The organism is Cupriavidus sp. 05T41, from assembly GCF_056396525.1.
Genome location: NZ_JBFTLQ010000003.1, coordinates 1 through 57,671 on the forward strand (window position 1 = coordinate 1; position 57,671 = coordinate 57,671).

General features: G+C 67.6%; 55 protein-coding genes and 1 pseudogene (1 of these 56 running past the window's edge). 25 read left to right on the forward strand and 31 right to left on the reverse strand.

Features of this window, described 5'->3' with window-relative positions; all coding sequences use genetic code 11:
- The 4 genes and pseudogenes from AC1DKV_RS02255 to AC1DKV_RS02270 form a co-directional block, all read left to right on the forward strand.
- On the forward strand, positions 1-283 hold a 283-nt coding region (locus tag AC1DKV_RS02255), incomplete at its 5' end, for a citrate/2-methylcitrate synthase (RefSeq protein ID WP_477137357.1).
- A gap of 118 nt (positions 284-401) precedes the next feature.
- Complete coding sequence (acnD, locus tag AC1DKV_RS02260) at positions 402-2,999, forward strand: Fe/S-dependent 2-methylisocitrate dehydratase AcnD (protein ID WP_477137358.1); 2,598 nt, start codon at positions 402-404, stop codon at positions 2,997-2,999.
- Positions 3,000-3,066: 67 nt separating this feature from the next.
- Entirely contained in the window at positions 3,067-4,257 is a 1,191-nt protein-coding gene (gene prpF / locus AC1DKV_RS02265) for a 2-methylaconitate cis-trans isomerase PrpF (protein WP_477137359.1), read from the forward strand.
- A gap of 68 nt (positions 4,258-4,325) precedes the next feature.
- Positions 4,326-4,610: pseudogene (locus AC1DKV_RS02270) on the forward strand (asparaginase domain-containing protein); the annotation flags it as partial.
- Between the two features lie 235 nt (positions 4,611-4,845).
- On the opposite strand, the gene AC1DKV_RS02275 reads toward AC1DKV_RS02270, so the two are convergent.
- Entirely contained in the window at positions 4,846-5,295 is a 450-nt protein-coding gene (locus AC1DKV_RS02275; RefSeq protein WP_477137360.1) for a PaaI family thioesterase, read from the reverse strand.
- A 132-nt stretch (positions 5,296-5,427) separates the two neighbouring features.
- On the opposite strand from AC1DKV_RS02275, the gene AC1DKV_RS02280 reads away from it, so the two are divergent.
- Complete coding sequence (locus tag AC1DKV_RS02280; RefSeq protein WP_477137361.1) at positions 5,428-6,036, forward strand: TetR/AcrR family transcriptional regulator; 609 nt, start codon at positions 5,428-5,430, stop codon at positions 6,034-6,036.
- On the opposite strand, the gene AC1DKV_RS02285 is transcribed toward AC1DKV_RS02280, so the two are convergent.
- Entirely contained in the window at positions 6,033-6,506 is a 474-nt protein-coding gene (locus AC1DKV_RS02285) for a PaaI family thioesterase (RefSeq protein WP_441613563.1), read from the reverse strand. The two genes, AC1DKV_RS02280 and AC1DKV_RS02285, sit on opposite strands and share 4 nt — an antisense overlap.
- A 286-nt stretch (positions 6,507-6,792) precedes the next feature.
- Between AC1DKV_RS02285 and AC1DKV_RS02290 the strand changes: the two genes are divergently transcribed.
- On the forward strand, positions 6,793-6,978 hold the full coding sequence (locus AC1DKV_RS02290; RefSeq protein WP_441613579.1) for a DUF1289 domain-containing protein: 186 nt from the start codon (positions 6,793-6,795) through the stop codon (positions 6,976-6,978).
- Positions 6,979-7,002: 24 nt separating this feature from the next.
- Here AC1DKV_RS02290 and AC1DKV_RS02295 read toward each other — a convergent pair whose 3' ends face one another.
- From AC1DKV_RS02295 to AC1DKV_RS02310, 4 genes are all read right to left on the reverse strand, one after another.
- On the reverse strand, positions 7,003-7,728 hold the full coding sequence (locus AC1DKV_RS02295) for an MOSC domain-containing protein (RefSeq protein ID WP_441613562.1): 726 nt from the start codon (positions 7,726-7,728) through the stop codon (positions 7,003-7,005).
- A complete protein-coding gene (locus AC1DKV_RS02300; protein ID WP_477137362.1) occupies positions 7,725-8,438 on the reverse strand; it encodes a glutamine amidotransferase in 714 nt (237 codons plus the stop codon). Before AC1DKV_RS02300 ends, AC1DKV_RS02295 begins: the two co-directional genes overlap by 4 nt.
- Before the next feature lie 106 nt (positions 8,439-8,544).
- A complete protein-coding gene (locus AC1DKV_RS02305; protein ID WP_477137363.1) occupies positions 8,545-11,010 on the reverse strand; it encodes a penicillin acylase family protein in 2,466 nt (821 codons plus the stop codon).
- Positions 11,011-11,298: 288 nt separating this feature from the next.
- On the reverse strand, positions 11,299-12,732 hold the full coding sequence (locus AC1DKV_RS02310; protein WP_477137364.1) for an aldehyde dehydrogenase family protein: 1,434 nt from the start codon (positions 12,730-12,732) through the stop codon (positions 11,299-11,301).
- Positions 12,733-12,940: 208 nt separating this feature from the next.
- Here AC1DKV_RS02310 and AC1DKV_RS02315 point away from each other — a divergent pair, with 208 nt between their 5' ends.
- Complete coding sequence (locus AC1DKV_RS02315) at positions 12,941-13,549, forward strand: hypothetical protein (protein WP_477137365.1); 609 nt, start codon at positions 12,941-12,943, stop codon at positions 13,547-13,549.
- Positions 13,550-13,672: 123 nt separating this feature from the next.
- Here the strand turns inward: AC1DKV_RS02315 and AC1DKV_RS02320 are convergent, their stop codons facing one another.
- From AC1DKV_RS02320 to AC1DKV_RS02345, 6 genes are all read right to left on the reverse strand, one after another.
- Complete coding sequence (locus AC1DKV_RS02320; RefSeq protein WP_477137366.1) at positions 13,673-15,295, reverse strand: ABC-F family ATPase; 1,623 nt, start codon at positions 15,293-15,295, stop codon at positions 13,673-13,675.
- A gap of 229 nt (positions 15,296-15,524) precedes the next feature.
- Complete coding sequence (gene ldcA, locus AC1DKV_RS02325; RefSeq protein ID WP_477137367.1) at positions 15,525-16,511, reverse strand: muramoyltetrapeptide carboxypeptidase; 987 nt, start codon at positions 16,509-16,511, stop codon at positions 15,525-15,527.
- Positions 16,508-17,224 (reverse strand): tRNA adenosine(34) deaminase TadA, encoded by a 717-nt coding sequence (gene tadA, locus AC1DKV_RS02330; RefSeq protein WP_477137454.1) that lies wholly within the window; start codon positions 17,222-17,224, stop codon positions 16,508-16,510. The genes ldcA and tadA overlap by 4 nt, the downstream gene beginning before the upstream one ends.
- 27 nt (positions 17,225-17,251) lie before the next feature.
- Complete coding sequence (locus AC1DKV_RS02335; RefSeq protein ID WP_477137368.1) at positions 17,252-17,728, reverse strand: 6-pyruvoyl trahydropterin synthase family protein; 477 nt, start codon at positions 17,726-17,728, stop codon at positions 17,252-17,254.
- Between the two features lie 77 nt (positions 17,729-17,805).
- Positions 17,806-18,453, reverse strand: coding sequence for a 7-carboxy-7-deazaguanine synthase (queE, locus tag AC1DKV_RS02340; protein ID WP_441613553.1), 648 nt, complete (start codon positions 18,451-18,453; stop codon positions 17,806-17,808).
- 334 nt (positions 18,454-18,787) lie between these two features.
- On the reverse strand, positions 18,788-19,693 hold the full coding sequence (locus AC1DKV_RS02345) for a LysR substrate-binding domain-containing protein (RefSeq protein ID WP_441613552.1): 906 nt from the start codon (positions 19,691-19,693) through the stop codon (positions 18,788-18,790).
- 106 nt (positions 19,694-19,799) lie between these two features.
- On the opposite strand from AC1DKV_RS02345, the gene AC1DKV_RS02350 reads away from it, so the two are divergent.
- Positions 19,800-21,002 (forward strand): MFS transporter, encoded by a 1,203-nt coding sequence (locus tag AC1DKV_RS02350; RefSeq protein ID WP_441613551.1) that lies wholly within the window; start codon positions 19,800-19,802, stop codon positions 21,000-21,002.
- Positions 21,003-21,075: 73 nt separating this feature from the next.
- Here AC1DKV_RS02350 and AC1DKV_RS02355 read toward each other — a convergent pair whose 3' ends face one another.
- On the reverse strand, positions 21,076-21,582 hold the full coding sequence (locus AC1DKV_RS02355; RefSeq protein ID WP_477137369.1) for a DUF1993 domain-containing protein: 507 nt from the start codon (positions 21,580-21,582) through the stop codon (positions 21,076-21,078).
- A gap of 208 nt (positions 21,583-21,790) precedes the next feature.
- Here AC1DKV_RS02355 and AC1DKV_RS02360 point away from each other — a divergent pair, with 208 nt between their 5' ends.
- Positions 21,791-22,192: a hypothetical protein gene (locus tag AC1DKV_RS02360; RefSeq protein WP_441613549.1), complete on the forward strand. Its 402-nt coding sequence runs from the start codon at positions 21,791-21,793 to the stop codon at positions 22,190-22,192.
- Between the two features lie 16 nt (positions 22,193-22,208).
- On the opposite strand, the gene AC1DKV_RS02365 is transcribed toward AC1DKV_RS02360, so the two are convergent.
- Entirely contained in the window at positions 22,209-23,189 is a 981-nt protein-coding gene (locus AC1DKV_RS02365; protein WP_441649835.1) for a LysR family transcriptional regulator, read from the reverse strand.
- Between the two features lie 114 nt (positions 23,190-23,303).
- Between AC1DKV_RS02365 and AC1DKV_RS02370 the strand changes: the two genes are divergently transcribed.
- The 15 genes from AC1DKV_RS02370 to AC1DKV_RS02440 all read left to right on the forward strand — a co-directional run bounded on the left by AC1DKV_RS02370 (position 23,304) and on the right by AC1DKV_RS02440 (position 38,580).
- Positions 23,304-23,852, forward strand: a complete 549-nt coding sequence (locus AC1DKV_RS02370) for a 4-hydroxylaminobenzoate lyase (protein ID WP_441613547.1) — start codon at positions 23,304-23,306, stop codon at positions 23,850-23,852.
- A gap of 3 nt (positions 23,853-23,855) precedes the next feature.
- A complete protein-coding gene (locus AC1DKV_RS02375; RefSeq protein WP_441613546.1) occupies positions 23,856-24,566 on the forward strand; it encodes a nitroreductase in 711 nt (236 codons plus the stop codon).
- 430 nt (positions 24,567-24,996) lie between these two features.
- Complete coding sequence (locus AC1DKV_RS02380; protein WP_477137370.1) at positions 24,997-25,737, forward strand: IclR family transcriptional regulator; 741 nt, start codon at positions 24,997-24,999, stop codon at positions 25,735-25,737.
- 25 nt (positions 25,738-25,762) lie between these two features.
- On the forward strand, positions 25,763-26,512 hold the full coding sequence (locus AC1DKV_RS02385; protein ID WP_477137371.1) for an SDR family NAD(P)-dependent oxidoreductase: 750 nt from the start codon (positions 25,763-25,765) through the stop codon (positions 26,510-26,512).
- Complete coding sequence (locus AC1DKV_RS02390) at positions 26,505-27,668, forward strand: acyl-CoA dehydrogenase family protein (protein WP_477137372.1); 1,164 nt, start codon at positions 26,505-26,507, stop codon at positions 27,666-27,668. Before AC1DKV_RS02385 ends, AC1DKV_RS02390 begins: the two co-directional genes overlap by 8 nt.
- 34 nt (positions 27,669-27,702) lie before the next feature.
- On the forward strand, positions 27,703-28,203 hold the full coding sequence (locus AC1DKV_RS02395) for a MaoC family dehydratase (RefSeq protein WP_477137373.1): 501 nt from the start codon (positions 27,703-27,705) through the stop codon (positions 28,201-28,203).
- Complete coding sequence (locus tag AC1DKV_RS02400; protein WP_477137374.1) at positions 28,200-30,350, forward strand: acetate--CoA ligase family protein; 2,151 nt, start codon at positions 28,200-28,202, stop codon at positions 30,348-30,350. Before AC1DKV_RS02395 ends, AC1DKV_RS02400 begins: the two co-directional genes overlap by 4 nt.
- Complete coding sequence (locus tag AC1DKV_RS02405; protein ID WP_441613540.1) at positions 30,337-31,107, forward strand: citryl-CoA lyase; 771 nt, start codon at positions 30,337-30,339, stop codon at positions 31,105-31,107. Before AC1DKV_RS02400 ends, AC1DKV_RS02405 begins: the two co-directional genes overlap by 14 nt.
- A 37-nt stretch (positions 31,108-31,144) precedes the next feature.
- On the forward strand, positions 31,145-32,311 hold the full coding sequence (locus tag AC1DKV_RS02410) for an acyl-CoA dehydrogenase family protein (protein WP_477137375.1): 1,167 nt from the start codon (positions 31,145-31,147) through the stop codon (positions 32,309-32,311).
- A 77-nt stretch (positions 32,312-32,388) separates the two neighbouring features.
- Positions 32,389-33,555 carry a CaiB/BaiF CoA transferase family protein gene (locus AC1DKV_RS02415; RefSeq protein WP_477137455.1) on the forward strand — a complete coding sequence of 389 codons (1,167 nt, stop codon included), beginning with the start codon at positions 32,389-32,391 and terminating at the stop codon, positions 33,553-33,555.
- Between the two features lie 77 nt (positions 33,556-33,632).
- Positions 33,633-34,373: an IclR family transcriptional regulator gene (locus AC1DKV_RS02420; protein WP_477137376.1), complete on the forward strand. Its 741-nt coding sequence runs from the start codon at positions 33,633-33,635 to the stop codon at positions 34,371-34,373.
- Between the two features lie 167 nt (positions 34,374-34,540).
- Positions 34,541-35,323 carry a crotonase/enoyl-CoA hydratase family protein gene (locus AC1DKV_RS02425; RefSeq protein WP_441613537.1) on the forward strand — a complete coding sequence of 261 codons (783 nt, stop codon included), beginning with the start codon at positions 34,541-34,543 and terminating at the stop codon, positions 35,321-35,323.
- Between the two features lie 77 nt (positions 35,324-35,400).
- A complete protein-coding gene (locus AC1DKV_RS02430; RefSeq protein WP_441613536.1) occupies positions 35,401-36,372 on the forward strand; it encodes a Bug family tripartite tricarboxylate transporter substrate binding protein in 972 nt (323 codons plus the stop codon).
- A 47-nt stretch (positions 36,373-36,419) separates the two neighbouring features.
- Positions 36,420-37,562: a CaiB/BaiF CoA transferase family protein gene (locus AC1DKV_RS02435; RefSeq protein ID WP_477137377.1), complete on the forward strand. Its 1,143-nt coding sequence runs from the start codon at positions 36,420-36,422 to the stop codon at positions 37,560-37,562.
- Between the two features lie 94 nt (positions 37,563-37,656).
- Positions 37,657-38,580, forward strand: coding sequence for a LysR family transcriptional regulator (locus tag AC1DKV_RS02440; protein ID WP_477137378.1), 924 nt, complete (start codon positions 37,657-37,659; stop codon positions 38,578-38,580).
- Between the two features lie 9 nt (positions 38,581-38,589).
- Here AC1DKV_RS02440 and AC1DKV_RS02445 read toward each other — a convergent pair whose 3' ends face one another.
- The 11 genes from AC1DKV_RS02445 to AC1DKV_RS02495 form a co-directional block, all read right to left on the reverse strand.
- On the reverse strand, positions 38,590-38,781 hold the full coding sequence (locus tag AC1DKV_RS02445) for a hypothetical protein (protein ID WP_441613533.1): 192 nt from the start codon (positions 38,779-38,781) through the stop codon (positions 38,590-38,592).
- A 16-nt stretch (positions 38,782-38,797) separates the two neighbouring features.
- Positions 38,798-39,568, reverse strand: coding sequence for an SDR family NAD(P)-dependent oxidoreductase (locus AC1DKV_RS02450; RefSeq protein ID WP_477137379.1), 771 nt, complete (start codon positions 39,566-39,568; stop codon positions 38,798-38,800).
- Positions 39,569-39,594: 26 nt separating this feature from the next.
- Entirely contained in the window at positions 39,595-40,698 is a 1,104-nt protein-coding gene (locus tag AC1DKV_RS02455; protein ID WP_477137380.1) for an acyl-CoA dehydrogenase family protein, read from the reverse strand.
- Positions 40,695-41,834 carry an acyl-CoA dehydrogenase family protein gene (locus AC1DKV_RS02460; RefSeq protein ID WP_441613530.1) on the reverse strand — a complete coding sequence of 380 codons (1,140 nt, stop codon included), beginning with the start codon at positions 41,832-41,834 and terminating at the stop codon, positions 40,695-40,697. Before AC1DKV_RS02460 ends, AC1DKV_RS02455 begins: the two co-directional genes overlap by 4 nt.
- Positions 41,835-41,857: 23 nt before the next feature.
- Positions 41,858-42,628, reverse strand: a complete 771-nt coding sequence (locus tag AC1DKV_RS02465) for an enoyl-CoA hydratase/isomerase family protein (RefSeq protein ID WP_441613529.1) — start codon at positions 42,626-42,628, stop codon at positions 41,858-41,860.
- A gap of 13 nt (positions 42,629-42,641) precedes the next feature.
- Entirely contained in the window at positions 42,642-43,826 is a 1,185-nt protein-coding gene (locus AC1DKV_RS02470; RefSeq protein ID WP_477137381.1) for an acetyl-CoA C-acyltransferase, read from the reverse strand.
- A 26-nt stretch (positions 43,827-43,852) separates the two neighbouring features.
- Positions 43,853-44,872, reverse strand: a complete 1,020-nt coding sequence (locus AC1DKV_RS02475; RefSeq protein ID WP_477137382.1) for an acyl-CoA dehydrogenase family protein — start codon at positions 44,870-44,872, stop codon at positions 43,853-43,855.
- A gap of 13 nt (positions 44,873-44,885) precedes the next feature.
- Complete coding sequence (locus AC1DKV_RS02480; protein WP_477137383.1) at positions 44,886-46,049, reverse strand: acyl-CoA dehydrogenase family protein; 1,164 nt, start codon at positions 46,047-46,049, stop codon at positions 44,886-44,888.
- Between the two features lie 19 nt (positions 46,050-46,068).
- Positions 46,069-47,316: a CaiB/BaiF CoA transferase family protein gene (locus tag AC1DKV_RS02485; protein WP_441613525.1), complete on the reverse strand. Its 1,248-nt coding sequence runs from the start codon at positions 47,314-47,316 to the stop codon at positions 46,069-46,071.
- 308 nt (positions 47,317-47,624) lie between these two features.
- The gene (locus AC1DKV_RS02490; protein ID WP_477137384.1) at positions 47,625-48,800 is read right to left on the reverse strand and encodes a porin; all 1,176 of its coding nucleotides are present in this window, start codon (positions 48,798-48,800) and stop codon (positions 47,625-47,627) included.
- Positions 48,801-49,256: 456 nt separating this feature from the next.
- Entirely contained in the window at positions 49,257-50,093 is an 837-nt protein-coding gene (locus tag AC1DKV_RS02495) for an enoyl-CoA hydratase/isomerase family protein (protein WP_477137385.1), read from the reverse strand.
- A gap of 270 nt (positions 50,094-50,363) precedes the next feature.
- Here AC1DKV_RS02495 and AC1DKV_RS02500 point away from each other — a divergent pair, with 270 nt between their 5' ends.
- Complete coding sequence (locus AC1DKV_RS02500; protein ID WP_477137386.1) at positions 50,364-51,566, forward strand: acyl-CoA dehydrogenase; 1,203 nt, start codon at positions 50,364-50,366, stop codon at positions 51,564-51,566.
- A 104-nt stretch (positions 51,567-51,670) separates the two neighbouring features.
- Here AC1DKV_RS02500 and AC1DKV_RS02505 read toward each other — a convergent pair whose 3' ends face one another.
- From AC1DKV_RS02505 to AC1DKV_RS02530, 6 genes are all read right to left on the reverse strand, one after another.
- Entirely contained in the window at positions 51,671-52,681 is a 1,011-nt protein-coding gene (locus AC1DKV_RS02505; RefSeq protein ID WP_477137387.1) for a Bug family tripartite tricarboxylate transporter substrate binding protein, read from the reverse strand.
- Positions 52,682-52,802: 121 nt separating this feature from the next.
- Positions 52,803-53,258, reverse strand: a complete 456-nt coding sequence (locus AC1DKV_RS02510; protein WP_441613520.1) for a MaoC family dehydratase — start codon at positions 53,256-53,258, stop codon at positions 52,803-52,805.
- Positions 53,255-54,421 carry an acyl-CoA dehydrogenase family protein gene (locus tag AC1DKV_RS02515; protein ID WP_477137388.1) on the reverse strand — a complete coding sequence of 389 codons (1,167 nt, stop codon included), beginning with the start codon at positions 54,419-54,421 and terminating at the stop codon, positions 53,255-53,257. Before AC1DKV_RS02515 ends, AC1DKV_RS02510 begins: the two co-directional genes overlap by 4 nt.
- 15 nt (positions 54,422-54,436) lie before the next feature.
- Positions 54,437-55,636: an acyl-CoA dehydrogenase gene (locus AC1DKV_RS02520; protein ID WP_441613518.1), complete on the reverse strand. Its 1,200-nt coding sequence runs from the start codon at positions 55,634-55,636 to the stop codon at positions 54,437-54,439.
- A gap of 72 nt (positions 55,637-55,708) precedes the next feature.
- A complete protein-coding gene (locus AC1DKV_RS02525) occupies positions 55,709-56,620 on the reverse strand; it encodes an SDR family NAD(P)-dependent oxidoreductase (RefSeq protein ID WP_477137389.1) in 912 nt (303 codons plus the stop codon).
- Positions 56,621-56,787: 167 nt separating this feature from the next.
- Positions 56,788-57,671, reverse strand: the 3' end of a protein-coding gene (locus AC1DKV_RS02530; RefSeq protein WP_477137390.1) for a LuxR C-terminal-related transcriptional regulator. It continues 3,010 nt past the right edge of the window; only the last 884 of its 3,894 coding nucleotides appear in the window; its start codon lies off the right edge, out of view; its stop codon occupies positions 56,788-56,790.

A 57,671-nucleotide genomic window follows, 5' to 3' on the forward strand; every position in this document is an offset into this window, starting at 1 on the left:
CGACGCCGGCTCGATGAAGATGTTCGACATTGCCGATCGCATTGAAGCCACCATGCAGGATGGCAAGAAGATGTTCGCCAACCTGGACTGGTTCAGCGCGGTGAGCTACCACATGATGGGCGTGCCGACCGCCATGTTCACCCCGCTGTTCGTGATCTCGCGTACCTCGGGCTGGGCCGCGCACATCATCGAGCAGCGCATCGACAACAAGATCATCCGCCCGAGCGCGAACTACACTGGACCGGAGAACCTGGAGTTCGTGGCACTCAAGGACCGCAAGTAACAGTCCGCGTCCGGTTTGCTCCCTGGGCCGCCGCCATGCGGCGCCCGCGGGAGCGGGGGCAGCCTGCCGCAACGCACGGCCACTGCCCCGGATCATGATTTTCTCTCTTCCCTACGAAATGAACACTGCAAACCGCAAGCCGCTGCCGGGCACCAAGCTGGACTACTTCGACACGCGCGCCGCGGTCGAGGCGATCCAGCCGGGTGCCTATGACAAATTGCCGTACACGTCGCGCGTGCTGGCCGAGAACCTGGTGCGCCGCTGCGACCCGGCCACGCTGACCGCATCGCTCAAGCAACTGATCGAGCGCAAGCGTGACCTGGATTTCCCCTGGTTCCCGGCGCGCGTGGTTTGCCATGACATCCTCGGCCAGACCGCGCTGGTCGACCTGGCCGGCCTGCGCGACGCCATCACCGCCCAGGGCGGCGACCCGGCGAAGGTCAACCCGGTCGTGCCCGTGCAACTGATCGTCGACCATTCGCTGGCCGTGGAATGTGGCGGCTTCGACCCCGACGCGTTCGCCAAGAACCGTGCCATCGAAGACCGGCGCAACGAAGACCGCTTCGACTTCATCAACTGGACCAAGAAGGCGTTCAAGAACGTCGAGGTGATCCCGCCGGGCAACGGGATCATGCACCAGATCAACCTGGAGCGGATGTCTCCGGTGATCCATTCGGTGGGCGGCGTGGCCTACCCCGACACGCTGGTGGGTACCGACAGCCACACGCCGCACGTCGACGCGCTGGGCGTGATCGCTATCGGCGTGGGCGGCCTGGAGGCCGAGAACGTGATGCTCGGCCGCGCCTCGTGGATGCGGCTGCCGGATATCGTCGGCGTGGAACTGAGCGGCAAGCGCCAGCCCGGCATCACCGCCACCGACATCGTGCTGGCGATGACCGAGTTCCTGCGCAAGGAAAAAGTGGTCGGCGCCTACCTGGAGTTCCGCGGCGAAGGCGCTTCGAGCCTGACGCTCGGCGACCGCGCGACGATCTCCAACATGGCCCCGGAATACGGCGCCACCGCCGCGATGTTCTTCATCKACGAGCAGACCATCGAGTACCTGCGCCTTACCGGCCGCGAGGACGAACAGATCAAGCTCGTCGAAACCTATGCCAGGACTGCCGGCCTGTKGGCGGACACGCTGAAGAACGCCGAATACGAGCGCGTGCTCAAGTTCGACCTCTCCACCGTGGTGCGCAACATGGCCGGCCCGTCCAACCCGCACAAGCGGCTGCCGACCTCCGACCTGGCCGAGCGCGGCATCGCCGGCAAGTGGGAGGAAACGCCCGGCCAGATGCCGGACGGCGCCGTGATCATCGCCGCCATCACCAGTTGCACCAACACCAGCAACCCGCGCAACGTGATCGCCGCCGCCCTGCTGGCGCGCAACGCCAACGCGCGCGGCCTGACCCGCAAGCCRTGGGTGAAGAGTTCGCTGGCGCCGGGTTCGAAGGCCGTGCAGCTATACCTGGAAGAAGCCGGCCTGCTGCCGGATCTGGAACAGCTTGGCTTCGGCATCGTGGCCTTCGCTTGCACGACCTGCAACGGCATGTCCGGCGCGCTCGACCCGGCCATCCAGAAAGAGATCATCGACCGCGACCTGTACGCCACCGCCGTGCTCTCGGGCAACCGCAATTTCGACGGCCGCATCCACCCCTACGCCAAGCAGGCCTTCCTGGCCTCGCCGCCGCTGGTGGTCGCGTACGCCATCGCCGGCACCATCCGCTTCGACATCGAGCAAGACGTGCTGGGCACCGACAAGGACGGCAAGCCGGTCCGGCTCAAGGACATCTKGCCGAGCGACGAGGAAATCGACGCGATCGTGGCCAAGAGCGTGAAGCCCGAGCACTTCCGCAAGGTCTACGAGCCGATGTTCAACTTCGCGGTCGACAGCGGCGAGCAGATCAGCCCGCTGTACGACTGGCGCCCGCAGAGCACCTATATCCGCCGCCCGCCCTACTGGGAAGGCGCGCTGGCAGGCGAGCGCACGCTCCAGGGCCTGCGTCCGCTGGCGGTGCTGGGCGACAACATCACGACCGATCACCTGTCGCCGTCGAACGCCATCATGCTCGACAGCGCCGCCGGCGAGTACCTGGCGAAGATGGGCCTGCCGGAGGAGGACTTCAATTCCTACGCGACCCACCGCGGCGATCACCTCACGGCGCAGCGCGCGACCTTCGCCAACCCCACGCTGATCAACGAGATGGCGGTGGTGGACGGCAAGGTCAAGAAGGGTTCGCTGGCGCGCATCGAGCCGGAAGGCAAGGTGGTGCGCATGTGGGAAGCCATCGAGACCTATATGGACCGCAAGCAGCCGCTGATCATCGTCGCAGGGGCGGACTATGGCCAGGGCTCCTCGCGCGACTGGGCGGCCAAGGGCGTGCGCCTCGCCGGCGTGGAAGTCATCGTGGCCGAAGGCTTCGAGCGCATCCACCGCACCAACCTGATCGGCATGGGCGTGCTGCCGCTGGAGTTCAAGCCGGGCGTGAACCGCCTGACGCTTGGCATCGATGGCACCGAGGCCTACGACGTGATCGGCGAGCGCGAGCCGCGCGCGGACCTCACCCTCGTCATCCACCGCAAGAACGGCGAGCGCGTGGAAGTCCCCGTGACGTGCCGCCTCGACACCGCGGAAGAAGTGTCGATCTACGAGGCGGGCGGCGTGCTGCAGCGCTTCGCGCAGGACTTCCTCGAATCGACGAAAGCCGCGGCCTGACATAAGGCGGCTTGCGTTCCGGGCGGCACGGCGGCGTGCCGCCCGGTTTCACCAGGACACTATTTCCATGGCCCACGTACCCCAGATCAAGATTCCCGCCACCTACATCCGTGKCGGCACCAGCAAGGGCGTGTTCTTCCGCCTGCAGGACCTGCCCGCGGCCGCGCAGGTGCCCGGCGAAGCGCGCGACAAGCTGCTGATGCGCGTGATCGGCAGCCCCGACCCCTACGGCAAGCAGATCGACGGCATGGGCGCGGCAACGTCCAGCACCAGCAAGACCGTCATCATCTCGAAGAGCAGCCGGCCCGGCCACGACGTCGACTATCTGTTCGGCCAGGTCTCGATCGACCAGCCCTTTATCGACTGGAGCGGCAACTGCGGCAACCTGTCCGCCGCCGTCGGGCCGTTCGCCATCAGCGCCGGCMTGGTCGACCCGAGCCGCATCCCGCACAACGGCGTGGCCACCGTGCGCATCTGGCAGGCCAAYATCGGCAAGACCATCRTCGSSCAYGTRCCSRTSACCGAKGGCGCSGTGCAGGAAACYGGCGAYTTCGAACTCGACGGCGTGACSTTCSCCGCCGCCGAAGTCCAGCTCGAGTTCATGGATCCGGCCGCCGAGGAAGAAGGCGCGGGCGGTGCCATGTTCCCCACCGGCAACCTGGTAGACGACCTCGAGGTGCCGGGCGTCGGCACGCTCAAGGCGACCATGATCAATGCCGGCATCCCGACCATCTTCGTCAACGCCGAAGCCATCGGCTACACCGGCACCGAGCTGCAGGAAGCCATCAACGGCGACGCCAAGGCCCTGACCATGTTCGAAACCATCCGCGCCTACGGCGCGATGCGCATGGGCCTGATCAAGAATATCGACGAGGCCGCCAAGCGGCAGCACACGCCGAAGGTGGCCTTTGTCGCCAAGCCGGCCGACTACGTTGCCTCCAGCGGCAAGCGCGTTGCCGCCGGCGACGTCGACCTGCTGGTGCGTGCCTTGTCCATGGGCAAGCTCCATCACGCCATGATGGGCACGGCCGCCGTGGCCATCGGCACCGCCGCGGCGATCCCGGGCACGCTGGTGAACCTGGCTGCCGGCGGCGRCGAACGCAATGCGGTGCGCTTCGGCCATCCTTCGGGCACCTTGCGGGTGGGCGCGCAAGCCAGCCAGGTCGACGGCGAATGGGCCGTGACCAAGGCCATCATGAGCCGCAGCGCGCGCGTGCTGATGGAAGGCTGGGTACGGGTGCCGGGCGACGCGTTCTGAGTAGTGCCACGGCCGGAGCCCTGACTCCGGCCCGATCGTGCTGCAGTCCGCGGCCCGGCCCATGACCCGCGCGGGCCAGCGCGCCGAGCGAAGCCCGCAAGGCCAATATCGTCATCATCGGCACCGGCGGCACCATTGCCGGCGCGGGCGCCGCCGCCACCAATACCGCCGCCTACCAGTCGGCGGTGGTGCCGGTGGACAAGATCATCGCCTCGGYGCCCGAGATCTCGAAGATCGCCAACGTCAAGGGCGAGCAGGTCTTCCAGATCGGCTCGGAGAGCTTCAATAACGAACGGCTGCTCAAGCTTGGCAAGCGCGTCTCGGAGCTGCGCAAGCAGCCGGACGTGGATGGCGCGCGCCCGGTTAGCCGCGCCCCTATGGCTGGAAGCTCGCAACGCGGCTTTCCAGCCGTTTTCCAGCCGTTTTCCCTCCATTCGAGGGGCTGCCCTGCAAGCACGCACGTTGCCGGAGGTAGCGGGCCTGCACCCACCGGCAGCAACGGAGATGGCACCAACGTGGGCAGGCAAAACACTTGGCCGTTAATTGCGTTAACAGCGCGATCAATCCGCCAACGGCGCGGATGAAAGACTATTTCCCGTCGACGCTGCCCACGGGCACCAGGATGGTCTCGCCCGACGCGACCAGCCGCAGCACGCCGTCGCKCTCGGCGAACACATCGGCCCGCGCGAATATCTGCCGCCTGCCCGCCTTGACGACGCTGGCGCGCGCCACGAAGGCCTGCCCCAGCGCCGGCGCCATGCAATTCACCGAATAGTGCGAAGCCAGTACCGGCCCCGCCACGGTGGTGGCAGCGAAACCGCATGCCGTGTCGACCAGCGCGCCGAGCACGCCGGCATGGAGCAAGCMTGCGTATTGCGTGGCCTCTTCGTGCCACGGCATGCGCAGCTCCGCCTCCCCTTTTTCGGCGCGCACCACCTCGAAGCCCAGCCAGCGATTTAGCGCGGCGGTGCGATTGACGTCCTTGAGTGTCGCCAGTGAATACGCGGCCGTGGCCGGGGCTTCCATGTMTGTCGTCATTACCCTTCCCTCCTTGAATCGATCGGTCAGCAGGTGCCTTCGGCCTGGCTTTAATATAGACCAGTCTATATAATTCCAGCCGTATCGCAACCCCTCCGATGCATCAGGACACCCGCATCAGGACACCCGCCAATGCCAGCCCACGCCAAGCACCGCGACAAGATCGTCCGCGCCGCAGCCGTCCTGTTCCGCCAAAACGGCTACGCGGCCAGCGGCACCAATGACATCGTTGCACTGAGCGGCGCGCCCAAGGGATCGCTGTATCACTACTTCCCGCGCGGCAAGGAGCAGATCGCCGAGGAAGTCATCGCCTACGCCGGCGAACTGGTGCGCGCGACGCTTGCGCGGCTATGCGCCGGGCACGATTCGCCAGCGGCGATCGCAAGGGCCTACGGCACGGCCCTGGCGGGCTGGATGGCGGAGTCGGAATACCGCGACGGCTGCCCCATCTCGACCATCCTGCTGGAGCTTGCGCCCGGGGCCGAAGCCGTCGCCCAGGCCGGCAGGGCCGCGTTTGCTTCGTGGGAAAGCGTGCTGGCGGCGGCATTCGCGACACACGGCATCCCGCCCGCGCGCGCAGCCGGGCTGGCAAGCCTGATGGTCTGCTCGTGGTCCGGGGCGCTGATTCTCGCCCGGGCCGCGCGCAGCCGCGAACCGCTCCTGCGCGCGAGCGAKGAACTGGCGTGCCAGCTCGATGCCGCCGTCCGGGATGCGCGACGGCAGGCAGGCCAGCAGCCTTAGAACAGCGTGGTGCTCATCAGGGCCTTGGCCACGAGCTCGCCCTCGTTTGCACCTTCCGCGTAGAGCGACACCTCGGTAACCACCTGCCTGCGCCCGCGGCGGATCACGCTGGCCACAGCGCGCAGGTTGGCCGCCCTTGCCGCTTCGAGATACTGGATATTCAGCGAACCGGTCGCGCCACCGCGCAAGTGCTCGCCATCGCAGCCGGACACAGCCGCCGCCGCACCCGTCACATCGATCAGCGTGGCGATGACGCCGCCGTGGACAATCTCGCCGACCGTGATATTGGCCGGGCTGAACGGCAGCACCAGCTCGACATGGTCCACCGCCAGCACATCCAGGGCGATGCCCAGCGAGCGGGCCACGGGAGAGCCCATCAGGACTTGCTCCACGAACTGGCGGATGCGCGGGTCGACAGGCGCGGCGGCGGTGCCGGCAGCGCTGGACAGCGCGGTGACGAGGATAGACATGGCAGGCTCCTGGTTGGAAGATCGTGCAGCAGGTGCAGCGTAAGCCTGCCGGAGGCAGCGCTCAATTACGTGGCAGGTAATCAGGATCCGTCATCGCCGGCATCCGGCCGCCGGCATTGCGTCGCCGCACGCCGCGCGACCGGGGATCATGCCCGCCGCCGTTTATAATGTGCGGCCATCCGCCCCGCCTCACCGCCGCATGCCGTCAAACCCGCAAGACACCCGCCAGCCAGCATCGCCCGCCGGCTCTCCCGCCGGCTCTCCCGACACCCGCCGCGACGACAATCTGTCCGACCGCCCCGACAGCCCCTGCATCGGCATCTGCTCGACCCTGTTCGACGAAATCTGCCAGGGCTGCGGCCGCACCGCGATGGAAGTCAGCAACTGGGTCTTCCTGGACGACACGGAAAAGCAGGCCGTCTGGGAGCGCATCACGCGCGAGGGCACCGCGCGCCGCTTCTGCCGCAACTGAGCTTTCCTCCTCCTGCCCCCGGGCTCAGCCGCCCGCCAGCCGCCGCTCCATATCCTCGACTTCGCGCCGTTCCAGCCGCTGGCGAGCCAGCTTGCGCCAGCTTTCGGCAAGTGATGGCAGTACCGCCATATCGGCCAGCGCCACCGTATCGAGCCGATCCACGTACAGCACATGCAGCAAGCGATGCAGGCTCCAGCCGGGGCATGGCCGCTCGACCAGCGCAAGGCAGTCCCCGCCCCCCGCGTCACCCTCTTCCAGCACCCGGTAATACCAGCCGGTGCGCAAGCTTTGCTGGACCGCCCGCGCCATGCCAGCGTGGCCGAAACGGTGGTTCAGCTTCCAGCAGGGCTGGCGCGCCTGCGACACTTCGACCAGCGCCGTGCCGAGGCGGTAGCGGTCGCCGATACAGACCTCTTTCTCGGTAAGGCCGGCGCTGCTCAGGTTCTCGCCGAACGCCCCGGGCAGCGACAGCAACCCGGCGGCGGCAGCGGACAGCGGCGCAAGCTCCCGCCGCCAGGCCGCGTAGTGGTCGAAGGCATAGTGGTGGAGCGCTTTTTCGGGGCCGCCGTGATGCCGGGGGTCGCCCTGCCCGTCGCCGGCAAGGCCGAGCCTGGTGACGCGCACCACGCCCGCCGCCGGCCGCTTGTCGATGCCGCTGGGCACGCCCTTGGGCCCGAAGGGCCGCACGGCGCCGAGCAGGACCTCGTCGATGCGGGTGACCAGCGCCGGCGTTGCGGCAAACCCGCTCACAAGCCGGCCTCTCCCAGCCAGCGCCCGAACATGCGGCGCCCCGCCGCAGCCACATCCGCGCCGATCTCCGCCGTACGCGCACGGATCTCGCGCGGATCGATACCCGCCTTGCCGAGCTCGACGGTATGCCCGATCAGCCAGCCTTCCAGCTCCGCCGGACGGGCCTCGGGATGGAACTGCAGCGCCAGGACCTGGCGGCCGATGGCGTAGGCCTGGTGCGGCACCGCGGCCGTGGAGGCCAGCAGTTGCGCGCCGGCGGGCAGGTCGAAGGTATCGCCGTGCCAGTGCAGCACGTTCCAGCCGGCGCTCTCCAGTTMCGCCAGCGCCGAGTMACGCCCGGCCGCGGTAGGCTGGATCGGCGCCCAGCCGATTTCCCGCGTGCCCGGGTAGACCCGCGCGCCGCACGCACGCGCGATCAGCTGCGCGCCCAGGCAGACCCCGATCACCGGCCGCCCGCCTTCGAGCCGCGCGCGGATGATGTCGATTTCGGCATCCAGCCACGGATAGGCCTCGTTCTCGTATACGCCGATCGGGCCGCCGAGCACAACCAGCAGGTCGGCAGGCTGCGCGGCGACCACGCTCAGGTCGTCGATACMCGCGCGCAGCACTTGCAGGGCGTGCCCGCGCTCGCGCAGGGCGTMGCCCAGCACGCCGGCRTCTTCGAATGCGACGTGCTGTATGACATGGGTGGTGAACCTGGCTTGGGTCATGGCGGTCCCGTCTGGACGATGCAAAKCACCGATCTTAATGGCTTGCGGCGCAAGCCGGCAACGGCTCGCGCCATKACATGCCGCGCGCCGCGGCCAGCCGCCCCGCTCAGCGCGCGCCGCCCTCCGGCTTGAGCACCAGCGTATCGAAGACTTCGTTGCCCGGCGCGCGCCGCCCGGGGGCCATGGTGATGTATTGCACCGAGGCCCATTTGTCGGTCCAGTCGCGGTAGTGGGTGGACATCACGTTGCCCGACTGCCCGGTGGAATCCATGAACCGCGATTCGGCCAGGTCGGAGAGATCGTAGATGGCACGCAGGCTGGCCGCATGCACGCTCTCGAACGGCGCCGCTTCGTCGCGCAGGTTGTGGCGCCCCACATTGACCGTGTAGGTGTCGCCGCCGCTCGGCACCTTCACGTTGAACAGGCCCGCCAGGTAGGGATGCTTGCCGAAGGGCTTGTGCTCGGAGCGCGCAGCGTGCGCCATGCCCYATTGCCAGCGCTCGGGCTTGTCTCCGTAGCGCTGGTCCAGATCGGCAATGGCGCGGCGCCATGCCTTGGCGATGGCGTCATCGCAGTCTTCGTGGGCCGGCGTGGTGCTGTCGTCGCACCAGAATGCGCCGAGCCCGCGGGGGTTGCGCAGCACGTTGAGCATGGGCTGCTGCACGTTGCGCTGCTCCMACAGGCGATTGAACACGGCGTCGCCCACCTTGTCCTCGAACAGCACCCGCGACAGCTCGCGCAGCCAGGCCGTCGCCACCAGCGGCTGCGCCAGCCCGGGCTGCATGTCGCCGTCCCACTGGCGCAACGACTCGAGCAGCGCGCGCTCGCGCGCGGGCAGCGCCGGGCCGCCGGCGAAGGGCGCCGCCAGCAGCAGCGGCAAGGCATCGCGCACCGCCAGCGAGAGCGTGTCTTTCTGGATCGCGCCAAAGCTGTCCATGGTGTGCCGTTCGGTCGCGTCCAGCAGGGTGCGGATGCGCTGGTAACGATAGGGCACGGTCCATTCGCTGGTCAGGAAGTACGGGTAATCGTCCTCCACGATCTTGTGGTTGGCCGTGGCGATGACGCCTTCGGGCGGATTGAAGCGGCGCGGCAACTGATCGAAGGGAATGAAGCCATTCCAGTCGTAGCGCGCATCCCAGCCCGGCGCCGGMGCCAGCMCCTTCAGGTCGTTGTCGGCACGGCGCAGCGGCACACGGCCCGGCGCGATGAAGCCGATATTGCCGTCCACGTCCGCGTAGACGATGTTCTGCTGCGGCGAATGGAAATCGCGCAGTGCCGCCAGGAAGCTGTCCCAGCCGGTGGCCCGGTTCAGCGCGAGCCCGGCCTGGAAGGTGCGGTCGTCGGCGCGCAGCGCGGTCCACTGGAAGGCCACCACGAACTGCGCGCCGAGCGGCGCCGCGGCGGCGGAGACGGGTTCGGCCACGTCGGAAATCACCGGCCCGTGGCGCGTCTCGCGCACGCTCAGGGTCACGTCGGGCGCGCCCTTGACGCGGATGGTCTCGCTGCGCACCGTGAAATCGGCCCAGCCGTCCGGCGTCTGGTAGCGCCKGGTGCTGCCGGGCTGGATTCGTTCGATATACAGGTCCTGCACATCGGGCGCGGTATTGGTGAAGCCCCAGGCAATGCGCTGGTTATGCCCCAGCACCACCAGCGGCGTGCCAGGCAGCGTGGCACCGCTGACATCCAGCCCCGGCGCCTGCAGTTGCGCGAAGTACCACAGCGCCGGCGCCTGCAGGCCCAGGTGCGGATCGTTGGCCAGCAGCGGCTTGCCCGAGCGCGTATGGGCGCCCGATACCACCCAGTTGTTCGAGCCCATGCCCTCCACGTAGCCGGGCGGGGCCTGCTGTTCGACGCGCGCCATGGCGGTGGCCAGCGGCGCCAGGTGCCGGTAGAGGTTGCCGTAGTCCATGGTGCGCGGCGCCCGATCGCCCGGATACGGCGCCAGCAGTTCATTGATGCGCGCGACCGGCAACACCTGCGCCAGCCGCATGCGCAGCGTCTCCTGCGTCCAGTTGCCGCCCAGGTCCCACGCCATCATGGTCTGCCAGGCCAGCGTATCGGCCGGCTCCCAGTGTTCGGGCTTCGTGCGCAGCAGCACGAACTCCGGCGGCAGCGGGCCCTTGCGCGTGTCGATATAGGCGTTGACCCCGTCGGCATAGGCTTGCAGCGCGGCGCGCGTCGCGGGCGTGGAGCTGGCCAGGATGGCCTCGGCATTGCGTCGCACGCCGAGCGTGCGCAGGAAGCGGTCGGCATCGAGTGCTTGCGGCCCGATGATCTCGGCCAGGCGCCCCGACACGATGCGCTTGTTCATCTGCAGTTGCCACAAGCGGTCCTGCGCGTGCACGAAGCCGAGCGCGTAGTAGGCGTCCTCTACGTTGGCTGCCTTGATGTGGGGTACATCGTGACGGTCCCTGACGATGGAGACGCGCTCGCGCAGCCCCGGCAGGCTCAGCGTGCCCGCGGTCTGTGGTTGCGACGCCTGCCGGTACCACACGTAGCCGCCGAGCGCGCCGGCCAGCAGCAGCGCCGCCAGCGCCAATACCAGCCAGGCCAGCCGTTTGAACCAGCGCATCGATCCCTCTCCTCCGCGTGACGGCACGCAGCGCCCGCGGTTATTTATGTTTTTGTCCCAGTGCTGCTGTCTCTTGTCTCTTGTCGCCTTGCGCCGCGCCGGCCTTTGCTCGCATGGCGAAGCGGGCCGGCCAGCGGTCGGAACCCCGGCATTATCGCCGAAGCAGGCACCGCCAGGGCAAGCACCCGCGCCCATGAAAAATGCCCGGACCTGCCGGGCATGCTTCCCTGCTGCGGGCAGTGACGCCGGATTGCGCGCCCTGCCCCGCGCCGATCAAGGCCGGGCGCTTCAGGCCGCCGGCTTCCTCAACTGCAGCGACTTGTACTCGAGGAATTCCTCCAGCCCGTACTTGCCGGCTTCGCGCCCGTTGCCGGACTGCTTGTAGCCGCCGAACGGCGCCTGCATGTTGAACGGGCCGCCGTTGATGTCGACCTGGCCCGTGCGGATGCGGCGAGCCACGCGGATGGCGCGCGCTTCGTCGCCCGACCACACCCCGCCGCCCAGCCCGTAGATGCTGTCGTTGGCGATGCGCACGGCGTCTTCCTCCGTGTCGTAGCAGATGATCGACAGCACCGGGCCGAAGATCTCTTCCTGGGCAACGGTGGCCTTGGGGTCGACATTGCCGAGCACGGTCGGCTTGACGAAGAAGCCCTTGTCCAGCCCCGCGGGCGCTTCAGGCCCGCCCGCCACCAGTTCGGCGCCTTCGTTGAGGCCGCGCTGGATATAGCTGTTCACGCGCTCTTTCTGCGTAGCGGAAATCAGCGGGCCCAGGCGGCTGGTTTCCTGCAGCGGGTCGCCCACGGTGAAGGCATCGGCCACCTGCTTGGCGATCGCCTTGACTTCGTCGTAGCGGCCGCGCGGCACCAGCATGCGGGTGTGGGCCGAGCAGGTCTGCCCGGAATTGAGGAAGCAGGCGTTGATGGTGCCCTTCACCGCGGCCGCCATGTCCGCGTCGTCGAGGATCACCGAGGCGGACTTGCCGCCCAGCTCCAGCGCCACGCGCTTKACGCTCTGCGCGCCCAGCTCGGAGACGCGCTTGCCGGCACGCGTGGAGCCGGTAAACGACACCATGTCCACCTCGGCGTGGCTGGCCAGCACTTCGCCCACGACGGGGCCGAAGCCGGTGACCAGGTTGAACACGCCCGGCGGCAGGCCGGCGGCTTCGATCACCTCGGCCAGCACGAAGGCGTTGAGCGGCGCCACTTCGGACGGCTTGAGCACGACGGTGCAGCCGGCCGCCAGTGCCGGCGCCACCTTGAGCGTGATCTGATTGAGCGGATAGTTCCACGGCGTGATGGCCGCCACCACGCCGACCGGCTCACGCACCACCAGCGAATTGCCGACCTCCTCCTCGAAGGCGAAGCTCTCCACCAGCTTGGCAGCCTGCGCCCAGTTGTAGACCKGGCCGCCGACCTGGATCGCGCGGGCCAGCTTGATCGGCATGCCGACTTCACCCGCGATCAGTTGCGCCAGTTCCTCGCTGCGTTCCTTGAGGCCCTCCGCAACCTTGCGGATATATCCCGCGCGCACGCTGGGCGGCGTGGCCGACCAGGCGTCGAAGGCGGCGCGGGCAGCCTGGATGGCATCCTCGGCATCGCGCGCATGCCCTTCGGGGATGCGGCCCATGACGGCTTCGGTGGTGGAATGGATGACGTCGATATGGCCGGTGCCATGAGGCGCGACCCACTTACCGTTGATAAAAAGTTTGTCTCGTTGTTGCATGGCCACAGTTTTCAGTTGGGTGAATAGGCGGGTGCAAATTTTGTTACTTTTATGGTGCTCCACATTGTAGAGCGGTTTGGCGCCTCGGTTTTTTGCGGTGCGCCAGCCGCCCCGCACAACGTGGCGATAATMGGCCGACGACGAGCCGAACCCCGGCACAGCGCGCCGCATGCCGCTGCCGGCGCACAACAAGGGAGAGCAAAGAGACATGACCGACCCGGTGTTCCACAAGACCGAGCAGGGCCAGGACGAGATCCGCACGCGCGCGCGCAGACTCKACCACAAGACGCGCGCCCTGCTGCTGATCGTCAACGGCGAACGCCGGCGCAGCGATCTGCTGGCCCAGACCGGCGGCATGGGCGTGGGCCCCGAGGCCCTCGAAGCCTTGCTCGAAGCCGGCCTGATCGGCACCGGGGACGCCGCGCCGCCGGACGCACCTGCCCGGGACGCCCAGGACCTGCCCGAGCCGGCGACAACCGGCGCAAGCGGCCCCGCCGGCCATGCCGACAGCGTCTTTTCCATCTACGCCAGCCGCGGTGCKGGCGATGGCGGCGATGCGGGCGACAGCAAGGGCACCGGCAGCTACCAGGCGCTTTATCACTTCTATACGGATGTCATCGGACATCATCTCGGCCTGCGCGGCTACATGCTGCAGGTCAAGGTCGAGAAGGCCGCCAGCCCGGCTGAGCTGATGGCGCTGCGCGACACGCTGTACGCGGCCCTGCGCAAGGCCAAGGGCGAGATCACCGCGGCCGCCATCATCGACCAGCTCGACAAGATGACGCGCGACGAGGGACAGGCGCAGGCGCACGCCTGAGCACAGGCACGCGGCGCGGCAGCAGTGCGCACTTCGCAACAGAATGGAAAAGGGCCGCACTGAACTTGGCGGCCCATTTCTTCCTGCGCTTGCCGCCTGGCTGGCGGAGCCGGCGCGACGCGCTTAGCCGTCGATGCCTTGCGACTCCAGGTACTCGTCATACGTACCCAGGTAGTCGGTCAGCGTGCCGTCGGTTCGCACTTCGATCACGCGCGTGGCCAGGCCGCTGACGAACACGCGGTCGTGCGAGACGAAGATCAGGGTGCCGGTGTACTTGTCGAGCGCGATCTGCAGCGATTCGATCGATTCCATGTCCATGTGGTTGGTCGGCTCGTCGAGCGCCATCACATTGTGCCGGCCCAGCATCAGCTTGCCCCAGATCATGCGGCCCTTCTCGCCGCCGGACAGCACCTTGACCGATTTCTTGATGTCGTCGGCCGAGAACAGCAGGCGGCCCATGGTGCCGCGCAGCGACTGGTCGTCGTCGCCGGCCTGGGTCCACTGGCTCATCCAGTCCATCAGGTCGCGGTCGGCCGGGAATTCCTCGTAGGTATCCTGCGGCATGTAGCCGACGTTGGCGTTCTCGGCCCACTTGATCGTGCCGCGATCCACTTCCACGCCGCGCTGCACGCCGTTCTGCACGGCATTGTTCAGCAGGCTGCGCAGGAGCGTGGTCTTGCCGGCGCCGTTCTMGCCGATGATGGCCACGCGCTCGCCGGCCTGGATGGCCATCGACAGGTTGTTGATGATCTTGCGGTCGTAGGTCTTGGTGATGCCGTCCGCTTCCACYGCCAGGTTGTGCAGCTTCTTCTCGAACTCGAAGCGGATGAAGGGGTTCTGGCGCGACGAGGGCTTGATGTCCTCGACCTTGATCTTGTCGATCTGCTTGAGGCGCGAGGTGGCCTGGCGTGCCTTGGACTTGTTGGCCGAGAAGCGGCGCACGAAGTCCTGCAGTTCGCCGATGCGCTCCTTGGCGCGCGCATTTGCCGCCATCTGGCGCTMACGCGCCTGCATGGAGGCTTCCATGTAGTCGTCGTAGTTGCCCGGATAGACCTTGAGCGTGCCGTAGTCCATGTCGGCCATGTGCGTGCACACGGAGTTCAGGAAGTGGCGATCGTGGGAAATGATGATCATGGTGGAGTTGCGCTCGTTGAGCACTTCCTCCAGCCAGCGGATGGTGTTGATGTCCAGGTTGTTGGTCGGCTCATCGAGCAGCAGCACGTCCGGGTTCGAGAACAGCGCCTGCGCCAGCAGCACCCGCAGCTTCCAGCCGGGCGCGACGTTGCTCATGGTGCCCTGGTGCTGGTCGGTGGGAATGCCCACGCCCAGCAACAGCTCGCCCGCACGCGCCTCGGCGGTGTAGCCGTCGTACTCGGCGTACTTGGCCTCCAGCTCGGCGGCCTTCATGTAGTCTTCGTCGGTGGCTTCCGGGTTGGCGTAGATGGCGTCGCGCTCGGCGGCGGCGGCCCACATCTCGGTATGGCCCATCATGACCACGTCCAGCACGCGCATGTCTTCATAGGCGAACTGGTCCTGGCGCAGCTTGCCCAGGCGCACGCCCGGCTCCAGCATGACGTTGCCGCCCGACGGCTCCAGGTCGCCACCGAGGATCTTCATGAAGGTGGACTTGCCGCAGCCGTTCGCGCCGATCAAGCCGTAGCGGTTGCCCTCGCCGAACTTGACCGAGATATTCTCGAACAACGGCTTGGGGCCGAACTGCATGGTGATGTTTGCGGTAGAAAGCACGTCTGGAACCTTGTATGAATGATGGGGCGCGAAACTGGCGCGCGCATGGCGCGCGGCGATGCCGGCGGCAGTGCCCGTGCGGCGATGGCGCCACAAGTGCAGCGGCATGGCATCGGCATGCGGCCCCGGCTTGCGGGCCGATGGCCGGCAAGCACTGGAGCCCGGACAGGAAACCGGGAAATAACCCGTAATTTTACCATCCGCGAGCGCGCTAAAGAAGCGCCAGCCTTCAGATAGGGGCGCAAGCCCCCGCTTTCAACACCGGATAGCCCGAGAGGGACAGCGAAAAACCATCCTCGCGTGCGCTCAACTGCGCCTGGCCGCCTACCGGCAGCGTCAGCTTGCGCTCACAGTGCCCGAATGGCAGGCCGGTCAGCACCGGCACGGACAGGCGCTCCTGCAGGTAGCGCACCACCGCTGGCAGGTCGTAGCCATTGTCGTAGTCGGTCACGCGGTAGTTGGAAAAATCGCCCAGCACGATGGCGCGCTGCGCCCCCAGCACGCCGGCCTGGTCGAGTTGCAGCAGCATGCGCTCGACGCGGTATGGCGGCTCGTTGACGTCTTCCAGGAACAGGATGCCGCCGTCGACGGCCGGCATGAAGCGCGTGCCCAGCAGGCTGCACAGCATGGCCAGGTTGCCGCCCCACAGCGTGCCGGACACGGTGCCGCTGAATGGCTGGCCGCCGGCCTGGGGCGCCTGCACATCGATGGTGTAGGCCGGGTCATGCATCACGCCGAGGAAATGCTGCCACATGAAGGCGTCGACCGGCTCGGCGCCGAAATCGGCCAGCAGCATCGGCCCCGCGAACGTCACGCCGCCGCACGCCGCCAGGTAGGCCAGCTGGAAAGCCGTGAAGTCACTGTGACCCACGATGGGCGTGCACGCGCCGCRCGCCTGCTCCGCGATGCGGGCAAAGTCCACGCGCTCCAGCAAGCGCGCGATGCCATAGCCGCCGCGCACGGCCAGCGTCAGTTCGTGCGGCGTGCCGGTGCCGATGGCATGCAGGTCGGCCAGGCGCTCGTCGTCGGTGCCGCCGAAGCGCAGGTAGCGGCGTGCCAGCACGTCCGGATTGCCGACGTGCAAGCCATGCTGCCTGAGCCAGGCAACAGCACGCGCGGCGATGGCGACGTCGTGGGGATAGCCCGAGGACGCAATCAGGCGGACTTCGGTCGGCGGCGTGGCGAGGTTCGGCATCGGATMGGGGAGCTGGCTCATGCGTCGGGATCGGGGCTTGGAGCGGGGCCGGGAACGGGGCTTAACACGGGGCTGGAGTCCGGGCTGGAATCAGGCTGGCTGGCGCCGCCGGCATTATCCGCCGTCGCGCAGCGGGCGCAGCCAGTGCCCGCGGCCTGCGCCGCCGGCACGCCTTGCTGCTCGGCTTGTTGCTCGGCTTGCTGCGCGGCCTTCTGCGCAGCCTTCTGCGCGCGCCGCCTGGCACCGAAGAAGGCCTTCAGCATGCCCCCGCATTCGTCGGCCAGCACGCCGCCGGCGATGGAGGTCTGGTGATTGAGCTGCGCCTGCTCGAACAGGTTGAGCACGCTGCCCGCGGCGCCTGTCTTGKGGTCCGAGGCGCCGAACACCACGTGGCGGATGCGCGCATGGAGGATGGCGCCGCTGCACATCACGCATGGTTCCAGCGTCACGTACAGCTMGCACTCCGGCATGCGATAGTTGCCGATCACCTGCGCGGCGGCACGCAATGCCTGCATTTCGGCATGCGCGGAGGGATCCACCGAGCGGATCGGCAGGTTGTGGCCGCGCGCGATGACGGCATCGTTCCACACCACCACCGCGCCCACCGGCACTTCGCCGGCAGCCTCGGCCAGGCGCGCTTCCTCCAGCGCCGCCCGCATATAGCGGCGGTCGCGCTCGGCGGCGGGATCGAGGCCTGCTTCGCCTGCCAGGGGCGGCAGGATCGGGGCGTTCATCTCGGCTGGCATGGGCTGGCTGACGCCTCAGTCCTGCGCGGGCAGGCTGAGGGAAGCGCTGACCTCGGCCCAGCAGTTCGGCGTCTCGAACAGCACCAGGCGCGTCAGCTGCAACTGGTGGCCGAAGCAATCCTTGAATACCGGCGAGAGAATGTCGAAGGCGATCTGCGCCAKGTTTTCCACGGTGGGAATGGCGTCCAGCACGACCGTCTTGTGCCCTTCCATGGACTGCAGGAAATTCAGCAGCGCGGTGTCGCCGCGATGAATCAGGAAGGCATGGTCCCACTTGTCGACCAGATGCTCGTTGGCCAGCGCCTTGATGTCGCTGAAATCCAGGATCATGCCCTCGTCCGACGCGCCCGCGCGGCGCAGCACCTCGCCCGAGAGCGTGAGGTCCAGGCGATAGCGATGGCCGTGGATGTTGCGGCACTGGCCGCCATGGTTGGGGATGCGGTGGCCGGAGTCGAATTCCAGACGGCGGGTAATGGAGACTTGCTTGTTCATGGGTGCCGGTGTGTGCKGGTACGGTGATCGGGGCGAATCGGAACGAATCGGGGCGAATCGGGAGCGAAAGGCCGGGACTACCGGATACCTAGCAACTTGTGTGTCTGCAGCGAGAGGCGCCAGCGCGGGCGGCGCTGGCAGAACTCGACCGCGAGCGCCGTATTCTGCCGCGCCAGCGGGCCGTCCATGGCCTGCACCAGGAAATGGCGGAAATCAAGCCGCTCGTATGCGGCGAAATCCTGGCCATCCTGCGGGATGACTACCTTGAGCTCATCGCCGCGCGTGACCACCAGCTCCGCGCCCATCTTGGGGCTGACGCAAACCCAGTCGACCCCCTCCGGCACCGGCAGGGTGCCGTTGGTTTCGATGGCGATCTCGAAGCCGCGCGCGTGCAGCGCTGCGATCAGCGGCGCATCGAGCTGCAGCAATGGCTCGCCGCCAGTGCAAACCACCAGCGGCCGGCCGGCGCCGCCGGCGTCCACGTCCTGCGGCCACTGCGCCGCGACCTTGTCGGCGAGCGCCTCGGCAGTGCGGTACTTGCCGCCTTCGGTGCCGTCGGTGCCGACGAAATCGGTATCGCAGAACTGGCAGACCGCGCTCGCCCGGTCCTCTTCGCGCCCGCTCCATAGATTGCATCCGGAGAAGCGGCAGAACACCGCGGCGCGGCCGGCGTTGGCGCCCTCGCCCTGCAGTGTGTAGAAGATTTCCTTGACGGCGTAAGTCATGCTGGTGGTGAAGCGGTAATGGGTTTTTGTGGGTATGCAGTCATCATGCGCCAGCCATGGGCCGCCGGCATGCGGCATTCATGCGGCATTMATGCGGCATCCATACTGCAAAAAAATGCGACAAGCACGGTGGCGGCAAGACGGTCGGCGGCCGGGCGGACGGATTCCGGCCGGCGGGCGGCGATGCCGCAAAGGCAATCGCGCGCGCGGGGCGGCCGGGAAGCGGGCAAACAGGCGGCCACCCATGATCGATGGCCAGTGGCCAGGGTACTGCGGCTAACTCGCTATTTTCGCACAGGTCGCGAAGTCGCTCCAGCCGCCGCATCGTTCGCGCCTATACCTTGGCCCACTCCGCCGCCCGCAGCCGCGTGCCGACGAAGTCCAGGAAGCACGCGATACGCGCCGATAGCTGCGTGTTGAGGTAATAGACCGCGTTGATCGACTGCCGTTCTTCGATGGTCTCCTTCATCAGCACCTGGACCAGGTCGCCGCGGCGGCGGTCCGCTTCGGTCATGAAATCCGACAGGCACACCAGGCCCTCCCCGGCCAGCGCAAGCTGGCGCAGGGTTTCGCCGCTCGATGCGGCCAGATGCGGCGTGACCTGCACCTCTTCGCCCATGGCGCCGTGCAGCGGCCAGCGGTTGAGCGACTCCGGCTGGTTGAAGCCGATCAGGCTATGCGCGGCAAGGTCCGCCACCGATGCCGGTCGGCCGCGCGCCTTGAGATAGGCCGGGCTGGCCAGCACCCGCACGCGGCTGGTGGCCAGGGGGCGGGCATGCAGGGTGGAGTCGCGCAGCGCGCCGATGCGGATGGCCACGTCGGTGCGGTGCTCCAGCAGGTCGATGATCAGGTCGTTGGTGTTCAGTTCCAGCTCGATTTCCGGGTACTCGCGGCGGAACTCTCCTACCAGCGGCACGATCACGTGCAGCATGAAAGGCGACGCCGCGTTMACCCGCAGCCGGCCCGCCGGGCGCTGGCGGCGTACCGCCATCTGCTCCTCGGCCAGATCCACCGAGGCCAGGATGTTGCGCGCATGGGCCAGCAGCGCCTCGCCCTCCTCGCTCAGCGCCAGCCGCCGCGTGGTCCGGTGCAGCAAGGTGGTGCCGACCTTGTCCTCCAGCCGGCCGAGCGCCCGGCTGATGCCGGAAACGGTCTGCCCCAGTTGCTCGGCCGCGGCCGTGATGGAGCCGCTGTCCACCACGGTGGCGAAGGCCTGCAGTTCTTCGAGTGTGATCTTCATTGTTGAATACTAATCAAATATCTTATCCAGATCACCCTCTTAATCGGCAAGAAATGCACGGGCACACTCCCTCCATCCCGAATTTCCCGGATGTCCGGAGCCAACCATGCCCATCGCCCTGCTCGCGCTGACCATCAGCGCGTTCGCCATCGGTACCACCGAATTCGTCATCGTCGGCCTGATTCCSACCATCGCCGCCGATCTCCATATCACCCTGCCCTCCGCCGGCCTGCTGGTCAGCCTCTATGCGCTGGGCGTCGCCGTMGGCGCGCCGGTGCTGACCGCCCTCACCGGCCGCCTGCCGCGCAAGGCGCTGCTGGTGTCGCTGATGGCGCTGTTCACGCTGGGCAACCTGCTGGCCTGGAAAGCACCCGGCTATGAATCGCTGATCCTGGCGCGCGTGCTGACCGGCCTGGCCCACGGCGTGTTCTTCTCGATCGGCTCKACCATCGCCACCAGCCTGGTGCCGAAGGAGAAGGCCGCGAGCGCGATCGCCATCATGTTCACCGGCCTTACCGTGGCCCTGGTCACCGGCGTACCGCTCGGCACCTTCATCGGCCAGCACTTCGGCTGGCGCGAGACCTTCCTCGCGGTGGCCGCGCTCGGCCTGGTCGCCTTCGTCGGCAGCCTGATGTTCGTGCCGGCCGGCATMCGCAGCGGCGCACCGGCCTCCCTGCTGCAACAGGCCAGGGTGCTGGCCGAGCCACGCCTGCTGCTGGTCTACGCCAAGACCGCGATCGGCTACGGCGGCTCCTTCATCCCSTTCACCTTCCTCGCGCCGATCCTGCAGGATGTGTCGGGCTTCAGCGCCGGCGCGGTCGGGCTGGTGATGCTGGTGTACGGAGTCTCGGTGGCGGCAGGCAATATCTGGGGCGGCCGCCTGGCAGACCGCCGCGGCCCCATCGCCGCGCTCAAGATCGTGTTCCTGCTGCTGGCGCTGGTGTTGTTCGTACTGACCTTCACCGCCGCGCATCGCTGGCTGGTAGTGGCCACGGTGCTGGCCTGGGGCGCGGTTGCCTTTGGCAATGTGCCGGGCCTGCAGGTCTATGTGGTCAAGCAGGCCGAGCGCTTCACGCCGGGCGCCGTGGACGTGGCGTCGGGGCTGAATATCGCCGCGTTCAACCTGGGCATTGCCGGCGCGGCCTGGGCCGGCGGCCTGATCGTGACCCACCTGGGGCTGATGCATACGCCGTGGATCGGCGCGCTGGTGGTGCTGGTGGCGCTGGGCCTGACGGCCTGGAGCGGGCGCCTGGACCGGCTCGAGCAGCCAACCCCGGCCGGCGCCAGGCTGGCGGCCGGGCGCGCCTGACAATCCGGCGCCCGCCGCGATCCTGGCGAGGCCGCCGCGACAGAAATGCCGCGGCGGCTTCGTTGCACTTGCCTTATTTCAGGCCGAGATAGTCCCGCTTGCCGACCGGCACGCCCTTGTGGCGCAAGATGTCGTATGCGGTCGTCACATGGAAATAGAAGTTCGGCAGCACAAAGCCCAGCAGGTAGGACTTGCCGTCGAAGGTGACCGGCTCCGGGCGCAGCTTGAGCTCGATGGTGCGCGTCTCGCTGCCTTCGAGCTGGGCCGGCTCGATGGTCTTCAGGAACGCCACGGTCTTGGCGATGCGCTCCTGCAGTTCCGGGAAGGTGGCCTCGTTGTCAGTGAACGACGGCATCTCGATCCCCGCCAGCCGAGCCGCGCAGCCCTTGGCGGCGTCGCTGGCGCGTTGCACCTGGGCCGGCAGCKGATCCATGTCCGCCACCAGGCGGGTCTGGATCAGGTCGGACGGATCCATGCCCTGCGCCTGCGCGAACGCCGCGCCCTTGTCCAGGATGGCGGACAGGCTGCCGAAGGCCCGGATGAACACCKGGATCGAGACTTCATACATCKAAAGTGACATGGGGGTGTCCTTGGCTGGAAGTTGGCTGGCGCATCCGCCCAGGGGGCGGGCGCGCGAACGCGAGCATAAACCGTTTCCCCGCTTCCCGCTGGCGGCCGGCMGTGCCGGCCCGGCGAGAACGCATCCCGGGTGAACCTGGCTCAGGCATCCTGCCTTAAGATATTCTGCTTGCACCCTCCCCGGCTGAGGCGCCGGCAGCCCCGACGACATGAACGCCCCCTTTCCCATCCGCAAGGAATGCCCGCCCGGCGCCTGCATCTGCAATCGCGAGGCCCTGCTGGGCGACCCGCATGCCGACATCCGGATCCTGATGCTCACGCAGGAGGAGGAGAAAAAGCTGGTTGCGCGCCTGGAAAGCCTCTCCAGCCTTGCCGACCTGCGGAAAATGGAACAGCGCATGCAGGCGCAACTGGGCCTCGTCGTCACGATCACCCCGAGCATCCACGAAGTGCGCACCATGCGCGGGATCAACATCCGGGTGGAAGACCAGCCCGGTTTGTGCCGCAAGACCCGCCAGGCCATCCCTGCGGCCATACGCCGCTGCCTCGAAGCCAGGCCGGAGATCGCCTACGCGCTCCTCGACGCGCACGACCTGCTGGGCGGCGGCTGAGTGCGGGTCCGCCATGCTACGCGAGCGCCTCTTCGGCGGCTCGCGCTGTCGTCGCGATCATCTCGCGCAGCCAGGCGTGACCCACGTCGTGGTCGTCGCGGCCATGCCAGACCGCACGCATGGTCTCGTTTCCAGCCGGGTACGGCGGATGCCGGCGAATCAGGTCGCCGCTCCTTGTCAGCGCCATGGCKAGGGACGCGGGCACGATGGACAGCATGTGCGTATCGCGAAGCAGCGCTGGAATGGCGAGCGAGTGCGGGACGGTGACTCTCAGCCGCGGCACCTCGTTCAGTTCAAGGAGCGCCTTCTCCAACGCACGCCGGTCGAACATCTCCGACTGGCGCGCGAGGCCACGCTCAACGATGAAACCCCCTACCGCGCCTTCCTCCTCCCCGCCGACGGACAGGGTGACGAGCGGGTACTTCGCCAGGTCGCGGAGCGTGAGCTTGCGGCGGGAAGCGGGATGTCCCTTGCGCATCAAGATGGACTCTCCCTGCGACATCAGCGTTCGCGAGTTCAGGCGGGGTGGCACCTGGGAAAAGATGCCGATGGCAAGATCGATGCGTCCCAGGTCGATCTGCTCGGCCAGGTCCAGCCGCGTGGACGGCCGGATGACAAGGTCGACGCCCGGGGCGGCCTTTTGCAGTTCGCGGGACAAAGGCGCAACGATCACCTCGGTGACGTGATCGTTCGCCGCGATGACAAAGCGCCGGCTGGACTTGTCGGGAGAAAACGGCTCCACGCCGAGCGCGTCCTCGATGCGCCGCAGCGAGTCCAGCAGGGTTGGCGCCATCGCCGTTGCACGGCCGGTCGGCACCATGCCCTTCCCCATGCGCATGAAAAGCTCGTCGCCGACAAGCTCGCGCAGCCTGCGCAGCGCATGGCTAACCGCCGATTGCGTGAGATTGAGGCGCTTGCCGGCCAGGATCAGATTGCGCTCCTCGTAGACGGCCTCGAACACCTTCAAGAGGTTCAGGTCGGTGCGGCCGATGCTCATGATGTCGCCCCATCAATTGAATGGCGTTCATTATGCAATTGCAGAGACATCAATTCCATTCAATTCATGGTTCGCGCATCATGACCTCCAGCCCATTTGACAGGAGACGACACCATGACGGCCGAAACCCGCATCCAGGATCGAGAGGCGCTGATCGAGCGCTGCATCCCCTTCCTTGAAGAAGTGAAGGACCTGACCACCAGCACCGCGGTCGAGCGCTGGTTGAACGAGAAGTACGGGCCCGACAGCGAGTTCTACCAGACGCTGTCCTGCTCTGTCAGGAAGGGCGTGGAGGATGGATGGGCAGCGAACGTCGAGATCGGCGGCCCAAGCTACCGCCGCAGCCGCATCGCGGAGCCCTCCGAGCGCACGCTCCACTTCAGCATCACAGCGGTGTACATGGATAGCACCGGCAATCAGCAAGGGCACCCCGACCATCGGTTCAGAGGGCAATACCACGGTCATCCCTATGGCGAGTTCAACATGGTCGTTCCGCTGGATCCCGGTGCCGCCCTGAACGGGCCGAATGGCTGGTGTTCCGGAGGCTGGACCGCCCCGGCGCCGGGCAGTCACCACTATCCGGAAGCGAAGGGTGGCGCCGTGATCGCGCTGTTCTTCCTGCCCTCCGGCCGGATTTCCTACCACGACGTGCCGCAGGAGTAGTCCATGGTACAGACAGCAATGGAATGGTCCCAGGAGGCCGTCGCGCGATGCGTCGCCACCGTCGTAACGTCTCGCCGCTCGGTTCGCGCCTTCAGGCCTGAGCCGCTTCGCCGGGAACTCATGCAGGAGATCCTGGAGGAGGCAGCGACCGCCCCGAGCGGGGCCAATATCCAGCCCTGGCGGGTGTATGTGGTCAGCGGCGCGGTCAAGGATGAACTGGCCAGCGCCCTGGTCGCCGCCTCCCGCGCCGGGACCGCACCCGCGCCCGCCCACTTCCCTGAGCCGTTGCCGGACGTGTTCCGCGCGAGACTGGCCGATTTCGGCGCGCGCTACTACGCTTCGCTCGGGATCGATCGCAGCGACACCGCGGCGCGCATGCGCCAGACCGAGCAGAACTTCTCATTCTTCGGCGCGCCGGTGGGTCTCATCTTCAGCATCGACCGCAGATTGAAGCCGCACAGCTGGATCGACATCGGCCTGTTCGCGCAGAACCTGATGATCGCCGCGAAAGCGCGTGGCATCGACACATGCCCGCAGGTTTCCTTCGCGCCGTTCCATGACGTGATCGCGGCGCATCTGCACATGCCACCGGAGGAAGTGACYGCCTTCGGCATGTCCATGGGATACGGAGACCCRCAAGCCAAGGTGAATCAAACAAGGATGCCACGGGAGCACGTGCAGGACTTCGCGCGGCTCTTCGGGTTTCCGGCCTGACCTTCCYGCAGTTCCATTCCATCGGTACGGAAGCGGCAGCCTGCGCGCATGCAGTGGCAGGCTCCTGGCACTTGGGGCCGCCCGGCACGCCTGCCGGCGGCGGCCCATAGCCTGATGCGGCGCCCGKGCAGCGCTGTGTCGCCACCCGTGCACCCTTACGAGCACCCAGCTTTTCGCACGCGGCTTCCCATGCCCGCAGGACGATTGCCCGGCAAGACCGCCGGCGCCCCCCGCCTGTCGCGCACATGGAGAGGCATATGCGCGTCAGATATGCCCATTCGTCCTCATTTTGAGGGCTGCCGGCTCGGCCATCTTTCCTACAAAATATCGTAGCATCCTCCGCCCCCTCGAAAAACGACTTGCGCACGTCGCCGATGGGTCGTACATTTGTCCCGTATATCGTAATCATATTCGATATTTCGGAGCAGATATGCCAGTCCAGATTCCCGCGGCAAGCCGCGCCATGGCCGTGTTCGAAGTCTTTGCGCKAGAAAGACGGGACTTGTCCAATTCCGAGATAGCGAAGCTGCTGGCTGTTGCCGACAGCAGTTGCTCGGACCTGTTGCACACCCTGCATTCACTCGGCTACCTGATGCGGACCACGCGCACGCGTCGCTTCTATCCGACCGGCCGCCTGTTCGAGACTGCGCGCCAGATCGCGGAACACGATCCGCTGACGCAGCGCGCGCAGGCAGCGGTACTGCGGCTGTCCCACGCCACCAGCGAGAGCGCCTTCTTCGGCGTACTCGAACCGCAGGCCGTGCGCGTCGTCGCCGTGGCACAGAGTCCCCTGCCGCTGCGCTACATCCTTGACGTTGGCGAGCGCGTCGCGCTGCATGCGTCTGCACTGGGCAAGGCCATGCTGGGCCAGCTCACCGACGATGATGCCCGCGCACGGCTGCAAGCCGCCAAGCGGCCGGCCGTGACCGCAAGCACGGTGGTGGACCTCGACCAGCTGATGGCGCAACTGACGCGCGGCCGCGACCAAGGCTGGTACGAAGCGCATGACGAAGGCACCGAAGGCGTTACCGCGCTGGCCGTTGCGGCCCGGCTGGGCGAGCGGCCGGTCGCCATCTCGGTGGCGGGGCCCGCCGAACGTATCGAAAAGCACCACGAATCCTATTTGGCGGCCCTGCGCGAAGTGCGCGATTCCCTGCTGGCCGACCATTGAATCCACACCCCCCTAAGGAGAAGACATGGACCTCGGATTGAAAGGTCGCGTGGCGGTTGTCACCGGCTCGGCACGCGGCATCGGCGCGGAAACCGCCCGAATGCTTGCGAAGGAAGGCATGGCCGTGGTGATCACGGACCTGGACCTGGATGCTGCGCGCGAGACCGCCGGMGGGATCGGGCTCGCTGGCRGGAAGGCCATTGCCGTGCAGTGCGACGTGCGCCAGGAAGACCAGGTGCGCAACATGATCGGCGCCGGCAAGGAAGCCTTCGGCAGCATCGACGTGCTGGTCAACAACGCCGGCCTGGTCAAGGACCGCACCATTCTCAAGATGGAAGAATCGGACTGGGACCTGGTGCTGGACGTCACGCTCAAGGGCGCGTTCCACACCTGTCGCGCGGCGCTGCCCTTCATGCATGAGAAGGGCTGGGGCCGGATMATCAATATCAGCTCGCGCGCGATGTTCGGCAATCCCGGGCAGGCCAACTACTCCACCGCCAAGGCGGGCATCATCGGCTTCACCCGGGCGCTGTCGCTGGAACAGGCGCGCAAGGGCGTGACGGTCAATGCCATCGCCCCGGGCTACATCGAGACCGAGTACATCAAGAGCCTGCCCAACTACGACACCATCCTGGCCAACGTGATGGCCAAGAACGCCGTGACCTTTCCGGGCCAGACCAGCGATATCGCCGGCGCGGTGGCCTTCATGGCGTCGGAGCATGCCCGCTACATCACGGGCACCACCCTGTTCGTGACCGGAGGCCGCTATGGTTGATCCCAATGTCGACATCGACGGCCTGGACGACAGCCAGCGCCTGCTGCGCGAGAACATCCGCCGCTACCTGAAGGAACACATCTCGCCGCGCATCGACCAKGCGGAGAAGGAGCGGCGCTTCCCGCAGGAAGCAATCACCGGCCTCGCCGACTTCGGCTACTTCGGTGGTTACATGAAAGAGGCCGACGGCGGCCTGGACCTCGACTACCCGACCTGGGCGGTGATGATGGAGGAAGCCGGCTACTGCTGGCTGTCCCTGCGCATCATCCTCAACACGCTGAATATCGTCGCGGGCATCATCAATGCCTATGGCACCGAGGCGCAGAAGGAATGCTTCATGCGCCCGCTGCTGCGCAACGAGCGCAAGACCTTCGTGTCGATCTCCGAGCCGGACGTTGGCTCCAACGTGGCCGAGATCAAGACCCGGGCCGACAAGCGCGGCGACCACTATGTGCTCAACGGCAGCAAGCTGTGGATCACCAACGGCATGTTCGCCGACTTCGGCATCGTGGTGGCGCGCACGTTCAGCGATACCTGCAACGGCGAGCTGTCGCTGTTCCTGGTGGAGCGCGACGTGACGCCGTACAGCGCCACGCCGGTGGAGACCATGTTCACGCGCAGCACCGGCACCGCGGCCTTCACCTTCGAGAACGCGGAGATCCCGGCCGCCAACCTGCTGGGCAAGGAAGGCCAGGGCCTGCGCCAGATCCTGATCGGCTTGAACTTCGGGCGCCTGAACGTGGCCATGGGGGCGGTGGGCGCGGCGCAATGCGCGCTGGACCTGTCGATCGACTACGCGCTGCAGCGCAAGCAGTTCGGGCGCCAGATCGGCGGCTTCCAGCTGGTGCAGAAGCACATCGTGGACATGACCATGCGCACGCAGGCCGCGCGGGCGCTGGGCTACCGCGCCGCGCGCTCGATGCAGAACGGTACGTCGCGCACGGAATGCTCGATCGCCAAGCTGTACGCCACCGAGGCCGCGTTCGAAGTCGCCAATCTGGCGTTGCAGGTACATGGCGGCATGGGCTACGCCACCGGCTACCCGATCGAGCGCATCTTCCGCGACACGCGCGGCGGCATGATCCCGGAAGGCACTACCGAAATCCAGACCMTGATCATCGGCCGCGAAATCCTGGGCATCAGCGCACTGACCTGACCCTGGCCCCCACCCAAATACGGAGACACAAGACATGACGCAGCCTGCCATCCTCGAGCAGATCGCCAATACCACGCTCTACTGGGAAGACCTGGTACCGGGCATGCAGTACAGCACCTCGTCGCGCACCATCACCGAAGCCGACGTCGCCGCCTTCGCCGCGCTGACCGGCGATTTCAACAAGGTGCACGTCGATGCCGAATACGCCAAGGGCACCATCTTCKGCCAGCGCATTGCCCACGGCATGCTGGTGGCCGCCTTCATGGCCGGCCTGACCTCGCGTTCGATTCCGAACCAGTTCTTTGAAGGTTCGCTGTTCAGCGTGCTGGAAAACCGCCTCAAGTTCCCCAAGCCCACATTCATCKGCGATACCATCCGCGTGGAAATCGAAGTGGTCGAGCAGAAGACCACCAGCCGCCCCGACCGCGGCATCATCGCCTTCCTGCGCAAGGGCATCAACCAGCGCGGCGAAGTGGTGGCGGAGATGGCAGCCACGTGCCTGTTCAAGCGCCGCACGCCGGGAGAGGCCCAATGAGCAGCCAGCCGATCTGGTTCAGCGACCTCTCGCGGCTGGTCAATCCGCGCTCGATCGTGCTGGTCGGCGCTTCCGAGAAGCCGGACAGCATCGGCGGCCGGACGCTGGAGAACCTGACCACCTTCTCCGAGTTTACGGGTGACCTGCATCTGGTCAACCCGGGCCGCGCCGAAATCCACGGCAGGCCATGCGTGGCCTCGGTCAATGACCTCAAGGAAGCGCCCGACCTGGCCATCCTGGCCGTGCGCGCCGACATGGTCATCCAGACCCTGCGCGATTGCGGCAGGCTCGGCGTCAAGTTCGCCATCGTCTTCACTTCCGGCTTCGGCGAAACCGGCGAAGACGGCCGCGCGGTGGAAGCCGAGATGCGCGAGATCGTGGCCAGCACCGGCATGCGCATCTACGGCCCCAACTGCCCGGGCCTGAACAACATGAACGCGCGGCTGGGCCTGACCTTCTCGCCGGCATGGCGCATCGACCGCCGCCCCGGCCCGATCGGCGTCGCCACGCAGGGCGGCGGCCTCGGCCGCTCGTTCATCCAGGCGATGGACCGCGGCGTGGGCGTGGGCTTGTGGTGCTCCGGTGGCAACGAGGTGGACCTGGAGGTCAGCGACTACATCCACTACATGGCCGAAGCGCCGGACATCGAGGTGATCGTCACCACGCTGGAAGGCGTGCGCAACGGCCCGCGCTTCATGGCCGCAGCGTTGCATGCCGCGCGGTGCGGCAAGCCCATCGTCGCGATCAAGGTCGGCAAGTCGGAATACGGCGCCAAGGCGGCGCAGTCGCACACCGCCGCGATTGCCGGCTCGGCGGAGATCAACAGCGCKGTGTTCAGCCAGCTCGGCATCATCGAAGTGGACGACATCGACGAGCTGATCGACGTGGCCTCGCTGCTGGCGCGGCGCAAGCCCTCCGGCAAGGAACAGCTGGCCGTGTACAGCTTCTCCGGCGGCACCGCGGCGCTGGCTTCCGACATGGTGGGACTGGCCGGGCTGAAGCTGTCGGAGTTCGCGCCGGCGACCACCGAGGCACTGYGCGCCGCCCTGCCCGGCTTCGCCGCCTTCAGCAACCCGGTGGACGTGACCGCCGAAGTGCTCGTCAATACCGAGGTCAGCTACGCCACGCTMAAGGCCACCGCCGCCGATCCCAACACCGACCTGGTGCTGGTGCCGATCCCGGTGGAGTACGGCAAGACCACGGCCATGCTGGCCGACAGCATGGTGCGCGTGCAGCTGGAGCAACCGGACACGCCGATCGTGCCGGTGTGGATGAGCGACCGCACCGGAGAAGGCCATCGCAAGATGATCGACGGCGGCCTGATGCCGATGCGCGCAGTCGGCAACGCCGTGCTCGCCATCCAGCGCTTCATTCACTACGGCCGCTGGAAAGCCCGCTTCGAGCGCGCATGGCAGCCGCTGGGCAGCGCAAGCGCTGCCGGCGCCACGGCCGCCACGGCCAACCTGTCCGAAGCGGTGACCAAGGCACTGCTGGAACGGGCCGGCATTCCGACGCCCCGTGGCGTGGTGGCGCGCACTGCTGCCSAGGCGGCCAGCGCCTTCCGCGATGTCGGCAACGGCAAGGCGGTGATGAAGATCGTCAGCGCGGACATCACGCACAAGACGGACATCGGCGGCGTGCGGCTTGGCATCGCCTCCGAAAGCGCGGCGATGGCGGCCTACGAGGAGATCCACGCCAACGGCGCGCGGGCCAGTGGCACCGCGCGGATCGAGGGCGTGCTGGTGGAGCCGATGCTGCCCGCCCCGTTCGTCGAAGCCGTGGTCGGCATCCACCGGGACCCGGTGTTCGGCCACGTCTGCACCTTCGGCCTCGGTGGCGTCAGCATCGAACTGTTCAAGGATGTCAGCCGGCGCCTGCTGCCGCTCACGCCGGACTCGGCKCGCKAGATGATCAGCGAGACCCGCTGCCACGAACTGCTCAAGGGCTATCGCGGCCAGCCGGCCTGCGACATCGACGCGCTGGTCGGCATGCTGGTCAAGCTCTCGGACTTTGTCGCCGCGCATGCCGACAAGATCGAAGAACTGGAAATCAATCCCCTTGCGGTGCGCCCGCAAGGCGAGGGAGTGGCCGCGCTGGATGCCGTTCTCTCATATCAAGGCACGGAGCCTCCCCATGGTAAAGACTGAAATCGGCTACACCACCACCGACACCATCATGGTGCGCGGCCTGAACCTCGCGACCGAGATCATCGGCAAGTTCGACTTTGTCGACATGATCTTCTTCACCACGCTGTCGCGCCTGCCGTCGCCGCGCGAGAAGGTCATGGTCAATGCACTGCTGGTGACCACGGCCGACCATGGCATCACCCCCAGCTCGCTGTCGGCCCGCCTCACCTACATTGGCGCGCCGGAAGCCCTGCAGGGTGCGGTGGCCACGGGCCTGCTCGGCGCGGGCAGCGTGTTCCTCGGCCCCATGCAGAACGCGGCCGAGATGCTCAACGAAGGCGCCAGCGCGCTGGCGGACGATGCCCCGGACGAGCAAGTGCGCGAAGCCGCCCGCGCGCTGGTCCGCCTCCACAAGGAGCGCCGCCAGCAGATCTTCGGCGTCGGCCACCCCATCCATGTCGATGGCGACCCGCGCGTGCCCGCGCTGCGCGAGCTGTCGCGCGAGCACGGCTACTACGGCCGGCACTGGCGCCTGATGGAAGCCATCGTCGACGTGCTGGTGAAGGAGCAGCACCGCAAGCTGCCGATGAACGTAGTGGGCGCGATCGGCGCGATCGTGGCGGCGATGGGGCTGGATCCGCTGATCGCGCGCGGCCTGGCGCTGGTGGGCCGCTCGGCCGGCCTGCTGGCCCATGTGCTCGAAGAGAAGACACAACCGATGGCACGCGAGGCGTGGCAGCTCGTCCTGAAAGACGACCCGCGCAACGTGCTGCCCTGAGCAGCGGCCCCGGCCGTCGCAAGCAAAGGAAGAGACGATGCAGAAACTGACCGAAGAGCGGCGCATGATCCAGGACGCCGCGCGCCAGTTCACGATGGAGCGCGTGCTGCCCATCGCCAACAAGCTGGACCCCGAAAAGGGCCAGATCCCGCGCGAACTGATCGACGAGATGGCCGAGCTTGGCTACTTCGGCATCCTGATTCCCGAAGAATACGGCGGCCTGGGGCTGGGCGCCTACGAGTACTGCCTGGTGGCCGAGCAGCTGTCGCGCGGCTGGATGAGCGTGGGCAGCCTGATCGCGCGTGGCAATGGGCTGATCGGCGCGCTGAAGGGGCTGTCGCCGCAGAAGAAGGCCGAGTACCTGCCGCGCATGGCGCGCGGCGAGTTCCTGGGCGCATTCTCGCTGTCCGAGCCCAACGCCGGCTCCGACATCGCCAATATCACCTGCCGCGCGGTGCGCGACGGCGACGACTKGGTCATCACCGGCAGCAAGTACTGGTGCACCTTTGCCGACGAAGCCGACTTCATCCTCGTGATCTGCCGCACCGACCCGGTCATGGACCCGAAGGCGCGCCACAAGGGCCTCTCTGCCTTCATGGTGGAAAAGCCGCGCGGCGCGCTGCCGGAGAACGTCAAGGGCAGCATCATCCCCAAGATCGGCTACCACGGCTGGACGACGTGGGAACTGGCCTTCGACGGCTGCCGCGTGCCGCATGCCAAGATGGTGGGCGAGCAAGGCAAGGCCTTCTACCTCGCCACCGCCGGCCTGGAGACGGCCCGTGCCCATACCGCCGCGCGCTCCATCGGCCTGGCGCAGGGCAGCCTGGAAGATGCGGTCCGGTACGCGCAGGACCGCGCGCAGTTCGGCAACCCCATCGCCAGTTTCCAGGCCATCCGCTTCAAGCTGGCCGACATGGCCACGCAGGTCGAAGCCGCGCGCGCCCTGCTCTACGCTGTGTGCGAGAAGATCGACGAGGGCGAGCGCGCGGACACGGAAGCGTCGATGGTCAAGCTGTTCGCCAGCGAGATGTGCGAGCGCGTMACCAGCGAGGGCCTGCAGGTCCACGGCGGCGCGGGCTACACCACGCACTTCGCGGCGGAGCGCTACTGGCGCGACGCGCGCCTGACCAAGATCTTCGAAGGCACCTCCGAGATCCAGATGCGCATCATCTCCGATGCCATGCTGGGCAAGCTCGCCACCTGACCCGGGAGCCCTTCGTGCCAATACAAGCCAACTCCGCGGGTGCCCTTGCCGGCCTGCGCGTGATCGATCTCACGCAGATGCTGGCGKGGCCTTTCTGTACCCAGATCCTGGCCGACCACGGCGCCGACGTGATCAAGGTCGAGGCCRTGACCGGCKACGGCACGCGCGTGACCGGCCCTTTCTGCGCCGACGATACGCTGCGTGACTTCGGCGGCTATTTCCAGAGCGTCAACCGCAACAAGCGCTCGATTGCGCTGGACCTGAAGACCGACAGCGGGCGCGAGATCCTGCTCCGGCTGATCGACGAAGCCGACGTGGTGGTGGAAAACTTCCGCACCGGCGTGATGGAACGCCTCGGCCTTTCCTACGAAAGCCTGCGCCGGACCAACCCGCGCCTGGTCTACGGCACCGTGCGCGGCTTCGGCGATCCGCGCAGCGGCGCCAGCCCCTATGCCCAATGGCCGGCGTATGACGTGGTTTCGCAGGCCATGGGCGGGATGATGGGCATCACCGGCCCGGACCGCGACACGCCGACCAAGATCGGCCCCGGCGTGGGCGATACCGTGCCGGCGCTGATGCTGTGCATCGGCATCCTGGCGGCCGTCAGCCGGGCCCGCGAAACCGGCCAGGGCCAGTTCGTCGACGTGGCGATGACCGATGCCGTGCTGGCCATGTGCGAGCGCATCGTCTACCAGGCGTCCTATACCGGCGCGGTGCCGGCGCCGGAAGGCAACCGCCATCCGCTGCTGTGCCCGTTCGGCCTGTTCCGCGCCGCCGACGGCCATGTATCGGTCGCCTGCGCCACCGACACCTTMTGGCAGAAGCTGGCCATCGCCATCGGCCGTCCCGACATGGCCACCGACGACGCCTTCGCAACGAATGCCGCGCGCGTGCAGCGCCAGCAGCAGGTCATCGACGCGATCGAGGCCTTTACCGCGGTGCGCAGCAAGGCGGAAATCGCGGCCGCGCTGGGCGGAAAAGTGCCCTTCGGACCGGTCTACAACTCGGCCGAGATCTTCGCCGACCCGCACTACGCGGTGCGGGAGATGCTGGTGGAGGTCGAACAGCCCGGCTCGGCCACCCCGGTGAAGATCGCCGGCGTGCCGATCAAGCTGAGCGAGACCCCGGGCGCGGTGCGCCGGCGGGCACCGCTGCTGGGCGAGCATACCGACGAGGTGCTGGGTTCGGCCGGATATGCCGAAGAAGAGATCCATCGCTTGCGCCAGGGGGGCGTGGTGCGATAGCGCGGCGTGGTAGGCTTCCGACGCCTTACGAAATTTCGTATAGTACTGTCGATACCCGAACTCCAGCCTCCCTATCCATGCCTACCCTGATCCCAGCCGCCGGCCGTGCCATGGCTGTCTTCGAAGTCTTCGCGCGCGAGCGGCGCGAGTTGTCCAATTCGGACATGGCGCGCCTGCTGTCCTTGCCGGAAAGCAGCACGTCGGACCTGCTGCATACGCTGCACTCGCTCGGCTACCTGATGCGCACGACGCGCAGCCGGCGCTTCTATCCGAGCGGACGCCTGTTCGACGTCGCGCGCCAGATCGCCGAGAACGATCCGCTCAGCACCGTTGCCCAGGAGGCCGTGGAACAGGTGGGCGGGAAGACCAACGAAAGCGTCTACTTCGGCGTGCTCGACACCGCGGCGGTCAAGGTCGTTGCCGTCCAGCCCAGCCGGCAGCCGCTGCGCTACATCATCGAAGTCGGTTCGCGGGCCGCGCTGCATGCGTCCGCGCTGGGCAAGGGGCTGCTGAGCCTGCTCCCGCCCGAGGAAGCGCGCGCCATGCTGGCCAACAGCAACCTGCGCCMGCTGACCGAGCACACCGTTGTCGACATCGACACGCTGATGGCGCAGGTTGCCCGCGGCGCCAGGCGCGGCTGGCATGAAGCGCGCGAGGAAGGCAGCGAGGGCGTCTATGGGCTGGCGGTGACCGGCCTGCTGGGCGGGCAACCGGCGGGCATCTCGCTGGCAGGCCCGGCGGATCGCATGAAGAAAAACCACGATGCCTATCTGGCCGCGCTGATGGAGGTGCGCGATGCATTGATGGAGAACGCATAGCCGTCTTCCGACGCCACGGCACCCTGACGCGATACAGGCGGTGTATTGCGCGACATACCGAAAGTATTTTTCACATCGCCCCGCTGTCCGTAGCATCGAATGGAACCCCCTTGCGGAGCGCGTCGCTCCGGCAGGAACGATCCCAGACATTTTTATTCGATCCTCCTATGAACAGCTTCCTGGACCTCAAGCGCGAAGGCGCCGTTGCACTGATCACCATGAACCGCCCGGAAACGCGCAATGCGATTTCGGACGACGATGCCGTACAGGCCGTGGTGGAGATGTGCGAGACGCTCAATCGGGACATGTCTGTCCGCGCCGCGATCCTGACCGGCGCGGGCCCGGCGTTTTCTTCCGGCGGCAATCTCAAGACCCTGCGCGACAAGATGGGCAGCGGACTGGGCGAGCCCATCCGCTCCCGCCAGGCCTACCGCGACGGCATCCAGCGCGTGCCGCTGGCGCTGGCCGGCCTGGAGGTGCCGATCATCGCGGCCGTCAACGGACCGGCCCTTGGCGCGGGCAATGATCTTGCCTGCCTCTGCGATATCCGCATTGCTTCGCAGCAGGCGGTGTTCGCGGCCACCTTCGTCAAGCTGGGGCTCATTCCCGGCGATGGTGGCGCCTGGCTGCTGCCTCGTGTGATCGGCATGTCGCGCGCTTGCGAGCTGGCCTTTACCGGCGACACCATTGACGCCCGCCAGGCACTGGACTGGGGGCTCGTCTCGCAGGTGGTGCCGGCCGATGCGCTAGTGCAGACCGCGATGGAACTGGCCCAGCGCATCGCCCGCAACTCCGGCCATGCGCTGCGCATGACCAAGCGCCTGCTGCGCGAATCCATCCACGCACGGATGGACACCATCCTGGAGATGTCGGCTGGCTTCCAGGCCCTGGCGCATCACACGGCCGAACACGAAGCCGCGCTGGACGCTTTCCTGCAGCGGCGCGCCTGACAGGCAGCCCCCCGCCCCCGGGGACCGGTCACCGGCAGGCAATACGCCGCCGGGAAGATAACTTCCAAGGAGACAACATGGCATTTCCCACTCTGAAGCGGTGCCTGGTCGCGACATCGCTGGCGCTGACCGTGATGCCGGCCACCGCGCAGTCCGACTTCCCGACCCATCCCGTGAAGGTCATCGTCTCGCTGCCGCCGGGCAGCGGCGCGGACACCACGGCACGCTTCATTTCGCAGCACCTGGGCGAGAAGTTCAAGCAGCCCTTCGTGGTAGAGAACCGCCCTGGCGCCAACAGCTTCATCGGCGCGCGCGCGGTGGCCGAGGCCGCACCGGATGGCTACACCCTGTTCGTTGGCAGCAATTCGTCGATGGTGACCAATGTGGCTGTGTTCAGGACCCTGCCCTATGACCCGGTCAAGGATTTCGTCGCGGTCGAACGTATCGCGCGCTTTGCCATGGTGGTCGTGGTGCCGGCCAACTCGCCCTACAAGACGCTCGACAACCTTGTGGAAGCGGCTCGCAAGGCGCCTGGCAAGCTMAACTATGCCAGCGGCAGCGCGGGCTACCAGGTTGCCGTGGAGCTCTTCCATGAGCGCTTCCGCATGAAGGGCAATCCGATCACCTACAAGGGCACCGCACCGGCCATGACGGACGTCGCCGCCGGCAACGTCGACTATTCGATCGGCGAGATCAGCGCGGTGCTGCCGCTGATCCGCGGTGGCCGCCTCCGTGCGCTGGCCGTCACTGACACGCAGCGCCTGAAGGAGCTGCCGCAGGTGCCCACCGTCGCCGAAAGCGGCGCACCGGGTTTCGAGGTATTTGCCTGGACCGGCGTCTTTGCACCGGCCAAGGTGCCCGAGAAGATCGTCAAGGCGCTCTCCGATGCCGTTCGCGAAACCATGCAGCAGCGCGACAGCGTGAAATTCATCGAGAACCTTGGCGGCAGCGTGTACTCCGGCGGGCCGCAGCAACTCAGGCAGTTCCAGCTGGCGGAAATCCAGCGCACCCGCGAGATCGTCAAGACCGCCGGGATTCCGGTGGAGTGAGACTCCCTGGGCGCCAGCCGCAACACAACTACCGCAAAAGGAACACGATGGGCCCTCTCGCAGGCATGAAGATCATCGAACTGGCCGGCATCGGCCCCGGCCCCATGGCGGGCATGCTGCTGGCCGACATGGGCGCCGAGGTGCTGCGCATCGAGCGCCCCGGCGACGCCGACCTCGGCGTCAAGCGCGAGCGTCGCTTCGACCTGATGCTGCGCAACCGCAAGTCGATCGCGCTCGACCTGAAGGATCCGCAGGCCGTCGCCATCGTGCTGGACCTGGCGGAGAAAGCCGACGCGCTGATCGAAGGCTTCCGCCCCGGCGTCACGGAACGCCTCGGCCTGGGACCGGCGGACTGCCTGGCGCGCAATCCGCGCCTGGTCTACGGCCGCGTCACCGGATGGGGCCAGACCGGCCCGCTGGCGCACACCGCCGGCCATGACATCAACTACATCTCGCTGACGGGCGCCCTGAACGCCATCGGCGGGCGTGGCCAGGCGCCCGCGATTCCGCCGGCCTATCTCGGCGACTTCGCCGGCGGCGCGATGTTCCTGGTCACGGGCGTGCTGGCGGCGCTGATCGAAGCCGGCAAGTCGGGACAGGGACAGGTGGTCGATGCCGCCATCGTCGATGGCACCGCGGCGCTGGGAACCGTCTTCTATGGCATGACCGCCGCCGGCCAGTGGCAACAGGCGCGCGGCACCAATGTGCTCGATTCCGGCGCGCACTACTACAACGTCTACCGCTGCAAGGACGGGCGCTGGATCTCGGTCGGGCCGATCGAGGCGCGCTTCTACCGCGACTTGCTMGAACGCATCGGCATCGACCCCGCCAGCCTGGGCGAGCAACTCGATGCGCACGGCTGGGAAGCCGCGCGCGAACGGCTGGCCGCGGTGTTCGGGACCCGCACGCGGGACGAGTGGTGCCAGATGCTGGAGGGGACCGATGCCTGCTTCGCGCCCGTGCTCGATTTCACCGAAGCGCCGCAGCACGCCCACCTGAAGGCGCGCGAGACCTTCGTCGAGGTGGATGGCATTGCCCAGCCCGCCCCGGCGCCGCGCTTCAGCCGCACGCCGAGCGCCCCGCCCACGGCCCCGCGCGCGCCGGATGCGCGCCGCTACGATGAAGTGCTGGCCGGCTGGCTGCCGCCGGCAGCGATCGAACAGGTGYAGGCGCTCGCCACCGGCACCTGAGCCGCGCACGGGGCAATGCCGGATTGCGCATTGCCCCGCCTTCGCGCATAGTTGGCCGCGCGGCGATGGTGCCGCGCCCCACCCGTCTCATCGCATGGACCTCCGACAKATCAAACAGGCGCTGGTGCTGAGCGAAACGCTCAATTTCCACCGTGCCGCMGAGCGGCTGCACATGGCGCAGCCGCCCCTGTCCACCGCCATCCGCAAGCTGGAAGAAGAACTCGGGGTGACCCTGTTCGAGCGCCTGCCATCCGGCCTGCGCCTGACACCCGTGGGTGAAACCGTGCTACGCCAGATGCGCAACACGCTCTTTTTCGCCGACGAGATTCGCCGTGCCGCCAGCGAGGGCGAGCGTGGCGAGCAGGGCAAGCTGCGCGTGGGCTTCGTCGGCTCCGCGGTGTACTCGCTGATGCCACGGCTGATCCGCACCTTCCGCCTGCGGTATCCGCGCGTCGACCTGGTGATCGAGGAATCCACCACCGTCGAGCTGCTGCGCCGGCTGGACGAACACTCGCTGGACGTGGCGCTGGTGCGCTACCCCGTCCTGGAGCGAACCGGCGCCAGCGTATTGCTGCTGCAGCCCGACCCGATGGTGCTTGCCGTCAGCGCAGACTCGCCGCTGGCCGCGTGCGAAGCGGTGAGTCTGGCGGAGCTCGGCGCCACCCCGTTTATCGTGTATTCGCGGACCTTCGTGCCGGCCATGTATTCGATGACGATGATGGCCTTCCATGAAGCGGGCATCCAGCCTCCTATCGCACAGGAGGCAGTGCAGGTGCCATCGATCCTGGCACTGGTGGAAAGCGGCCTGGGCGTGGCACTGGTTCCCGCCGCGGCAGCCAGGCAGGCCGGCGACGGAGTGAAGCTGGTTCAGCTGACCGGCATGCCGCCCAGGCTGAACCTCGGGATTGCGCTGGTGACGCTGCCGGATACCGTCAACGCCACCACGCGCAACTTCGTTGCCATTGCGCGCGAGATMATGCCCGAGCCGCCCGATGCGCATGCGCCGGGCGAGTCCTGATCCTTGCCTTTATTCCGCCTGCGGCACGATCGCGGCGCCGTAGGCCGGATCGGCGAAGAACGCATCGCCGCACTGGACAGACGCATCGAGGTTGCTGGCCGCCTGTGCCGGCAGGTCGCAGGGATTGCGCGCGGCACCGGGGTAGGCGAAGTGCCGGGCATGCCGGGTGTGACGGGCGTGCCGGGCGTGAGGGCCCGGCACCGCCCGGAGCCGGCGCTCAGCTCGCCAGGTGATACCCGCCGTTTACGCCAAGGTGCTGGCCAAGAATGTACGACGACGCGTCGGACAGCAGGAAGCAGATCGGCTGCGCCACTTCCTCGGGCTGCGCCCAGCGGCCCATCGGGATCATCGACAGGATGCCATCGCGGAAGCKGTCGCCACGAATGGTCTCGGTCATCGGCGTTTCCACCACGCCCAGGCAGACCGAATTGGTACGCACGCCGTACTTGCCCCATTCGCGCGCGGCGCTCATGGTCATGCCCAGCATGCCGGCCTTGGCGCTGGCATAGTTGATCTGGCCGATCGAGCCGCGGCGCCCGGCTTCGGACGAGATATTGACGATCGATCCCTTGACGCTCTCTCCCTTCTTGGCGCGTTCCACCAGGTGCGCGCCCACCGCCTGCAGCCACAGGAAGGAGCCGGTCAGGTGGCAGTCGATGACCTCGTTCCAGGTCKACAGCGTCATGTTCTCGATCATCGCCGCGCGCACGATGCCGGCGCAGTTGACCAGCCCGTCCACCTTGCCGAAGTGCGACAACGCGTGCTCCATCGACGACGCGACGAAGTCGGCGTCCGACACGCTGCCCGCGTAGGCAACCGTATGGTCAGGGTAGCGCGCGCTGATCTCCTGCAGCGCCTCGCGCTTCATGTCGACCAGGCCGACCTTCGCGCCAAGCTGCAGTGCCAGTTCGGCCGTGGCCTTGCCCACGCCTTGCGCGGCGCCGGTGACGATGATGACTTTCCCTTTCAGGGACATGAGATCCGACATGGTGTTCTCCTCGATTTCCAACAGGTTCAATKGTGCCGGCGGCCTTCCAGGCAGCCGAGATGGTATTGGGTGTCGCCGTGCAGCTGGTCCAGCACCAGCACGCGGCGCAGGTAGTGCCCGACGGCGTATTCCTCGGTCATGCCGATGCCGCCATGCATCTGGATGGCTTCCTGCGTGACCTGGCGTGCCGCCTGGCCGATATAGGCCTTGGCGGCATGCGCCTGCTCCGCGCCCGTGGCCAGGTCGTTGCGACCGGCCAGCGCCAGGGCCAGCGAAAGCGACAGGCTGCGGCTCTGCTCCAGCGCCACCAGCATGTCCACCGCGCGGTGCTGCAATGCCTGGTTCGAGCCGATCAGCTTGCCGAACTGCTTGCGCGTCCTGAGATAGTCGACCGTCAGCGCATACGCGCCTTGCATGGCACCGACCATTTCGGCGCAGGCAGCGTTGATGCCAGGCGCCAGTACCCGATCGATGACGGCACTGCCGGCGTCGGCGTCGAGCAGTTCGGCATGGGCGCCATCGAGCCGCACGTCGGCAGCCGGCGTGCCGTCGATCAGGCGGTAGCCGTCGCGCTGCACGCCGACGCTGTGGCCGTTCACCAGGAAGAGCCTGACTCCGCTCCCGGCCACCTGCGCGGAGACGATCAGGTAATCGCTGCCCGCGCCATGGATCACGCAGGGCTTGCTGCCGAACAGGCACCAGCCTTCCACGCCGGCGGCAGCTTGCACGGCCACKCGTCCCGGTACGGCCTCGCCGTGGGCCCACGCCACCTTCAGCTCGCCTTGGGCGATGCGGGGCAGCAGCCGGGCCTTTTGCGCACCGGACCCTGCCGCGGCAAGCGCGGCGGCCGCCATMACAGCGGTCCCGTGGTACGGCTCCAGCGACAGACAGCTTCCCAGTTCCCGCGAGACCAGCATCTGGTCGACCGCATCGCCGCCGAAGCCACCGAATTCCTCGGGAATCGCCGCACCCAGCACGCCAAGGTCCGCCAGCGAGCGCCAGGCCCGGGCGCCGTGCCCGTCATCGTGTGCCACGTACTGCTGGCGCTTTTCGAAGGAATACTCGCGGCCCAGCAGCCGCGTCAGGCTGTCCAGCAACTGCTGCTGGACGTCGTTCCGTTGCAGGTTCATCGCAGATCCAGGACAGTGGCKGAAAGAATGTTCTTCTGCACCTCGGTGCTGCCGCCGAAGATCGAGACGGCACGCGAGTACAGGAAGGACCTGGCAAGCGTGCCGGTGTCCGCGCGCAAGGCGTCGGTGCCGCTCATGAGGCAGATCACGTCGGTGATGGCCTGGAAGATCTCGCTGCCGCGCACTTTCAGCATCGGCGACAGCTTCATGTCGGCGTGGCCGCCGTGCATGCGGAACTGGGTCACCTCCAGCGCGTGCAGATCTGCCTCGATCATCGCGATACGGCCTCGCCATGGCGCCAGCATCCCGGCTGGCCGGCCTTCGGCTTGCAGGCGCGCCAGCAGGTCCCTGGCATAGGCCACGCGCTCCTTGCTGCGGCCGATGCCGGCAATATAGGCGCGCTCATGGCCGAGCAGGAACTTGGCATAGTCCCAGCCCTTGTTCTCCTCACCGACCAGGTTCCCGGCCGGCACCAGCACGTTGTCGAAGAACACTTCGTTCAGGCTGTGGCGGCCGTCGATGCTGATGATGGGCCGCACGGTGATGCCGGGCGACTTCAGGTCGACCAGGATGAAGGAGATGCCGGCCTGCGGCTTGGCGGCGTCCGGGTCGGTGCGCACCAGGCAGAAGATCCAGTCCGAGTAGTGCGCCTGGCTGGTCCAGATCTTCTGGCCATTGACCAGGTAGCCGTCCGCCGTGCGCTCGGCGCGCGTCTTCAGCGAGGCCAGGTCCGAACCGGAGCCCGGCTCCGAGAAGCCCTGGCAGACCTGGATGTCGGCGTTCAGCAGCCTGGGCAGGAAGTACTCGCGCTGCGCGTCGCTTCCGAAGTGGACCAGCACCGGGCCCAGCATGGTGATATTGAAGATATGCGGCGGCGGCACCGGTGCGCAGGCGCATTCGTCGGCGAAGATCTGCTGCTGCGCTGCGTCCCAGCCTGCACCGCCAAAGGCCGTTGGCCATGCGGGCGCGCCCCAGCCGCGCGCGTTCAGCCTGCGCTGCCACAGTTCGGTGTCCGCCTTGGAGGCGAAGCCGCCCGCCCGCAGGCGCTGGCGCATGTCGTCGGGCAGGTTCTCGGCGATAAAGTCGCGGATCTCCTGCCGGAACGCCTTGTGTTGCTCGGAATAGAGCAGGTCCATGGTTGTCCTTCGGTTGGTGGGGCTCAGCACCCCTTGAAAACAGGCGTGCGCTTGTCCGCGAAKGCGCGCAGGCCCTCCTGCATGTCGTGGGAGCGCTGGTGGTCGCGGAACTCCAGCAGTTCATGTCGCAAGGCGTCGGCCAGGGCCTTGTCGGCGGCCTCCGCCGCCACCCGCTTCATGCGCGCCAGCACCAGCGGGCTGCGGCCTGCCAGCTCTGCGGCCAGGGCCTGGGCGCACTGCGCCAGCTCGCTGTCGGCTACCACTTCATTGACCAGCCCGTGGCGCTCCATCTGCGCCGCCGTGAACGTGCGGCCCGTGAACAGCAGGTAGCGGGCCACGTTGACCGGCAGCTTGCGCGGCAACACGGCCGCGCCGCCGGCGCCGGGAAACACGCCGAAGTTGGCATGGGCGTCGCCCAGGCGCGCCGACTCGGCCGCCACCACCAGGTCGCAGGCCAGCACCAGCTCCAGCCCGCCCGCCACCGCCAGACCGTTGACCGCGGCAATGACGGGTTTCGGGAACGTGCGCAGCGTGGCAAAGAATGCCGTTGCCACGTCGATGAAGTCGGCCTCGCCGGCGGCTACCGGCGCCGACACTTCCTTCAGGTCCGCGCCGGCGCAGAAGGCACGGCCATTGGCAGTCAGTACAACCACGCGCACGGCGGGATCGTCCCGCCACAAGCGCAGTTGGGCGTCCAGCCCGCGCATCAGCTCGCGGCTCAGGCTGTTCATGGCGGCGGGCCGGTCCAGGGTCAGCCAGCCCACGGCGCCGCGAAGTTCATGCAGATGGCTCATCGGCGGGCTCCGTTCAGCACAGCTCGATCGCCACCGCCGTGGCCTCGCCACCGCCCAGGCACAGGCTGGCCATGCCGCGGCGCAGGCCGCGCTGGCGCAGCGCGTGGAGCAGCGTCACCAGCAGCCGCGCGCCGGTGGCGCCGACCGGGTGGCCCAGKGCGCAGGCGCCGCCGTTGACGTTGAGCCGGTCATGCGAAATGCCAAGTTCCTGCAGCGTKACCAGGGTCACCACGGCAAAGGCTTCGTTGACCTCGTAGAGATCGACGTCCTGCGCGCTCCAGCCGGCCTTGTCCAGCAGACGGCGCATGGCGGCGGCCGGCGCATCCACGAACTGCTGCGGCGCCTGGGCATGCGTGGCGTGGCCGACGATGCGCGCGAGCGGGGCCAGGCCCTGGCGCAGTGCATCGCTTTCGCGCATCAGCACCAGCGCGGCGGCGCCGTCGGAGATCGACKACGCGTTGCCGGCGGTCACGGTGCCTTCCTTGCGGAATACGGCCTTGAGCTTCGGCAGCCTGGCGGCGTCGCACTGGCCGGGCGTCTCGTCCCGGGTGAACAGCGTCTCGTCGCCTTTGCGCTTGAGCGTAAGCGGGGTGGTCTCGTGGTCGAACGTGCCTTCCTGCACGGCACGCTGGGAGCGCAGCAGGCTTTCACGGGCATAGGCGTCCTGCGCTTCGCGGCCAATGCCGCGCTCCTGCGCCGAGAGATCKGCGTAATAGCCCATCAGGTGGCCTTCGTAGGCATCCTCCAGGCCGTCGCAGTACATATGGTCAAGGAGCTGGCCATGTCCGAGGCGATATCCCTGGCGCCCGCGCGGCACGATATAGGGGGCGTTGGTCATGGACTCCATGCCACCCGCCACCGCCACCGAACAGGTGCCGGCCAGCAGCAGGTCGTGCGCCAGCATGACGGCCTTCATGCCCGAGCCGCACATCTTGCTGAGCGTGGTGGCCGGCGTGGAGACCGGCAGGCCCGCGCCGAGCACGGCCTGGCGCGCCGGCGCCTGGCCCAGGCCGGCGAACAGGCAGCAGCCCATCAGGGCCTCGTCGACCGAGGGCGGGTCGACGCCCGCCTCAGCCACGGCAGCGCGGATGGCCACGGCGCCCAGTTGCGGTGCCGTGTACTGCGCCAGTGCGCCGTTGAACGCCCCGATGGGCGTGCGCTTCGCGCCGACGATCACGATGGAATCAGTTTTCTGCATGTCAGGGGTTCCAGCAAATCAAGGGGTCAGGCTGCGGCAGGCGCCAGTTGCAGCCGCACGAAGTCCAGGATCTCCTGGCCGGTGCCGTTCGGCCGCGCGAACAGCGCATCGCCGAGTGCCGTGGCGCAGGCGGTTTCCGTGCCCGCGCAGGCACGCCATTCATGCAGCCGCCGCGTGAACAGGCCAAGCGCGAGTTCCTCGGTGATGCCGATGGCACCGTGCACCGCGTGCGCGATGGCGGCGACACGGGTGGCCGCCTCGCTGCAGCGCAGCTTGGCGGTGGCCGCCAGCAGCGGGCGCGGCAGGTAGCCGTCGGCGGCGCAGCCCAGGCGCGCGCCGAAGCTCGACGCGTTGGCCTGCTCGGCCAGCACGCTGAGTTCCTGCTGCATCGCCTGGAACTGCGAGATCGCGCGGCCGAACTGCTGGCGGTTGTTGACGTATTCGATGCTCATGGCCTGGATGCGCGCCATGGCGCCGGCCATGCCCGCGGCATGCACGACGTTGCAGATGGCCACCACGTCCGCCGCGCCAGCCGGCATGCGGCGGATGGCCTGTGCCGCCGACTCCCAGCGCAGCGTGGCCGATGCTTGCGCACGGTAGGCCCCGKGCGTGGCATGCGCCAGCGCGCGCGGCATCAGCAGCCACTCGCCGCGCCAGCCAACCAGCACCTGGTGCGCCAGCGCGCCACCCGGCACTTCGCGGCAGACGATGGCATCGCCCGCCAGCGCCAGCGCAGGGGCCACGGCGATGCACTCGCCCGCGCGCTCATGCCCGGCGCTTGCCAGGATGGCGCGAGCGATCGCCGTCTCGGCGAACGGATGGCTCAGGCCGGCGCGGCCGGCGGCCAGGAACAGCGGAAATGCGTCAGTCAGCGACAGGCCCGCCCCGTCCAGCTCCGCGGGCACGAGCGCGTCGGTGTAACCGAGCGCATCGATGGCGGCCCATTGCGCGTCGGCGCCCTCGCCGGACTCGCTGCGCCGCACTTGTTCGTCCGAGCACAGGCCGGTCAGCGCGCGCTCGAAGCCTTCGATCAGRGAATCAGTCATGGTGTGTGTCGTCTCAGCGAAGTCCGAGGGAGCGCGCGATGATGCCGCGCAGGATCTGGCGCGTGCCGCCGCGCAGGGAGAAGCTCGGGCAAAGCTGCGTGATATAGGCATGCGCACGCAACAGGTCTTCGGACGGATGGAAAGCGGGCATCTGCTCCATCGCTTCGCTGATCCAGCCGGGCACGGCCTGCTCGAACTCCGTGCCGAGGTCCTTGACATACGACGCATCGATCTCCGGGTTCTCGCCCTTGTCGAGCCGGTCGGCCACGGCCAGCGACATCGCCCGCAGTACCGCCATGCGGCCCGCGATACGTCCGGCGATCGCCTTGACCGAGTCCGGCACCGGCAGGCCGGATGCCTTCACCTCGGCCAGCCAGGTCTCGGCCAGCATCAGGCTGGTCAGGATGCGCTCCGGGCCGCTGCGCTCGAAGGCCAGCTCCGAGGTCACCTGCTTCCAGCCCGAGCCCTCTTCGCCCACCAGCGCATCCGCGGGCAGGTCCACGTCCTCGAACACCACCTCGCAGAAGTGGCCGTCACCGGCCAGGTCGCGGATCGGGCGCGCGGTGATGCCGGGCAGGCTCAGGTCGATCAGCACCTGCGACAGGCCCTTGTGGCGGTCGCCATGCTGGCCCGAGGTGCGCACCAGCGCGCACATGTATTGCGCGCGGTGGGCATTGGTCGTCCAGACCTTGCGGCCGTTCAGGCGCCAGCCGGTCTCGGTGCGAACCGCGCGGGTGCGCACCGAGGACAGGTCGGAGCCCGTGTCCGGCTCGCTCATGCCGATGCAGATAAAGATCTCGCCGCGGATCAGCTTCGGCAGGAAGAACTGCTTCTGCGCTTCGCTGCCGTAGCGCAGCATCAGCGGCGCGGTCTGGCGGTCGGCGAACCAGTGCGCGGATACCGGCGCGCCGGCGGCGATCAGTTCTTCCACCAGCACGAAGCGGGCAAAGGCGCTGCGGCCGGCGCCGCCGTACTCGGGCGGCAGCGCCAGGCCGATCCAGCCCTGCTCTCCGAGGGCCCGGCTGAATCTGGCGTMAAAGCCCATCCAGGTGCGCGCGCGCACGGGTGCCGGCACGTCGCGCAATGCAGCCTGCAGGAATTCGCGGATGGGTGTCCGCAGCGCCTCATCCTCGGGCGGGATGCTGACGAGCGGAAGGGAATCGTGGGTCGAGTTCAATGTAGCTCCCGGTTTGATTTCAGGGATTCACGGATGCGGCGGCCGGCGCGCCGGCGTCGGCGGCCTCCCCGGCAAGGCGCGTGGCGCCCTGGCTGGCCAGCGCGCGGATCTGTTCCTGGCTGTAGCCGGCCTCGGCAAGCACTTGCGCGCTGTGTTCGCCCAGGCGCGGCGCCTGGCGCGTGACGCGCGGCTGCGACCTGGACCATTGCGACGGGATCGCCATCGAGCGGATCGCACCTTCGCTGGGGTGCTCGACGACATCGAAGAAGCCGACCGCGTCAAGGTGCGGATCCGCCATCAGCGAATCCACCGTATGCAGCTGCATCACCGGCATGTCGGCGGCTTCCAGCACCGTGATCCACTCCGCGGTGGTCCGCGTGGGCATGACTTCCGCCACCATGCGATACAGCGCATGGATATGCTTGTTGCGCTCGACGATGGAACTGAAGCGCGGATCGCTGTCCATCAGGTCGGGCTGGCCGATCAGCGCCAGGAACTTGCGCCACTGCTTGTCGTTGTAGAGCAGCACGCACAGGTAGCCGTCCTGCGTCCGGTACGGACGGCGGTGCTCGTTGAGAATGCGCGAATAGCCGCTGGGGCCGATGGGCGGCTCGAAGGTCAGGCCGCCCATGTGGTCGCCCAGGATGAACTGCGCCATGGTTTCGAACATGGGCACGTCGATCGACTGGCCTTCGCCGGTGCGCTCGCGGTGATAAAGCCCGGCGGTGACCGCATTGACCGCCGCCAGGCCGACGATGCGGTCGGCGATCGCGCTGGGCGCGTAGCGCGGCACGTCGCTGCCGGCCAGCCTGGCCAGCGTCGGGATCGCCACCGCGCCCTGGATCAGGTCGTCGTAGGCGGACTTGGCCGCGTACGGGCCGCCCTGGCCGTAGCCGTACAGGCCCACGTACAGGATGCGCGGGTTGACCTTCGCCACTTCCTGGTAGCTCAGGTTCAGCCGTGCCATCGCCTGCGGGCGCACGTTGTAGATCAGCACGTCGGCGTCGGCGGCGATGCGCAGCAGCGCCTCGCGCCCGGCCGGCGTCTTCAGGTCCAGCACGATGCTGCGCTTGCTGCGGTTGGCATGCAGGAAGATGCCCGACATGCCGGCGTGGCGGCGCGGGCCGACGTCGCGCACGGTATCGCCGTCCGGCGGCTCGACCTTGATCACGTCGGCGCCAAGGTCGCCCAGGATCTGCGTGGCGTAGGGGCCCATCAGCACCGTCGTCATGTCGACGATGCGCACACCCTGCAACGGGCCGCTCATGCGGGGCTCCCCGCCCGCGTGGCGGCGGAAGAATGGAATGCGGTGAGAGTCATCATGCCTCCTTGGATCGTGTTGAAGGACATGCTACGGAAGCACGGACCCCGAGAAAAATACTTTGTGTATGTCGCTCAATACATGGCTTGTATCGGCACCCGCCAAGGCCGGGCGCGGTGGCAAGGCATGCTGAAATTCGCGCTCCTTGATGCTCGCGATGTCAGGCGCGGCGCCGGACGGCGCCGCCGGATAAGCGCGGGAAACGCCGCTGTCGCAGGTTCCCCGCCGTTACTGCATGTGGCCGCCAGGAGCCGTCAGAAGACGTGACGAATGCCTGTGGTCACACCGACCATGCCCTTCTGCCCGGCCATCATCGGATAGCCGTACAGGAACAGCGTCTGCGACGAATCGAAGTTCAGGCCCGCATTGCGCGAGTAGGCCACAGACACATAGACATCGGTGCGCTTGGACAGGCTGTAGTCAGCCAGGAACGAGACCTGCCACGGATTGGCCGGATTGCTGGCGGCTGCGGTCGGGCCCAGGCTGAGGCGCTTGAAGTCGGCGTAGTAGTAGGCCAGCGACAGGCCCAGTGCGCTGGTAGCCTGGTAGTTGACGCCAGTCCAGTAGTAGTCGTCGCGCGCCAGCGTATTGCCGTTGGCGAAGTCCACCTTGGCCCAGCGGTAGCCCATCATCGCCTTGAACGGGCCGGTGGCGTAGCTCACCGCACMGCCTGCCTTGCGGCTGTTGCCTTGCTGGCCGGAGGTCACCGTCGGATGCCACTGGTCATAGGCGATGGTGGCGCCGAAGCCGTTGCTCAGGTAGGTCAGCGAAGCGCCGTAGCCATTGTTGTCGCGGAACGATCCCGGGGTTTCGCCGCTGCCGCTGTTGGCCAGCGGCGTCGAGCCGATCGCCGGCACGCCTACGCCGAACGAATAGTGCGCCGCGGCCTGCAGCGGGCCGAACTGGCCGACGTACTTGACCACATTGTCTTCACGGTAGTTGGTGCCGAGCTGCCACGCCACCGGTTCATAAGTCGTGGCGAAACGCATCGGCGCGAAGTTGGCCATGCCCTCGAAGAAGGACGTGTACTGGCKGCCCAGCATCAGTTTGCCGTAAGCGCTGTTCTGCAGTCCGACGAAGGCCTGGCGTCCGAACAGCCGACCTGATTGCGCGACGCCGGTATCCGGGGCGAAGCCGTCTTCCAGCACGAATATGGCGCTATTGCCGGCACCGAGATCCTCGATACCGCGCAAGCCCCAGCGCGATGGCGAAAGGCCACCCAGCGTTGGCATCGACACACGGCTGCCGCCAGTGGTGGCAGAGACGGGTTGTCCGTTCACGACCGTAGGCTGCGCAGACGCGACGCGATTGACGTATTCGATAGAGCCGTCGATCACGCCGTACAGCGTCACGCTCGAATCCGCCCGCGCTCCCGCACTAAATCCGCCAAGGGCGCCAAGGGCCGCCAGGGCGAAAATTGTCTTCTTCATCTCTTGTCTTCTCCATATAAGTCATCTGCGCCAGACGCAAGCCTGCCGCGCCCCGTCTGGTGCGGGCCACGCCTCCTCCTGAAGCGCGGCGCACAACGGCTTGCCGTGTGCGCACTTGCAAGGAGAACACTGCAGGGACAACTAGCGCCCCCCTGTCGGGAGGCGTTGGCCCTCCCCACACCCCCCCCTCATGTCGAGGGGCGACAAAACCGGCGGGCGGAAGGCCAGGGCGCCGGCCATGGGCAAAAAAAAGCTCCGGCATCACGCCGGAGCGAACACCCCGCCACATTTGACCGTGACGGGCGTGGAGACAGCCTGGTTGCGGCGCTGCGAACCGCGCCCGCGCCGGCTTACACACCATCTCTCGCGAAACGGGCCGCCGGCAGCKGGCAGATATGCGCCGACACGGCGCGGCCTTATGGTCGGTTTGATGCGCAAGCGCCGGCCGCGCGCCCATCAGGCACGCGTATCGCGATCCCAGTCGAAGCGCGCCGGCTTGCCCTGCAGGAACGCGTCCACCGCCTCGGCGTAGTACGGCACCGCCGACGCCAGCGCCTGCGCCTGGCATTCCAGGTCGAGCAAGGTGTCGTAGGAACTTTCGAAAGTCCGGTTGAGCGCGCGCTTCATCAGCGCCAGCGCTTCCTGCGGCGCGTCCACGAAGCGCTGCGCGAACCGGCGCGCCTGCGCGTCGAGCTGGTCGGCCGGATGGACCGCATGCACGATGCCGCAGCGCTGCGCATCGGTCACTGCAAGGCGCCGCCCGGTGAACATCAGTTCCTTGGCCAGCATCATCCCCACGGCCCGCGGCAGCGCATAGAGCGAACCCATGTCGGGCAGCAATCCGACCTTGGCGAACGACATGCAKAACGAAGCGCGCTCCGACGCCAGCACGAAATCCGCCGCCAGGGCCAGCGAAAAGCCCGCGCCCGCGGCCGGCCCGTCCACCGCCGCGATCACGGGGATCTCGAGGTCGCGCAGCCGCCGCAGCCATTTGTGGATGTCCTGCAGCCGACGGCGCATCGCMTCCGGTGCGCGCGCCGAGGGGTCGGGGCTGGAGAAGATCGCCTGGATCGATTTCAGGTCCCCGCCCGCGCAGAAGCTGCCGCCGGAGCCGGTCAGGATCAGTGCGCGAATGCTGCGGTCATCCTCCACGCGGTCGAGCATGTCGTGATAATCCTKGCGCATCTGCAGCGTCAGGGCGTTGYGCGACGCCGGACGCTGGTGCGTGAATACCGCCACGCCGTCGTCAATGGCCAGGTGGCTGTGGCGCAATGGKATCTGCTGGGCCTGCATCGTCGTGTGTCCTCCGGGGAGTGGATAAGCGCGCGGCTCGCCGGCAGCGCGCGCGCGCCGTGTAGCCCATGCCAGCAGTGTGGCGCGCCGCACCGCCGCACCGCMCCCCTCATCAAAGGGGGCCAGGCGCGCGTTGCMGATGAACCGGCGCCTATGCGCGCGCATCGCCCCCAGTGGTGGGGGGCGATGCCGGAGCGGCTCCCGCTTAATGTGGAAGGCATCGGAAATGCAGGCGAGCCCCGCGGGCCGCCGATCCACTGGAGAGCCTTCATGAACTTTGCCCCCGACCCCAATCTCGATGCGTTCCGCCAGGAGGTGCGCGGCTTCCTGCGCCATCACCTGCCGGCCGACCTGCCGCGCCGCAAGGACGGCCTGCGCTCGCCACGTGCAGACGTGGTGCGCTGGCAGCGCATCCTCGCTGCCCAGGGCTGGGGTGCGCCCTACTGGGCGAACGAGCATGGCGGCACCGGCTGGAGCGTGCCGCAGCGCCTGGTATTCGACGAGGAATGCGCAGCGGCCGGCGCCCCTTCGCAGGATTCGTTCGCGCAGAAGCTGGTGGGCCCGGTGCTGAACCATTTCGCCACGCCGGAGCAGAAGGCCGAGCACCTCCCGCCGATCTTCAGCGGCGAGCGCCTCTGGTGCCAGGGCTTCTCCGAACCGGGTTCCGGCTCCGACCTGGCATCGCTGCGCACCAGCGCCGTGCGCKACGCAGAGCACTACGTGGTCAACGGCCAGAAGATCTGGACCAGCTATGCCCATCATGCGGACTGGATCTTCCTGCTGGTGCGCACCGATGCCAGCGCCAGGAAGCAGGCCGGCATCAGCTTCCTGCTGGTCGACATGAAGACGCCGGGCATCACCGTGCGTCCGATCATCAGCATCGACGGCTGCCACCACCTGAACGAGACCTTCTTCGACAACGTGCGCGTGCCGGTGAAGAACCTGGTGGGCGCCGAAGGCGAAGGCTGGAAGATCACCAAGTTCCTCCTCAACAACGAACACGCCTCCACCGCCGACCTGCCCACGCTGCGGCGCCTGCAGGGCCAGATCCGGTCGCTGTCGCACACCGCGCGGGCAGGCGGCGCGACGCTGGCCGGCCGGCACGCGTTCCTGCTGCGCCTGGCACGCTATGAGGCCGAGCTAAAAGCCATCACCATCATGGTCCAGCGCGTGGCGGCGATGGAGCAGGACCACAGCCCGGCGGCCCATGCGATGGGCTCCATGCTGAAGATCCGCGGCACCGAACTGCAGCAACGGATGAGCGAGTTCCTCGTCGAAACGCTGGGCGATCACGGTGCCGTCGCGTATCCGGGCACCCACGCCGAAGCGGATGCACKGCGGCCGCCGCTGCCCATGGCGCACACCGCGCAGGGCATGGCCGCCGAGATGTTCTTCCGCCGCGCCACCACCATCTACGGCGGCACCAGCGAAGTCMAGCGCTCCATCATCGCCAGGTCGCTGTTCAGTTTCTGACGCCGCACAAGGCAAAGGAGTCCTTCGGCATGCCGCCCGAAGGACTCCTGCGAACAGCGCGCAATGCGCTGGAAGGCCGGGAAGGCGGCCGTTKGCGGGAACGGCTATTCGGGCTGCATGCCGGCCGCTGCGATCAGTTGCTTCCACGTCMGCTGGTCCGCCACCACGGACTTGCCCAGCTCGGCCCCGGTGCCGGGGTTGGGCAGGCTGCCGCGGCTGGCATAGTGCGTCATCGCCTCCGGCGAGGCGACGAACTCCAGCGTAAGCCTGGCAAGCCTGTCCACGATCGGCGCCGGCGTGCCCGCAGGGGCGAACAGCCCGCTCCAGTTGATGCGCGACACCGCCTCCACCACCGGGCTGTTCTGCATGCCGGCTTCGGACAAGGTCGGCACATCCGGCATCAGCGTGACGCGCCGCGGACTGAGCACGGCCAGCGCACGCAGCTTGTTCGACTGGATCAGCGGCATCGCCGCCGTGAACTCGACCATGGCGAAATCCACGTTGCCGCCGATCAGGTCAGGCAACAGTGTCGCGGTCGCMTTGTAGGGCACATCCGTCGTCTTGATGCCCGCCGCCTCCGCGAACGCCGCCGCCATCAGCCGGTAGCCKGTGCTGCTGCTGGCGCCGTTGAGCTTGCCGGGCCGGGCGCGTGCCGCGTTGACGAGCTCCGTCACCGACTTGTACGGCGCACTTGCGCCCACCACCAGCGCGACCGGCAACGACGACATCCGCGCGACCGGGACAAAGTCCTTGCCGGGGTTGTACGGCAGTTGCTTGAAGAGATAGGGGTTGGCCGACATCGCGCTGGATGCGGTCAGCAGCAGCGTGTAGCCGTCCGGCGCCGCCTTGGCCACATAGTCACTGGCAATGATCATGTTGGCGCCGGGCCGGTTCTCCAMCACTACGCTCTGCCCCAGCTTCTGGGCAAGGAACTTCGCCAGCAGGCGGGTGTAGTCATCGATGCCGGTGCCAGGACTCGCCACGGACACGATCTTGATGACGTGCTCGGGGTAGCGCTGTGCCTGCGCGCCGGCCGGCGTTGCGAGCGCCGCCAGCATGCCGCTGGCGGCGGCGGCCAGGATCCGGCGTCGCAGCGGTGAAATGCCATGGTGCATGGTGTCTCCTCCTCGTGTGTACTGCCCCGCGGGGCAGCGGGTCTTATAGGAAAAAACGGCGCCGCACGGGCGCCGGTTTTCATGCTGGGAGGACGCGAAGTTCCGTCCGTCAKCCCGATGCTCAGGGATACCGCCTCATAATCGATTCCGCAATGCAGACCGGCTTGCTGCCGCCTTCGCGCTCCACKAGCATCTCCAGCTTGAGCTGCGCGCCACCGTTGTCCAGCGGGTCGAACGACACCAGCCTGAAATGCGCGCGCAGCAGGCTGCCKACCGGAACCGGCGCGGGAAATCGCACCTTGTCCAGGCCGTAGTTGACCCCGGTGCTGCTGTTCCTGATCTTGTAGGCGGTATGCGAAAACGCCGGCAGCAGGCTCAGCGTGAGGAACCCGTGCGCGATCGGCGCGCCGAACGGCCCGCTCTTGGCACGTTCGGTGTCGACGTGGATCCACTGGTGATCGCCGGTCGCATCGGCAAACAGGTTGATGCGATCCTGCTCCAGCACCAGCCATTCGCTGGTCCCGATGGATTCGCCGACCAGCGGCTTCAGGTCACTGATGTTCTCGTAGATCTTCATGCTTGCGTTTCCTCTTCGCCCAGGGATGCTTGCAGCGCGCGCGCGTTGCAAGCCTCATGCAGGTCTGCGTTGCCGAACAGCACGTCCGCCACCACAGCGCGTTTGAAGTAATGGCCCACGGTGTACTCCTCGGTCATGCCGATGCCGCCGTGCAGCTGGATGCCCTGCCCGCTGACATAGCGCGCGGCGCGGCCGATCAGGGCTTTGGCCTGCGACACCGTGCGGGCCAGCTCGGCCTCGCCGTCGTTCTCGATCGAGGCCAGCAGCGCGTACAGCATCGAGCGCGCCACTTCGAGTTCGGCTGCCATGTCCGCCATGCGGTGCTGCAGCGCCTGGAAACTGCCGATGGGCACGCCGAACTGCTTGCGCACCTTGAGGTACTCGGCCGTGATCTCGATCGTCTTCTCCATGCCGCCGATCAGCTCGGCGCACAGCGCGGCGATGCCGTGCGTGAGGCCGTGGCGCAGCGCAGCCTGTGCGCCGCCGGCGTCGCCGAGCAGCGCGTCGGCCGGGACGAACACCTGGCGGAACGTCACCTCCGCGGCCCGGCTGCCGTCATGCAGCGGCAAGGCCACCGCCTGCACGCCGGCAGCGTCGGCCGGCACCAGGAACAGGCTGCACAGCCCGACCGAGCCGGACTTGCCGGGCAGCACCGCTGACACGATAAAGGCATCGGCATCGCCGCCCCCGAGCACCAGCGTCTTGGTGCCCTGCAGGTGGTAGCCGCCGGGCGCCGGTTCGGCGCGCATCGCCACAGGTTCCGGCAGACCGCGCGACTCCGCTTCGCTGTAGGCCAGTGCGAAGCGGCGCGACCCGTCCGCCAGCGCTGGCACCAAGGCGTCCAGCTGCGCGGGGCTGGCGGCCGCCGCCAGGGTCTGTGCCGCCAGCACCGCGCTGCCGAGGTAGGGCTCCACCACCAGGCCGCGGCCTAGTTCAGTGGCGATCAGCACGGTATCGATGATCGAGCCGCCMAGCCCCCCGGCCGCCTCCGGCAGCGCCGCCGCGAGCCAGCCGTTGTCGGCAAAGGTCGCCCAGTGCCGGGCGTTGMAGGTCTCGGCGGACTTGACCCGCGCCGTGCGCGCCTCGAAGGCGTAGTCCCTGTCGACAAAGCGGCGCACGCTGTCCTGCAGCAAGCGCTGTTCGTCAGTCAAATTGAAATTCATGATCGGTCAGTGCCTTCAGAGTTGGAACATTGACTTTGCGATGATGGAACGCTGCACCTCACTGGTACCGCCATAGATCGTCGAGGCACGGCGGAAGAACATCTCGTTGGTGATGCCGCGGGCGACGTCCTGGCCCGGCAGCGGCGCCGCGGCATCCCCGTCCTGCGGCGTCGGATATGCCACGGCGCCGTGATCCCCCAGCGCTTCGGACAGGAAGCAGCTCATCTTCTGCTGCAGCTCGGTGCCGCGGATCTTCAGGATCGATCCCATCGCATGCGCGGCGGGACTGTGGTCCTCTTCGAGCGCCGCCACGCGCTGCACCAGCGTGGCAATCGCGGCAAGCTCCGCCTCGAAGCGAGCCAGCTGCAGCGCAAACTCATGGCGCTCCAGCAGCATGCTGCCGCCCGGATGGCGGTGCGTTGCCAGCGCGCGGATCTGCGTCAGGTAGCGGCGCAGCATCGGCAGGTCGGCGGCGGTGGCGTGTTCGTTGTTGAGCAGGAACTTGGTGATCTTCCAGCCTTCGCCCTCGGCGCCCACCAGGTTCTTCACCGGTACGCGCACGTTGTCGAAGAAGGTCTCGTTCAGGTGGTGGCAGCCATCGATGGTGACGATCGGGCGCACGGTGATGCCCGGCGTCTTCATGTCGACCAGCAGGAAGCTGATGCCGGCCTGCTTCCTGACCTCGGTATCGGTGCGCACCAGCAGGAAGATCCAGTCCGCGCGGTGCGCGTAGCTGGTCCAGATCTTCTGGCCGTTGACCACGTAGTGGTCGCCGTCGCGCACGGCGCTGGTGCGCAGCGATGCCAGGTCGGAGCCGGAGCCCGGCTCGGAGAAGCCCTGGCACCACTGCCGTGCGCCGCTGAAGATATGCGGCAGGTGCTCGGCCTTCTGCTCGGGCGAGCCGAAAGCGTTCAGCACCGGGCCAAGCAGCTTCTGCGCGCCGGTGTCCTGCGACGGCGCGCCGACCGCCGTGCATTCCTCGTCGAATACCAGGCGCTGCATCACGCTCCAGCCGGTGCCGCCATGCTCGGTGGCCCAGTAAGGCGCGCCCCACCCCTTCTCGTTCAGGATGCGCTGCCAGCGCGTGAGCTCCGGCTTGGGCGAGCGCGTGCCGATGCGGATGCGCCCGCTCAGTCCGGCGGGCAGGTTCTCGCGCAGGAAGGCGCGAACCCGCTCGCGGAAGGCCTCCAGGCCCAGGTCACGTTGAAAATCCATGCTTTGTCTCCTCGGACGCGGCTGGCAGGCCCGCCAGGGCGATTGCCGCCGCGTCGGCTTCAGGGCTGGTGGTCAGACCGGGTCCCAGCCGAACACATCGCGCGACAGGTCCAGCTTGAAGAACGAGCCCTCGAACATCGGGATGGCGCGCTCCACGCACGACTCCACGGTCCAGCCTTCGCTGTTGTGGGCGGTGCGGATCGGGCGCGGCTGCGAGAACAGGTAGACCTCGTTGTTGCGCACGCCGAAGATCTGGCCGGTAACCTGCTTTGCCTGATCCGTCAGCAGCGCGAGCGTGAACGGCGCGATCTTGCCGGCTTCGAGGCGCATATTGATCTTCATGCGCTCGGCCGCTTCCGGCGTGTTGGTCGGGATGCTGCCGACCATGCGCGTGAACGCGAACGGCGCGATGCAGTTCKAGCGCACATTGAACTTCTGCATGTCCACGGCGATKGACTTGGACAGGCCGACGATGCCGAGCTTGGCCGCCGCGTAGTTGGCCTGGCCGAAGTTGCCGATCAGTCCGGAGGTGGAGGTCATGTGCACGAAGGCGCCGCCCTCCTGCGCCTTGAAGTGCGGCGCGACGGCGCGCGAGACATTCCAGCTGCCCTTCAGGTGCACGCGGATCACGGCGTCGAAGTCGTCCTCGCTCATCTTGTGGAAGATGATGTCGCGCAGGTTGCCGGCATTGTTGACCACGCCGTCGACGCGGCCGTACAGGTCCAGCGCCTGTTGCACGATCTTCTGCGCCGAGGCCCAGTCGGCCACGCTGTCGGTATTGGCGGCGGCCTCGCCGCCGGCCGCGCGGATCTCGTCGACGGCCTGCTGGGCCGGTCCGGCGCTGCCGCCGGAGCCATMGATATTGACGCCGAGGTCGTTGACGATCACCMGGGCGCCCTGGCGCGCGGCTTCCTGCGCAATCCCCTTGCCTACGCCGGCACCCGCGCCGGTCACGATGATGACTTTCCCTTCGAGCAAGCTCATGTTTGATACTCCAGAATGGATCKATTTGTTCAGGCTATCGGCAGGCTGGATGGGTTGCTGCCTCGGTGAACATGATTGCGGCCGGCACGCCGGCGAGCACTCCCCAACCCGGGGGGCKCTCCAGAACGGTGCTTATGGAGCGGGATACAGCGCTGCCCCCCGCGCAATCACGCCTGCGCCGGCACCGTGGCGCTCAGGTCGCGCATGCGCGCTGCCGCCCCGCCGCGGCCGCCGACACCGAGCTTGGCGTAGATGTTCTTGAGATGCCATTTKACGGTCTCGGCCGAGACATTGAGCACCTTGGCAATCTTCTTGTTTGACATCGCCTGCGCCACCAGCACCAGGATCTCGCGCTCGCGCTCGCTCAACGCGGCCATGGGGCTCGCGGCCCCGCTGTCGGGCACCTGTTCCTGCCGCGCCGCGGCGCTGCCCGACGCCTGCTGCAGGCGCTCGACGTAGAACGCCAGCACGGGCTCGCCCACGGCGTCATGGACAAGGCGGCTGAACCGGTCGGGCGTGCCTTCCAGGACATCGAGAAGCGTCCGTGTCAGCCCGAGCCGGTGGCCTTCGCGCACGGCGTGGACGAAGTCCTGGCGCGCGGCCTGCGCCTCGCCGAGGCCCAGGCGCGCGATGGCGAGCTGCAGCCGCAGGCTGACCGCGCCCAGCGCCTGCTCGCTGCCGGCGAGCAAGAGCTGGATGCGCTCGATCGCGTTGGCATAGTCCTTGGTGTGCAGCGCCATGTCGACGCCGGCGCGCGCGGCCGCCCGCGCAGTCTGGGCCGCCCGCTCCGGGCCGGCCCCGGCATAGCGCTCCGCCAGGCCCTGGATGCACTCCAGCACCACATTGGCGCGCTCCATCTCGTCGCGCTGCAGATGGCGGCGCAGCCGCAGCACCAGCGCCTCGGCAAGCAGCCGGTCCAGGCCGTAGCGCACCGCATACGCCTCGAGCCGGTCCAGGTAAGCCAGCGCCTGCGCATGGCGGCCCGCGAGCCAGTGCGCATTGGACAGCACCAGGCAAGCGCGCAGCACGATCTCCGGCAGCGACACGCGCT

Bases quoted from the DNA above. Each gene is read 5' to 3' on its own strand.
- AC1DKV_RS02285 (WP_441613563.1), bottom strand. From the start codon at position 6,506: ATGTCTATCCTCGTCACCGCGCTGTCCAGCGCTGCCGGCACCGCCGCC.
- queE (WP_441613553.1), bottom strand. From the start codon at position 18,453: ATGACTTACGCCGTCAAGGAAATCTTCTACACACTGCAGGGCGAGGGC.
- AC1DKV_RS02360 (WP_441613549.1), top strand. From the start codon at position 21,791: ATGAACGCCCCCTTTCCCATCCGCAAGGAATGCCCGCCCGGCGCCTGC.
- AC1DKV_RS02370 (WP_441613547.1), top strand. From the start codon at position 23,304: ATGACGGCCGAAACCCGCATCCAGGATCGAGAGGCGCTGATCGAGCGC.
- AC1DKV_RS02405 (WP_441613540.1), top strand. From the start codon at position 30,337: ATGGTAAAGACTGAAATCGGCTACACCACCACCGACACCATCATGGTG.
- AC1DKV_RS02425 (WP_441613537.1), top strand. From the start codon at position 34,541: ATGAACAGCTTCCTGGACCTCAAGCGCGAAGGCGCCGTTGCACTGATC.
- AC1DKV_RS02485 (WP_441613525.1), bottom strand. From the start codon at position 47,316: ATGAGCGGCCCGTTGCAGGGTGTGCGCATCGTCGACATGACGACGGTG.
- AC1DKV_RS02520 (WP_441613518.1), bottom strand. From the start codon at position 55,636: ATGGATTTTCAACGTGACCTGGGCCTGGAGGCCTTCCGCGAGCGGGTT.